Source organism: Plantactinospora endophytica (assembly GCF_016862915.1).
GTDB lineage: Bacteria > Actinomycetota > Actinomycetes > Mycobacteriales > Micromonosporaceae > Plantactinospora > Plantactinospora endophytica.
In genome coordinates, this window is the sequence record NZ_BONW01000005.1 from 288,358 (window position 1) to 345,516 (window position 57,159).

The 57,159-nt window shown below is 72.8% G+C and carries 51 protein-coding genes (2 of these 51 cut by a window edge); 17 read left to right on the forward strand and 34 right to left on the reverse strand.

Going from position 1 to position 57,159, the window contains the following annotated elements:
• A protein-coding gene (locus Pen02_RS08715) for a hypothetical protein (RefSeq protein ID WP_203865396.1) crosses the window boundary here: on the reverse strand, window positions 1–5 show its 5' end (the start). 367 nt of this gene lie to the left of the window's left edge; 5 of the gene's 372 nt are visible here — the first part of the coding sequence; the start codon lies at window positions 3–5; its stop codon lies off the left edge, out of view.
• Window positions 6–449: 444 nt separating this feature from the next.
• Between Pen02_RS08715 and Pen02_RS08720 the strand changes: the two genes are divergently transcribed.
• The gene (locus Pen02_RS08720; RefSeq protein WP_203865397.1) at window positions 450–1,109 is read left to right on the forward strand and encodes a hypothetical protein; all 660 of its coding nucleotides are present in this window, start codon (window positions 450–452) and stop codon (window positions 1,107–1,109) included.
• A 156-nt stretch (window positions 1,110–1,265) separates the two neighbouring features.
• On the opposite strand, the gene Pen02_RS08725 is transcribed toward Pen02_RS08720, so the two are convergent.
• Together Pen02_RS08725 and Pen02_RS08730 are read right to left on the reverse strand one after the other, a co-directional pair.
• Window positions 1,266–3,365 (reverse strand): 3-hydroxyacyl-CoA dehydrogenase NAD-binding domain-containing protein, encoded by a 2,100-nt coding sequence (locus Pen02_RS08725; protein ID WP_203865398.1) that lies wholly within the window; start codon window positions 3,363–3,365, stop codon window positions 1,266–1,268.
• A complete protein-coding gene (locus Pen02_RS08730) occupies window positions 3,362–4,585 on the reverse strand; it encodes a thiolase family protein (protein ID WP_203865399.1) in 1,224 nt (407 codons plus the stop codon). Before Pen02_RS08730 ends, Pen02_RS08725 begins: the two co-directional genes overlap by 4 nt.
• A gap of 210 nt (window positions 4,586–4,795) precedes the next feature.
• On the opposite strand from Pen02_RS08730, the gene galE reads away from it, so the two are divergent.
• Complete coding sequence (gene galE, locus Pen02_RS08735) at window positions 4,796–5,827, forward strand: UDP-glucose 4-epimerase GalE (RefSeq protein ID WP_203865400.1); 1,032 nt, start codon at window positions 4,796–4,798, stop codon at window positions 5,825–5,827.
• A 198-nt stretch (window positions 5,828–6,025) separates the two neighbouring features.
• Here the strand turns inward: galE and Pen02_RS08740 are convergent, their stop codons facing one another.
• Window positions 6,026–7,345, reverse strand: coding sequence for a ribonuclease D (locus Pen02_RS08740; RefSeq protein ID WP_203865401.1), 1,320 nt, complete (start codon window positions 7,343–7,345; stop codon window positions 6,026–6,028).
• A 133-nt stretch (window positions 7,346–7,478) separates the two neighbouring features.
• Window positions 7,479–8,051 (reverse strand): DUF3000 domain-containing protein, encoded by a 573-nt coding sequence (locus tag Pen02_RS08745; RefSeq protein WP_203865402.1) that lies wholly within the window; start codon window positions 8,049–8,051, stop codon window positions 7,479–7,481.
• 214 nt (window positions 8,052–8,265) lie between these two features.
• Between Pen02_RS08745 and hemE the strand changes: the two genes are divergently transcribed.
• The 3 genes from hemE to hemQ are packed head-to-tail and all read left to right on the forward strand — an operon-like array spanning window position 8,266 to window position 11,601.
• On the forward strand, window positions 8,266–9,348 hold the full coding sequence (gene hemE / locus Pen02_RS08750; protein ID WP_203865403.1) for a uroporphyrinogen decarboxylase: 1,083 nt from the start codon (window positions 8,266–8,268) through the stop codon (window positions 9,346–9,348).
• A 19-nt stretch (window positions 9,349–9,367) separates the two neighbouring features.
• A complete protein-coding gene (gene hemG / locus Pen02_RS08755; RefSeq protein ID WP_239140287.1) occupies window positions 9,368–10,849 on the forward strand; it encodes a protoporphyrinogen oxidase in 1,482 nt (493 codons plus the stop codon).
• The gene (gene hemQ, locus Pen02_RS08760; protein WP_203865404.1) at window positions 10,846–11,601 is read left to right on the forward strand and encodes a hydrogen peroxide-dependent heme synthase; all 756 of its coding nucleotides are present in this window, start codon (window positions 10,846–10,848) and stop codon (window positions 11,599–11,601) included. Before hemG ends, hemQ begins: the two co-directional genes overlap by 4 nt.
• 126 nt (window positions 11,602–11,727) lie before the next feature.
• Here the strand turns inward: hemQ and Pen02_RS08765 are convergent, their stop codons facing one another.
• The 3 genes from Pen02_RS08765 to msrB form a co-directional block, all read right to left on the reverse strand.
• Window positions 11,728–12,210, reverse strand: coding sequence for a GNAT family N-acetyltransferase (locus tag Pen02_RS08765; protein WP_203865405.1), 483 nt, complete (start codon window positions 12,208–12,210; stop codon window positions 11,728–11,730).
• Between the two features lie 93 nt (window positions 12,211–12,303).
• Complete coding sequence (locus Pen02_RS08770) at window positions 12,304–12,567, reverse strand: metallothionein (protein WP_203865406.1); 264 nt, start codon at window positions 12,565–12,567, stop codon at window positions 12,304–12,306.
• A gap of 46 nt (window positions 12,568–12,613) precedes the next feature.
• Window positions 12,614–13,042: a peptide-methionine (R)-S-oxide reductase MsrB gene (gene msrB / locus Pen02_RS08775; RefSeq protein WP_203865407.1), complete on the reverse strand. Its 429-nt coding sequence runs from the start codon at window positions 13,040–13,042 to the stop codon at window positions 12,614–12,616.
• Between the two features lie 111 nt (window positions 13,043–13,153).
• On the opposite strand from msrB, the gene Pen02_RS08780 reads away from it, so the two are divergent.
• Window positions 13,154–13,690, forward strand: coding sequence for a hypothetical protein (locus Pen02_RS08780; protein WP_203865408.1), 537 nt, complete (start codon window positions 13,154–13,156; stop codon window positions 13,688–13,690).
• 241 nt (window positions 13,691–13,931) lie between these two features.
• Window positions 13,932–14,963, forward strand: coding sequence for a non-homologous end-joining DNA ligase (ligD, locus tag Pen02_RS08785; protein WP_203865409.1), 1,032 nt, complete (start codon window positions 13,932–13,934; stop codon window positions 14,961–14,963).
• Window positions 14,964–15,008: 45 nt separating this feature from the next.
• Here ligD and Pen02_RS08790 read toward each other — a convergent pair whose 3' ends face one another.
• Both Pen02_RS08790 and Pen02_RS08795 read right to left on the reverse strand, forming a co-directional pair.
• A complete protein-coding gene (locus tag Pen02_RS08790) occupies window positions 15,009–18,248 on the reverse strand; it encodes a S8 family peptidase (protein ID WP_203865410.1) in 3,240 nt (1,079 codons plus the stop codon).
• Between the two features lie 275 nt (window positions 18,249–18,523).
• On the reverse strand, window positions 18,524–19,411 hold the full coding sequence (locus Pen02_RS08795; protein ID WP_203865411.1) for an NAD(P)-dependent oxidoreductase: 888 nt from the start codon (window positions 19,409–19,411) through the stop codon (window positions 18,524–18,526).
• 51 nt (window positions 19,412–19,462) lie between these two features.
• Here Pen02_RS08795 and Pen02_RS08800 point away from each other — a divergent pair, with 51 nt between their 5' ends.
• The gene (locus Pen02_RS08800; RefSeq protein ID WP_239140289.1) at window positions 19,463–19,870 is read left to right on the forward strand and encodes a MerR family transcriptional regulator; all 408 of its coding nucleotides are present in this window, start codon (window positions 19,463–19,465) and stop codon (window positions 19,868–19,870) included.
• A gap of 66 nt (window positions 19,871–19,936) precedes the next feature.
• On the opposite strand, the gene Pen02_RS08805 is transcribed toward Pen02_RS08800, so the two are convergent.
• Both Pen02_RS08805 and Pen02_RS08810 read right to left on the reverse strand, forming a co-directional pair.
• Entirely contained in the window at window positions 19,937–20,413 is a 477-nt protein-coding gene (locus Pen02_RS08805) for a GNAT family N-acetyltransferase (RefSeq protein WP_203865412.1), read from the reverse strand.
• Window positions 20,414–20,477: 64 nt separating this feature from the next.
• Window positions 20,478–21,110: a TetR/AcrR family transcriptional regulator gene (locus Pen02_RS08810; protein ID WP_203865413.1), complete on the reverse strand. Its 633-nt coding sequence runs from the start codon at window positions 21,108–21,110 to the stop codon at window positions 20,478–20,480.
• Between the two features lie 67 nt (window positions 21,111–21,177).
• Between Pen02_RS08810 and Pen02_RS08815 the strand changes: the two genes are divergently transcribed.
• The gene (locus Pen02_RS08815) at window positions 21,178–22,014 is read left to right on the forward strand and encodes a class I SAM-dependent methyltransferase (protein ID WP_203865414.1); all 837 of its coding nucleotides are present in this window, start codon (window positions 21,178–21,180) and stop codon (window positions 22,012–22,014) included.
• Between the two features lie 25 nt (window positions 22,015–22,039).
• Here the strand turns inward: Pen02_RS08815 and Pen02_RS08820 are convergent, their stop codons facing one another.
• Window positions 22,040–23,605 (reverse strand): alpha/beta hydrolase, encoded by a 1,566-nt coding sequence (locus tag Pen02_RS08820; RefSeq protein WP_372445586.1) that lies wholly within the window; start codon window positions 23,603–23,605, stop codon window positions 22,040–22,042.
• A 33-nt stretch (window positions 23,606–23,638) separates the two neighbouring features.
• Window positions 23,639–24,733: an ATP-dependent DNA ligase gene (locus Pen02_RS08825; RefSeq protein ID WP_203865415.1), complete on the reverse strand. Its 1,095-nt coding sequence runs from the start codon at window positions 24,731–24,733 to the stop codon at window positions 23,639–23,641.
• 141 nt (window positions 24,734–24,874) lie between these two features.
• On the opposite strand from Pen02_RS08825, the gene Pen02_RS08830 reads away from it, so the two are divergent.
• Window positions 24,875–25,099: a hypothetical protein gene (locus tag Pen02_RS08830; RefSeq protein WP_203865416.1), complete on the forward strand. Its 225-nt coding sequence runs from the start codon at window positions 24,875–24,877 to the stop codon at window positions 25,097–25,099.
• Window positions 25,100–25,131: 32 nt separating this feature from the next.
• Here the strand turns inward: Pen02_RS08830 and Pen02_RS08835 are convergent, their stop codons facing one another.
• Entirely contained in the window at window positions 25,132–25,335 is a 204-nt protein-coding gene (locus Pen02_RS08835) for a hypothetical protein (protein ID WP_101370542.1), read from the reverse strand.
• Window positions 25,336–25,526: 191 nt separating this feature from the next.
• A complete protein-coding gene (locus Pen02_RS08840; protein WP_203865417.1) occupies window positions 25,527–26,702 on the reverse strand; it encodes an FAD-dependent monooxygenase in 1,176 nt (391 codons plus the stop codon).
• 84 nt (window positions 26,703–26,786) lie between these two features.
• Here Pen02_RS08840 and Pen02_RS08850 point away from each other — a divergent pair, with 84 nt between their 5' ends.
• The gene (locus Pen02_RS08850) at window positions 26,787–27,656 is read left to right on the forward strand and encodes a TetR/AcrR family transcriptional regulator (protein ID WP_239140291.1); all 870 of its coding nucleotides are present in this window, start codon (window positions 26,787–26,789) and stop codon (window positions 27,654–27,656) included.
• 231 nt (window positions 27,657–27,887) lie between these two features.
• Here the strand turns inward: Pen02_RS08850 and nrfD are convergent, their stop codons facing one another.
• The 6 genes from nrfD to Pen02_RS08875 form a co-directional block, all read right to left on the reverse strand.
• Window positions 27,888–28,946, reverse strand: a complete 1,059-nt coding sequence (nrfD, locus tag Pen02_RS08855) for an NrfD/PsrC family molybdoenzyme membrane anchor subunit (protein ID WP_239140293.1) — start codon at window positions 28,944–28,946, stop codon at window positions 27,888–27,890.
• A 61-nt stretch (window positions 28,947–29,007) separates the two neighbouring features.
• Window positions 29,008–29,979: a 4Fe-4S dicluster domain-containing protein gene (locus tag Pen02_RS08860; protein ID WP_203865418.1), complete on the reverse strand. Its 972-nt coding sequence runs from the start codon at window positions 29,977–29,979 to the stop codon at window positions 29,008–29,010.
• Window positions 29,980–29,983: 4 nt separating this feature from the next.
• Entirely contained in the window at window positions 29,984–33,271 is a 3,288-nt protein-coding gene (gene fdh, locus Pen02_RS08865; RefSeq protein WP_239140295.1) for a formate dehydrogenase, read from the reverse strand.
• A 62-nt stretch (window positions 33,272–33,333) separates the two neighbouring features.
• The gene (locus tag Pen02_RS41630; RefSeq protein ID WP_239140297.1) at window positions 33,334–33,624 is read right to left on the reverse strand and encodes a hypothetical protein; all 291 of its coding nucleotides are present in this window, start codon (window positions 33,622–33,624) and stop codon (window positions 33,334–33,336) included.
• Between the two features lie 325 nt (window positions 33,625–33,949).
• A complete protein-coding gene (locus Pen02_RS08870; protein ID WP_203865420.1) occupies window positions 33,950–35,008 on the reverse strand; it encodes a glutathione S-transferase family protein in 1,059 nt (352 codons plus the stop codon).
• 217 nt (window positions 35,009–35,225) lie between these two features.
• A complete protein-coding gene (locus Pen02_RS08875) occupies window positions 35,226–36,044 on the reverse strand; it encodes an isocitrate lyase/PEP mutase family protein (protein WP_203865421.1) in 819 nt (272 codons plus the stop codon).
• Between the two features lie 111 nt (window positions 36,045–36,155).
• On the opposite strand from Pen02_RS08875, the gene Pen02_RS08885 reads away from it, so the two are divergent.
• On the forward strand, window positions 36,156–37,280 hold the full coding sequence (locus Pen02_RS08885; RefSeq protein ID WP_239140299.1) for an ArsR/SmtB family transcription factor: 1,125 nt from the start codon (window positions 36,156–36,158) through the stop codon (window positions 37,278–37,280).
• 63 nt (window positions 37,281–37,343) lie between these two features.
• Here Pen02_RS08885 and Pen02_RS08890 read toward each other — a convergent pair whose 3' ends face one another.
• Window positions 37,344–37,919 carry a GNAT family N-acetyltransferase gene (locus Pen02_RS08890; RefSeq protein ID WP_203865422.1) on the reverse strand — a complete coding sequence of 192 codons (576 nt, stop codon included), beginning with the start codon at window positions 37,917–37,919 and terminating at the stop codon, window positions 37,344–37,346.
• 133 nt (window positions 37,920–38,052) lie between these two features.
• Here Pen02_RS08890 and Pen02_RS08895 point away from each other — a divergent pair, with 133 nt between their 5' ends.
• Complete coding sequence (locus tag Pen02_RS08895; RefSeq protein WP_203865423.1) at window positions 38,053–38,553, forward strand: DUF1990 domain-containing protein; 501 nt, start codon at window positions 38,053–38,055, stop codon at window positions 38,551–38,553.
• A 232-nt stretch (window positions 38,554–38,785) separates the two neighbouring features.
• On the opposite strand, the gene Pen02_RS08900 is transcribed toward Pen02_RS08895, so the two are convergent.
• The 10 genes from Pen02_RS08900 to Pen02_RS08945 all read right to left on the reverse strand — a co-directional run bounded on the left by Pen02_RS08900 (window position 38,786) and on the right by Pen02_RS08945 (window position 51,670).
• On the reverse strand, window positions 38,786–39,706 hold the full coding sequence (locus Pen02_RS08900; protein WP_203865424.1) for a DNA-3-methyladenine glycosylase family protein: 921 nt from the start codon (window positions 39,704–39,706) through the stop codon (window positions 38,786–38,788).
• Between the two features lie 287 nt (window positions 39,707–39,993).
• Window positions 39,994–40,974 carry a Pecanex-like protein 1 gene (locus Pen02_RS08905; protein ID WP_203865425.1) on the reverse strand — a complete coding sequence of 327 codons (981 nt, stop codon included), beginning with the start codon at window positions 40,972–40,974 and terminating at the stop codon, window positions 39,994–39,996.
• 681 nt (window positions 40,975–41,655) lie between these two features.
• On the reverse strand, window positions 41,656–42,309 hold the full coding sequence (locus tag Pen02_RS08910) for a COG4315 family predicted lipoprotein (RefSeq protein WP_203865426.1): 654 nt from the start codon (window positions 42,307–42,309) through the stop codon (window positions 41,656–41,658).
• A gap of 308 nt (window positions 42,310–42,617) precedes the next feature.
• On the reverse strand, window positions 42,618–43,355 hold the full coding sequence (locus Pen02_RS08915; protein WP_203865427.1) for a zf-HC2 domain-containing protein: 738 nt from the start codon (window positions 43,353–43,355) through the stop codon (window positions 42,618–42,620).
• Window positions 43,352–44,044 (reverse strand): sigma-70 family RNA polymerase sigma factor, encoded by a 693-nt coding sequence (locus tag Pen02_RS08920; RefSeq protein ID WP_203865428.1) that lies wholly within the window; start codon window positions 44,042–44,044, stop codon window positions 43,352–43,354. Before Pen02_RS08920 ends, Pen02_RS08915 begins: the two co-directional genes overlap by 4 nt.
• A gap of 353 nt (window positions 44,045–44,397) precedes the next feature.
• Window positions 44,398–45,255: a spermidine synthase gene (locus Pen02_RS08925; protein ID WP_203865429.1), complete on the reverse strand. Its 858-nt coding sequence runs from the start codon at window positions 45,253–45,255 to the stop codon at window positions 44,398–44,400.
• Window positions 45,256–45,274: 19 nt separating this feature from the next.
• Entirely contained in the window at window positions 45,275–46,246 is a 972-nt protein-coding gene (locus tag Pen02_RS08930; RefSeq protein WP_203865430.1) for a hypothetical protein, read from the reverse strand.
• The gene (locus Pen02_RS08935) at window positions 46,243–48,726 is read right to left on the reverse strand and encodes an AAA family ATPase (protein ID WP_203865431.1); all 2,484 of its coding nucleotides are present in this window, start codon (window positions 48,724–48,726) and stop codon (window positions 46,243–46,245) included. Before Pen02_RS08935 ends, Pen02_RS08930 begins: the two co-directional genes overlap by 4 nt.
• 22 nt (window positions 48,727–48,748) lie before the next feature.
• On the reverse strand, window positions 48,749–49,897 hold the full coding sequence (locus Pen02_RS08940) for an exonuclease SbcCD subunit D (protein WP_203865432.1): 1,149 nt from the start codon (window positions 49,895–49,897) through the stop codon (window positions 48,749–48,751).
• Window positions 49,898–49,912: 15 nt separating this feature from the next.
• Complete coding sequence (locus Pen02_RS08945) at window positions 49,913–51,670, reverse strand: ATP-binding protein (RefSeq protein WP_203865433.1); 1,758 nt, start codon at window positions 51,668–51,670, stop codon at window positions 49,913–49,915.
• A 246-nt stretch (window positions 51,671–51,916) separates the two neighbouring features.
• Between Pen02_RS08945 and Pen02_RS08950 the strand changes: the two genes are divergently transcribed.
• Window positions 51,917–53,395, forward strand: coding sequence for a glycerophosphodiester phosphodiesterase (locus tag Pen02_RS08950; RefSeq protein ID WP_239140301.1), 1,479 nt, complete (start codon window positions 51,917–51,919; stop codon window positions 53,393–53,395).
• A gap of 107 nt (window positions 53,396–53,502) precedes the next feature.
• Here Pen02_RS08950 and Pen02_RS08955 read toward each other — a convergent pair whose 3' ends face one another.
• Window positions 53,503–54,246, reverse strand: a complete 744-nt coding sequence (locus Pen02_RS08955) for a pyrimidine reductase family protein (RefSeq protein WP_203865434.1) — start codon at window positions 54,244–54,246, stop codon at window positions 53,503–53,505.
• 150 nt (window positions 54,247–54,396) lie between these two features.
• On the opposite strand from Pen02_RS08955, the gene Pen02_RS08960 reads away from it, so the two are divergent.
• From Pen02_RS08960 to Pen02_RS08970, 3 genes are all read left to right on the forward strand, one after another.
• On the forward strand, window positions 54,397–54,942 hold the full coding sequence (locus Pen02_RS08960; protein WP_203865435.1) for a plasmid pRiA4b ORF-3 family protein: 546 nt from the start codon (window positions 54,397–54,399) through the stop codon (window positions 54,940–54,942).
• A 528-nt stretch (window positions 54,943–55,470) separates the two neighbouring features.
• Window positions 55,471–56,781 carry an extracellular solute-binding protein gene (locus Pen02_RS08965; protein WP_203865436.1) on the forward strand — a complete coding sequence of 437 codons (1,311 nt, stop codon included), beginning with the start codon at window positions 55,471–55,473 and terminating at the stop codon, window positions 56,779–56,781.
• Window positions 56,782–56,911: 130 nt separating this feature from the next.
• Window positions 56,912–57,159 carry the beginning of a carbohydrate ABC transporter permease gene (locus Pen02_RS08970; protein WP_203865437.1) on the forward strand. 736 nt of this gene lie beyond the right edge of the window, so the window shows 248 of its 984 coding nt (coding positions 1–248); it begins with the start codon at window positions 56,912–56,914; its stop codon lies off the right edge, out of view.

Consider the following 57,159-nt stretch of genomic DNA (forward strand, 5'->3'; position numbering starts at 1 on the left):
GCCACAGTTCTCCTTCCGATCGTGCTGTCGCCGGCACCGTCGCCCCCGGTAGGGGTGCCGACACGCTGCCGACATGTGCGGTGGAACTTCTGCGGAGAGGTTTGCATACTGGCTGGTCGTTCGCATGGGTCCAAACGATCATTGGACTGACCGGCCAATTGCTGACGATCCGCCGGGCAGCAAAACTCCGGTTGGCAAGGGGATGGCAGCGCCGTCCGGTACCTGTTAACAGCGGCGTAACGGACCGGCCGGCCGGCTCGGCAGGGCAGGTCCTGCGGACGGGACGAATCCAGTCGATGTCCAGTGGTCGTTCAGTGCGGTACGCGAATCTCGATCCCTGCCCGGCCGGCGCCCCCGCCCGGCCGGGCAGGCAACACACCGCACCGTCGCACCAGCACCGTCTGGCAGCCGTACGACGCAACCGCGTCAGGGCATCCCCGGGAGGTCACGTGAACACCTGGAAGGCCAAGCTCAGCAGACGAGCGGGTGCCGGCGGAGGGCGGTGGCGTGCCCGGCTCGGCGTGCTCACCCTGCTGGCCGGCGGGCTCGCCGTACCGGTGGTGGCGGTCGCACCCGGTGCCGCCAGTGCCGGCGCGATCGTGCCGTGTCCGGACAGCATCACCGACTGGCGGCTCATCGCGCAGAGCCGCGCCGGGCGGGTCTGGGAGGGCTACCGCTACACCCTGCACAGCGCCACCCCGATTTTCCTGGTCAGCGACGGTCAACTGCTCGACAACGGCACCGACAGCACGGTCAACTACACGATCACGTCGCGGGTGTCCCGCACCTTCACCATCCAGTCGACGGTGGGGATCAGCGCGACCGGGCAGGACAAGTTCTTCACCACGAACGTCAGTACCCAGATCGTGATGACCCAGGTCACCGAGCGCGGGGTGAGCATCGCGGTACCGGTGCCACCCCGGACCCGGCTGATCGCCGAGTACGGGGTGGAGGCGTACCAGGTCGCCTACGCGGTGGAGGCGTGGCGGGCGCCGACCCGGCTGGACCAACAGCCGGTGACCGGCGGGCGCTGCGAGGAGTGGGGCTACTACCCGCAGAGCGCCACCGCGCCGACGCACATCGAGGGCTGGCGGCTGCGGATCGGCTGAGGCCGTAGACACCGCAGCCGGCCGGCGTCCGGGCAGATCGCGGTGGTCAGGGACCAGGTCGCACAGCGCGCCGTGCGACTCGTCGGGACAGGTCCCTGATCACCGCGATCGTTTGGGGGACGGGAGACTTCGCCCCTCGCCCCGAGCGGGAGGGGGTCAGCCGGGCAGGCTGGCCGCGCCCCGGGGCAGGAAGCGGCGGCCGGTGACCCGTTCGGAGGTACCGGTCCGGTCCAGGTACGGCGTGACGCCGCCGAGGTGGAACGGCCAGCCGGCACCGAGGATCATGCACAGGTCGATGTCCTGCGCCTCGGCGACGACGCCCTCGTCCAGCATCAGCCGGATCTCCTGGGCCAGCGCGTCCAGCGCCCGCGTGCGTACCTCCTCGGCGGTCAGCGGCGCCGAACCGACCTCCAGCAGCGCGGCGACCTCCGGGTTGACGTCGCCGTCGACCACCAGCGGCTGGCCCGACTCGGCGATCCGCCTCAGGTTGGCGCTCACCCCGAACCGGTCCGGGAAGGCGGCGTGCAGCGTCCCGCCGACGTGGTACGCCACCGCCGGTCCGACGAGCTGGAGCAGTGCCAGCGGACGCATCGGCAGGCCCAGCGGGTCGAGTGCGGCGTCGGCCACCTCGGGCGGGGTACCGGCGTCCACGGCCGCGAAGATCTCGCCGAGGAACCGGGTCAGCAGCCGGTTCACCACGAACGCGGGTGCGTCGGCGACCAGTACGCAGGATTTGCGCAGCTCCTTGCCGACCGCGAACGCGGTGGCCAGGGTGGCGTCGTCGGTCCGTTCGCCCCGGACGATCTCCAGCAGCGGCAGTACCGCGACCGGGTTGAAGAAGTGGAATCCGACCACCCGCTCCGGGTGCTCCAGGTCGGCGGCCATCGCGCCGACCGAGAGCGAGGAGGTGTTGGTGGCGAGTACCGCCTCCGGGGAGACGATCTTCTCCAGCTCGGCCCAGATCTGCTTCTTCACCGCCAGGTCCTCGAAGACCGCCTCGATCACGAAGTCGGCGTCGGCGAAGACGCCCTTGTCGACCGAGCCGCTGACCAGGCCGCGCAGCTTGGCGGCCGTACCCTCGGGAAGCCGGCCCTTGCCGACCAGCTTGTCGATCTCGGCGTGCACGTAGCCGACGCCTTTGTCCACTCTGGACTGATCCAGGTCGGTGAGCACCACCGGCACCTGGAGCCGGCGGGCGAAGAGCAGCGCGAGCTGCGACGCCATCAGCCCGGCGCCGACGATGCCGACCTTGGTCACCGGCCGGGCCAGGCCCTTGTCCGGTGCCCCGACCGGCCGCTTGGCCCGGCGCTGCACCAGGTCGAAGGAGTAGAGGCCGCTGCGCAGCTCCTCGCTGAAGACCAGCTCGGCCAGCGCCTCGACCTCGGCGGCCATCCCGGCCGGCAGCCCGTCCGGGTCGCCGTCGGCGGGCGCCTCCGGCGCCTGCCGGGCCCGCTCCAACAGCTCCAACGCCTGGTACGCGGCCGGCACCGCGCCGTGCAGCCGCTCGTCCAGCGTCTGCCGGGCGAAGTAGAGCACGCCGTCCCACATCTCCCGGTCGACCTCCGGCCGGGTCACCTGGACCTCGCCGCGCACCACCCGGGCGGCCCACTCCAGCGAGCGCTCCAGGAAGTCGGCCGGCTCCAGCAGCACGTCCGCGATGCCCAGTTCGGCGGCCTGCTTCGGCTTGAGCATCCGGTTCTGCATCAGCGGGTTCTGGATGATCACCTGGGCGGCACCGGCGATGCCGATCAGGTTGGGCAGCAGTTGGGTGCCGCCCCAACCGGGCACCAGCCCGAGGGAGACCTCGGGCAGGGCCAGCGCGGCGGCGCCGCCGGAGAGCGTGCGGTAGTGGCAGTGCAGCGCCAGTTCCAGCCCGCCGCCCATGGCGGCGCCGTTGACGAAGGCGAAGGTCGGCACGGCGCTGGTGCGCAGCCGGCCGAAGACCCGGTGGCCGAGCCGGCCGATCTCCCGGGCCTGGTTCCGGTCCGCCAGCAGCGGCATGCCGGTCACGTCGGCGCCGACACAGAAGATGTACGGCTTGCCGGTCACCGCCACGAACGCCGGCTCGGCGGCGAGCGCCTCGGTGACCGCGCTGTCCAGACTGGACAGACCGGCCGGGCCGAAGGTGTTCGGCTTGGTGTGGTCGAAGCCGTTGTCCAGGGTGATCAGCGCGGCCGGCCGGTCCAGCCCCGGCACCGCCACCAGCCGGAGCAGCGACCGGGTGACCACCTCGTTCGGGTTACGCGGAACCGTCATTTGTCGCCACCTTCCCGCTGAATCGACTGGCTGGACGCCGTCCAGGCCGGGTTCTCCCAGATGACCGTGCCGCCCATGCCGATGCCGATGCACATCGCGGTGATGCCGTACCGCACCTCGGGGTGTTCGGCGAACTGCCGGGCGAGTTGCGTCATCAGCCGTACCCCGGAGGAGGCGAGCGGGTGGCCGATGGCGATCGCCCCGCCCCACTGGTTGACCCGGGGATCGTCGTCGGCGATGCCGAAGTGGTCGAGGAAGGCCAGCACCTGCACCGCGAACGCCTCGTTCAGCTCGAACAGGCCGATGTCGTCGATGGAGAGTCCGGCGATCCGCAGCGCCTTCTCGGTGGACGGGATCGGGCCGTAACCCATCACCTCCGGCTCCACCCCGACGAAGCCGTACGACACCAGTCGCATCGCGATCGGCAGCCCGAGTTCCCGGGCGACGTCCTCGGCGGCGAGCAGGCTGGCGGTGGCGCCGTCGTTGAGTCCGGCCGCATTGCCGGCGGTGACCTTGCCGTGCGGGCGGAACGGCGTCTTCAGGGTGGCGAGCTTTTCCAGCGACGTCTCCCGGGGCGCCTCGTCGGCGGTGGCGAGCCCCCAGCCGGCCTCCGGGTCCCGGGTCGCCACCGGCACCAGGTCGCCCTGGAGCTTGCCGTTGGCGTACGCCTTGGCGGTCTTGACCTGTGAGGCGAGCGCGAACGCGTCGGCCCGGTCCTTGGTGATCCCGGGAAGCCGGTCGTGCAGGTTCTCGGCGGTGGAGCCCATCACCAGGGCGGACGGGTCGACCAGCTTCTCGGCCAGGATGCGCGGGTTGGGGTCGACGCCCTCGCCCATCGGGTGCCGGCCCATGTGCTCGACGCCGCCGGCGATCGCCACGTCGTAGGCGCCCATCGCGATTCCGCCGGCCACCGTGGTGACGGCGGTCATCGCTCCGGCGCACATCCGGTCGATGGCGTAGCCGGGCACGGTCTTGGGCAGCCCGGCCAGCAGTGCGGCGGTACGGCCGATGGTGAGGCCCTGGTCGCCGATCTGGGTGGTGGCGGCGATGGCCACCTCGTCGACCCGTTCCGGCGGCAGTTGCGGGTTGCGCCGCAGCAGTTCGCGGATGCAGCGGATCACCAGGTCGTCGGCGCGGGTGTGGGCGTACATCCCACCCGCCTTGCCGAACGGGGTGCGGACGCCGTCGACGAAGACGACGTCCCGGACTTCACGGGGCACTGGAGCCTCCTTGCCGCAGGGGCCCGGCTGGGCGGACACCTCGGATGCTACTAGTCAGTAACTAATGCCGTTCGCGCCCCCCGTGTGGCTCGGGCCACATATTGTCCGGCTGGGTGCTTCATCAATCCCGCTATTGCCGGCTAAACACCGAGCAATTGCGAAAAAGCCTCCGAATCAACCGCACGCTTCCGAGTCACGCCAGGAGTCCGGGTGAAGGTGCTGGTCGCAGGTGGTGCCGGCTTCATCGGCAGCACCATCGCGTCGGCCTGCCTCGACGACGGCATCGAACCGGTGATCCTGGACAGCCTCTGCACCGGGCGGGTCGAGTTCACCCGAGGGCGGATCTTCTATCGGGGCGACATCTCCGACGGCGCGCTGCTGGACCGGATCTTCGCCGAGCATCCGGAGATCGGCGCGGTGGTGCACGCGGCGGCGCTGATCGTGGTGCCGGAGTCGGTCAGCGAGCCGCTGCGGTACTACCGGGAGAACGTCGCCAAATCCCTCGACCTGCTCGAACACGTCCTGCGCAACGGCGTCACCCGGTACGTCTTCAGCTCGTCGGCGGCGATCTACCGTGCCGGTGCCGACCTCTCCGTCGACGAGAGTTCACCGCTTCAGCCCGGCAGCCCGTACGCCCGGACCAAGGCGATGATGGAGACCGTGCTGGCGGACACCGCCGAGGCCACCCCGTTGCGGGCACTGTCGCTGCGCTACTTCAACCCGATCGGCGCCGACCCGGGACTGCGTACCGGCCTGCAACTGGCCCGGCCGACGCACGCGCTCGGCAAACTTATCGACGCCTGGACCGACGGCGCGGAGTTCCCGATCACCGGCACCGACTGGCCCACCCGGGACGGCTCCGGAATCCGGGACTACATCCACGTCTGGGACCTGGCCCGGGCACATGTGCAGGCGCTGCGCCGGTTCGACGAGATCCTGCCGGCCGGCGGCGACCGCTCGGTGGAGGCGGTCAACCTCGGCACCGGGGACGGCACCACGGTCCGGGAACTCGTCGCCGCCTTCCACGAGGCGGTCGGGCCGGTACGCACCCGCGAGGCCCCGCCCCGCCCCGGCGACACGGCCGGCGCCTTCACCCGGAGCAACCGCTCCCGGCTGCTGCTCGACTGGAAGCCCGAGTACTCCGTCGCCGACGGCATCCGGCACGCCGTCCGGTGGTGCCGGGTACGCGACGAACTGCTCGGCCTGCGCCGGCCCGCCCTGCACCGCACCACCGGACGCTGACGGCCCGCTCCAGCCCGCCGCGTGGCTGCGTCCGCCGTTCCGGCCTGCCGTCCGCTGGGTAGCCGCTCTGCCTGTTTTGGCCCGCTGTCCCGTTTGGGTACCGCTCCGCCGTTTCGGCCCGCCGTCCCTTGTACAGCCATTCCGCCGTTCCGGCCCGCGCCGTCCCGTCGTGCTACGGGCGGGCCGATCCGGACGGTTTCAGGCGGGCTCGACCAACGCCGCCGCCAGCTCCTCGGCGATCAGGCCGACCTGCCAGGCCCGGGCACCGTAGCCGCGCAGGGTCTCGGCGACCGTGTCCGGCGTGATCTCCTCCGGCGGGATCCAGGCCAGGCGGCGGACCGTGTCCGGGGTGATCAGGTTCTCCGGCGGCAGGGTGTGCGTCGCGGCGATCCGGGTCACCACCTCGCGGCACCGGGCCAGCCGGGCCGCCGCCACCGGGTCCCGCTCGGCCCAGCGGTGCGGCGGGGGCGGGCCGTCGATGGTCGGGCTGACCGGCAGCGCGTCGTCCGGCAACTGCCGGGCGTCGGCGAGCGCGTCCAGCCAGGTCCGGACGAGCCGGCGTACCGACCGGCCACCGAAGCCGGGCAGCATCAGCAGGGTCCGCTCGTCCTTCGGGTCCATCTCGGCGGCGGCGATGATCGCGGCGTCCGGCAGCACCCGGCCGGGAGCGGAGTCCCGGCGGGCGGCGATCTCGTCCCGGGCGTACCACAACGACCGCACCCGGGCCTGCGCCCTGGCCCCCCGGACCCGGTGGATCCCGGAGGTACGCCGCCACGGGTCCGGCCGCTGCCGCAGCGGTTGGGCGCCCCAGGCCACCAGCGCGGCGAACTCCTCGGCCGCCCACTTCTCCTTGCCCTGGTGCTCCAGCTCGGCGGCGAGCTTGTCCCGCAGCTCGGTGAGCATCTCCACGTCCAGCGCGGCGTAGGTCAGCCAGGACTCCGGCAGGGGTCGGCTGGACCAGTCCGCCGCCGAGTGGTGCTTCTCCAGGGTGAAGCCGAGCAGTTGCTCGGTCAGCGCGGCCAGGCCGACCCGTTCGAAGCCGGCCAGCCGGGCGGCCAGTTCGGTGTCGAAGAGCCGTCTCGGCCGGAGCCCGAGGTCGGCGAGGCAGGCGAGGTCCTGGCTGGCGGCGTGCAGCACCCATTCGGCCTCGGCGATCGCCTCGTCGAGGGTGCGTAGGTCGCCGAGCGGCAGCGGGTCGATCAGCACGGTGCCGGCTCCGGCCCGCCGGAGCTGGACCAGGTAGGCGCGCTGGCTGTAGCGGTAGCCGGAGGCGCGCTCGGCGTCGACGGCTACCGGCCCGATGCCGGCCGCGAACCGCGACACCACGTCGGCCAGGCCGTCGGGTGTCTCGACGGGGGCCGGGGTGCCGTCGCGGGGGGCGAGGAGCGGTACGGGCCCGCCGGGCGTTGGGTCGGGCCCCACTGTCTCGGGTTCCGGCGCGGACGCCGAAAGGCTGTGTGGCTCGTCCCCTGCTCGGCGTTGCGCGGCCCGACGGTGCAGGGGTGGTTCGTCGGTCACCTGACAACCCTAGTCTTAGCCCGGATTCGGTTCGCGCAGCCGGTCCGGCGAGTCGGGTCGGGTGGGGCGACTGGGACTGCTGAAGCCGTTGGGACGCCCCGATTCGGCGAGGTCGCGCCGGTTTCGGCGGAGGTCAGGCCGCGCCGGCCGGCCGGGACTGCGGCAGCGCGGTGACGCCGGGCGGCGGCAGCCCGGCGGTGGAGGCCAGCAGGGTGCACCAGGCCAGCAGGTGCGCCCGAAGGTCGTCGTCGATCGGCGTCCAGGAGGCGCGGATCTCGATGTCACCGGCAGCCGGCGGGCCGGCCAGCTCACCGAACCGGGTGGACATGGTCTGGGTCACCGTTCCGCCGAGCGCCCGGTAGGCCGCGTCCCGCGCCTCCAGTGCGTCGGTCAGCCAGGTCCAGCCGACGCCGGGCAGCAGCGGGTCGGCGGCGAGGTCGATCTCCAGCTCCGAGGTGACGTAGGTGACCAGGCGCAGCGTCCCTTCCCAGCCCTCGTGTCCGGCGGGATCGTGCAACAGGATGAGGCGTCCGGTGGCCACCTCCTCGCCGTCGCGCCACACGGTGGCGCTGAGCGCGAAGGCGTACGGGGCGAGGCGCTGCGGGGCACCCACCTCTTCCAGCAGGATCTCCGCACGCGGGGCCGCCGACCGCAACCCGGCCACCGCACGGGCGAAGGTCTCGGGCTGGACGATCGGGGAGGCCATATTCGCAGCCTAAGCCGATCGTCGGCGCCGTGGTGGGGCGCCGCGCCGGTCGGCCCGGTCGAGCCGGGCTGGTCGACCGGTTCGCCGCACCCCCGGTGCGTCCGCATGCCGCACACCGGGTACGTCCACGCGACGTGGCCGGGGCACGTCTGGCAGGCCACAAAACCCGGCGGTGGGCGTCGCCGGGATCGGGGCGCGTGGCACGATTGCGCCGATGACCACCACGACTGCGGGCAACGCGGCCCGAGACGACCAGCCGGCCCGCAGCGGCCCGGCCGATTCGCCGTTCGTCCGGGCCTGCCGGCGCAAGCCGGTGTCACACACCCCGGTCTGGTTCATGCGGCAGGCCGGGCGTTCGCTGCCGGAATACCGCGAGGTGCGGGCCGGGATCCCGATGCTGGAGTCGTGCCGCCGGCCGGACCTGGTAACCGAGATCACCCTCCAGCCGGTACGCCGGCACGGGGTCGACGCGGCGATCCTGTTCAGCGACATCGTGGTACCGGTGGCGGCGGCCGGGGTGGACCTGGACATCGTGCCCGGCACCGGCCCGGTGGTGGCCCAACCGGTGGGCAGCCTCGCCGACGTCGAGCGGATCCGGCCGATCGACCCGACCGACGTGTCTTTTGTGGACGAGGCGGTACGACTGCTCGTCGCCGAACTCGGCGACACCCCGCTGATCGGCTTCGCCGGTGCGCCCTTCACCCTGGCCAGTTACCTGGTCGAGGGCGGGCCGTCGCGCAACCACGTCCGCACCAAGGCGCTGATGCACGGCGCCCCGGACGTCTGGCACGCGCTGCTGGCCCGGCTGGCCGAGATCACCCTCGCCTTCCTGCGGGTGCAGATCGGCGCCGGTGTCTCGGCGGTGCAGCTCTTCGACTCCTGGGCCGGGGCGCTCTCCGAGGCCGACTACCGCCGCTTCGTACTGCCGCACTCGACGACGGTGCTACGCGGGCTGGCCGACGCCGGTGTGCCGCGCATCCACTTCGGGGTCGGCACCGCCGAACTGCTCGGCGCGATGGGCGAGGCCGGCGCGGACGTGGTCGGGGTGGACTGGCGTACCCCGCTGGACGCGGCGACGGTGCGGATCGGGCCGGACCGGGCGGTGCAGGGCAACCTGGACCCGGCCGTGCTCTTCGCGCCCTGGCCGGTGGTCGAGGCCGAGGTGCGCCGGGTGCTCGGCGAGGGCACCGCCACCCCTGGACACGTCTTCAACCTGGGGCACGGCGTGCTTCCGGAGACCGACCCGGGGGTGCTCACCCGGGTCGTCGAGCTGGTGCACGAGGCGTCCGCGAGCTGATCGGAAGGCGGGCACGGGGGTGAACGACACGACACGGGCCGGCGCCCTGCGGGTCGCCGTGGTGGGCGGCGGGATCACCGGGCTGGCCGCCGCGCTCCGGCTGCGGGACCGGCTCCCCGCCGACACCGAGATCACCGTGTACGAACAGTCCGGCGCGCTCGGCGGCAAACTGCGTACCGGCTCGCTGGCCGGTGCGACGGTCGAGTTCGGCGCAGAGGCGTTCCTGACCCGCGACCCGGCCGGCGGAGACTCGGCGGCGGTCGCCCTGGCCCGTCGGGTGGGGCTGGCCGACGCACTGGTGAATCCGGCGGTCGGTCGGGCGGCCCTGGCGATCGGCGGCGAGCTGCGGCCGATGCCGCCGGGCACCCTGGTCGGGGTACCCGGAGATCTGGCCGCCGTGGCTGCGGTGGCCCGGCCGGCGGCGGAGCGGGACACCGACGGTGGTCGCCCGCTGCTCGGCCCGGACGAGGACCCGACGGTCGGCGAACTGGTCCGGCGGCGGCTCGGCGACGAGGTGGTGGACCGGCTGGTCGACCCGATGCTCGGCGGGGTCTACGCCGGCCGGGCCGACGAGCTGTCGCTGGCCGCCACGATGCCCGGCCTGGCCCGGGCGGCCCGCACGGAGTCGACCCTGACCGGGGCGGTCCGGGCCGCCATGGCCGCCGCGCCCCGGCCGGCCGGCACCCCGGTCTTCGCGACCGTCTCCGGTGGGGTGAGCCGGCTGGTGGCCGCCGCCGCCGAGGCGGCCCGAGCGGAGATCCGGCTGAACGCCGCCGTCCGGGAACTGCTGCCCGTTCCGGGCGGTTGGCGGCTGGTGATCGGCCCGACCCGCGAACCCGAACTGGTCGAGGTCGACGCGGTGGTACTGGCCCTGCCGGCCCGGCCCGCCGCCCGGCTGCTCGGCGCGGTCGACGTGGCCGTCGGCGCGCTGGTCGGCCGGCTCGACTACGCCAGCGTGGCCCTGGTCAGCCTCGCCCTGCCCGGCCCACCCGTGGCGGCGGATCCGCTGCCCGACGCCGTGCCGTCGCCGGGTGCCCGGGGTGTGGTCCCGGCCGACCTCTCCGGTTTCCTGGTGCCGGCGAGCGAGGGCACCCTGATCAAGGCGGCCACCTTCTTCACCAGCAAGTGGGCGCACCTGCGCCGGCCGGACGGGACGGTGCTGCTGCGCGCCTCGGTCGGCCGGTACGGCGAGGAGCACCTGCTGCAACGCGCCGACGACGAACTCGTGACGGCGGTGCACCGGGAGGTCTCCGAGCTGCTCGGTGCCGGGCTGCCCGAACCGGTCGGCAGCCACGTGCAACGGTGGGGCGGCGCGCTGCCCCAGTACACCCCGGGCCACCTGGACCGGGTCGCCGCGGCCCGGTCGGCGCTGCGGACCGCGCACCCCACCCTGGCGCTGGCCGGCGCCGGCTACGACGGGGTGGGCATACCGGTCTGCGTACGCTCCGGCGAGACTGCGGCCGAGGAGATCATCAAAGTGCTGGGAGTATCGAGGGCATGACTGCGGAACAGGCGGGTGGCGTGACACAGACCGGTGGCGCGGAGCGGGCCGAGGCGGAGCAGACCAACGCGGCGCGGCTGCGCGAGCTGAACGAGAGCATTCGCTACACGATGTGGTCGGTGTTCCGGGCGACCGGGCCGCTGCCGGAGGCCCGGGACGGCGTCGCCGCCGAGGTCGAGTCGCTCTTCGAGGAGTTGGCCGGCAAGGACGTGGTGGTGCGGGGCAGCTACGACGTCTCGGGACTGCGCGCCGACGCGGACGTACTGATCTGGTGGCACTCGTCGTCCAGCGACGCGCTCCAGGACGCGTACGGGCGGCTGCGGCGTACCGCGCTGGGGCGGCAGTTGGCGCCGGTCTGGTCACAGATGGCGCTGCACCGGCCGGCCGAGTTCAACAAGAGCCACGTACCCGCCTTCCTGGCCGGCGAGCCGGCCCGGAGCTACGTCTGCGTGTACCCGTTCGTCCGCTCCTACGAGTGGTACCTGCTGCCCGACGCCGAGCGCCGGGAGATGCTGGCCGAGCACGGCATGATGGCCCGCGGTTATCCGGACGTCCGGGCCAACACGGTCGCCTCGTTCGCGCTCGGCGACTACGAGTGGCTGCTCGCCTTCGAGGCCGACGAGCTGCACCGGATCGTCGACCTGATGCGCGACCTGCGCGCCTCCCGGGCCCGCCGGCACGTCCGCGAGGAGGTGCCGTTCTACACGGGCCGGCGCCGCAGCATCGGCGAACTGGTCAACGCCCTGCCGTAACGGCCGCCTGCCGTCCGGGCGTCGGCTGGACGGCGGCCTGTTGTCCGGGCGTCGGCTGGACGGCCGTGTGTTGTCAAGGCGTCGGACGTCCTGGTGTCTGCACTGTGGACGGTGCGTCGGCGGGGGCTACGCCGGCTCGCGGCGCATCGGCACGTGCGGGATGCCGTCCTCCAGGTATTCCGGACCGGTGACCGTGAAGCCGTACCGGCCGTAGAAGTTGACCAGGTGCGCCTGGGCGTCGAGTACGCAGGGCCGGGAGCCGACCACGGCCAGCGCCTCGGTCATCAGCCGGCCGGCGTACCCGCCGCTGCGGGCGTCCGGGGCCACTACGACCCGGCCGATCCGCTCCACCCCGCCCGGGTCGCCGAGCAGCCGCAGGTACGCGATCGGCGCGCCGTCCCGGCTCAGCCACAGGTGCCGGGTGCCCGGCTCGACGTCCCGGCCGTCGATCTCGGGATAGGGGCACTCCTGCTCGACCACGAACACGTCGACCCGCAGCTTCAAAAGGTCGTGCAGGGTCCGGGCGTCGAGGTCGGCGAAGGAGGCGACCCGGAACTCGACCTGGTCCGAGGGGTCCGGCCGGAGCGCCGGCGATTGCGACGTGTGCATTCCGCGATGGTAGGCGCGGCCCGGTCCGGGCTGCCCGACGGGGACGCCGTGCGGGCCGGCCGCTGCCGCCAGGCGGGACCAGGGCGGGCGGGGTCAGGCCGGGCGGGCGCCGACCGCGTCCCGGATCTCCGCTCCGCGTTCGCCCTCGACCACCCGGGCGCAGTGCGCGCAGCAGAAGAACCGGCCGGAGACCTCGACCCCATGTCCGAGGATCTTGATCCCACAGTGTTCGCAGACCGGGGCGAGCTTGTGCGCCGCGCACTCGAACGAGTCGAAGGTGTGCACGTCCCCGCTCACCGTGCGGATCTCGAACGCCATCCAGTAGTCGTTGCCGCAGACCTCGCAGGTGGTCGCCATGGTCGAATTCCCCCGTGTTCCCCGTTTCATCGCATCTGCGATGATTCTAGGTGGTCGACGGGTCGAGACGCATCGAGATCGAGTTGATGCAGTAGCGCGCGTTCGTCGGGGTGAACCCCTCGCCGTCGAAGCGGTGCCCGAGGTGCGAGTCGCAGTTGGCGCAGCGCACCTCGATCCGGACCATGCCGAGCGAGCGGTCCTCCAGATAGCGGATCGCCCCGGGCAGCGCCTGGTCGAAGCTGGGCCAGCCGCAGTGCGAGTCGAACTTGGTGTCGCTGGCGAAGAGTTCGGCGCCGCAGGCCCGGCAGTGGTAGGTGCCGGCGGTCTTGGTGTCCACGTACTCGCCGGTCCACGGGCGCTCCGTGCCAGCCTGGCGCAGCACCTGGAACTCCTCCGGAGTGAGCCGCACGCGCCACTCCTCCTCGCTGGTCGGCAGCTTGTTCTCCCCGTCGGTCCGGGCACTGTTGTCAGCCATACCCCTACGGTACGGCGGAGATCGTCGGGCGGCTAAGCGCCGGAGGATCGCCGGAAAACAGCGAGAAACCACCGACAAATCACCGCCCGGCAACCGAGTCGTTGACAGGACATGCGGACCGCCACCTGGCCGGGCGGGAGTCCACGGCGCCGCCAGCACCGGCCGGTGCTGGCCGAGTTCCGGCTGACCTGGCGGCAGGCGGTGGTCCGCGGACTGCGCTGGGGCGGGCTGGGCAGCGGTGCGGCGGTCGTGATCGCGGGTGTACTGCCCGGCCACCGGGAGTTCCACGATCTGGCCTGGGTCGCCGTACTGGCACCGCTGCCGTTGGGGGTGCTGTGCGGTACCGCCGACCGGCTCCGGGCCCGGGTCCGGCTCGACGACGCGGGACTGCGCGGCCGGGCGTACGGGCCGTACGCCTTCGTGGCCTGGCCTCGGGTGGTCGACGTCCGGGCCGAGCGCCGGCACGGGCATACCGTGGTGGCCGTCTACCTCGGCGACGGTGCGCCGCTGCGGCTGTACGCCCCGTACGACGGCGGCCCGCTCGACCGGGATCCCCGGTTCGAGCAGAAGCTGCTGCTGATCTGCCAGGTCTGGGAGGCGCACCGGCACGGCAGCAGCCGGGAACCCGAGACCCGACCCCTGTCGTGAGCGCCCGTCGCCCCCGGCCGGCGCCGCTTGGCGGCCGGCCGGGCTCCCGGGGCGGCTTGGCTGCTTGGCTGCGTTTTCGCGCGGCGGCGTGGCGGTGTGGCAGTGTCTCCGCTCGGCTGCTGGGCTGCGTTTCCGCGTGGCGGCGTGGCGGCGTCTCCGCGTGGCGGCGTGGCAGCGTTCCCGTGTGGCGGCGTCTCCGCGTCGGGTCACCTTCGTCGGACCCGTGGCATAGGGTCGGCGCATGGCTGGTGGCAGCGCGAAGGCGAAGCCCGTCGAGGTCGAGGTGGCCGGGCACACGGTACGGCTGAGCAGCCCGGACCGGGTCTACTTCCCCCGTCGCGGGTTCACGAAGAAGGACATGTTCGACTACTACCTGGCGGTCGGCGACGGGATCATGCGCGCCCTGGGCAACCGGCCGACGGCGTTGCAGCGCTTCCCCGAGGGCATCGAGGGGGAGATGTTCTACCAGAAGCGGGTGCCGGCCCGGGGCGTACCGCCGTGGATCCAGACCGCGAAGATCCAGTTTCCGAGCGGCCGGAGCGCCGACGAACTCTGCCCGGCCGACCTGGCGCACGTCGCCTGGGCGGCCCAGATGGGCACCGTCGTCTTCCACCCGTGGCCGGTCCGGGGCGCCGACGTGGACCGCCCCGACGAGCTGCGCATCGACCTCGACCCGCAGCCCGGCACCGACTTCGCCGACGCGGTGGAGGCGGCCGGCGAGGTGCGCGGCCTCCTCGACGAGCTGGGCGCGACCGGCTGGCCGAAGACCTCCGGCGGCCGGGGTGTGCACGTCTACCTGCGGATCGAGCCCCGCTGGACCTTCACCGAGGTACGCCGGGCGGTGATCGCGTTCGCCCGGGAGGTCGAGCGGCGCCGCCCCGACCTGGTCACCACCTCCTGGTGGAAGGAACAGCGTGGCGAGAAGGTCTTCGTCGACTACAACCAGATGGCCCGGGACCGCACCATCGCCTGCGCGTACTCGCTGCGGGCCAACGCCCGGGCCACCGTCTCCACCCCGGTCACCTGGGACGAGTTGCCCGACGTGGAGCCGGACGACTTCGACCTGAAAACCGTGCCGGAGCGGGTGGCGAAGATCGGTGACCCGCACGCCGGCATCGACGACGCCCCGTGGGACATCACCCCGCTGCTGGAGTGGGCCGACCGGGACGACCGGGACGGCTCCGGCGACCTGCCCTATCCGCCGGACCACCCGAAGATGCCGGGGGAGCCGAAGCGGGTCCAGCCGTCCCGGGACCGCGACCGCAAGGAGTGAGCCGACCCCGGGTGGCGGGCTGGCACCCGCCACCCGGGGGAAGCGCTACCGCAGCCGGTACGCCCGCAGCACCGTGCCGCTCGCCGTGTTGCCGTCGGCGTCGACCACGTACCCCCGCAGCGAGACGTGTCCGGCCCGCTTCGGATGCGTGACGGTGCCGGCGTACCCGCCACCGGGCAGTGGGCCGGTGGGCACCGGTTGCCAGGTGCGGCCGTCGTCGTACGACACCGACAGCCGGACCGAGCGCACCGGAGCGGTGCCGGCCTGCCCGGTCAGCACCAGCGGGATCGTCAGTCGACTGCCGGCCCGGGCCGAGTTGTCGATCGCCAGCTCGGGCGCGAACCCGACCGTGCGTAGCGGCAGCTCACCCTGTCGCTGCGCCGAGGAGCGGAACGTCCACTCCGCCTCGATCCTGCTCGCCAACGGCGTCGGCACGTCGAAGCCGTACCGCAGCCGGTAGGTTTCCGTCTCCTCGCCGACCTCCCAGTTGCCGTAGAGGAAGTCGTACGCCCCGAGCAGCGTGTCGCCCCGGTGCAGGGTCAGGCCGTGGTTCTGCATCCCGTACGGCAGCCCGAGGTGCCCGGCCCCGTCGGAGTAGGTGTCGAACCCGACCCGGATGGTGTTCCCGTCCCGGGTCGCCGCCGCCCAGCCGGGTACCTGCTGGGCCACCGTCAGCGTCGTCGGGGTGCCGTTCCAGCGCTCCCGGTACTCCCGCCCGGCCCGGTAACCCGGATCGGCCGGGTGCGACCACGAGGTGACGGTGCCGAGCGACGCCGTCGACTCCTCGACCACCGTCGACCGCCACCCGACGTTCCCGCCGTAGTACTCGGTACGCCGCAGCGGCGGCACCACCGGCGGCAGCGTCGAGGCCGGCACGAACACGTCACTGTCGACGAGTGGCCGGTTGTACCGGGTCGACGCCACCTCCGGGGCGTTGCGGGCGTACTCGGCGGCGACCGTGGCGAGTTCGCCACTGCGGACCCGGCGGACAAAGCCGGTGGGGAAGGCGTCCGGCACCTGCCAGCCCAACTGGTAGACGTCGGTGCCGCCAGGCGGGAGGCCCCGACGTGCCGGACCGGTGAAGACCGCCTGCACGAAGGTCTCCAGCCCGTCGACTCCGGCCGGGCCGAGGTCGGCGGTCCGGATCGTCCGGGGGTCACCGGAGACCGCGTCGAGGAACGTGCCGCCCTCGGCGCGCTGCGCCAGCAGCACCTGCGCGTCGTACGGCACCGCCCGGCCGTCCGGTACCCGGATGTCGACCGGCTTCGCCCGTCGGGCGTCCAGCACGACCTCCTGGTTGCCGTCGGCCAGCACCCGTGGGTTGGCGAGCAGGCTGACGGTGCCGTCCGACTCGACCAGGGCGGCGGTGACCGCCCAGGTGCTGTTCAGCGGCACCCGGAAGCTCCGGCTCGACTCGTAGCTGAGATATTCGGTGCCGTTGGCCAGGTTTCGCAGGATCACCACACTGCTGGCCGGGGCGCCACCGTCGCGCCCGACGGTGGACAGGTGCAGGCTCGCGGCCGGAGACTCCCGGAACACGCTGAACGGCGTCCGCAGGTCCACCCCGGCACTGCTGGCGACCAGCCGCCCGACGAACACTCCGTACGCCTCGCCGCCGACCCGCTCGTCCACGGTCACCTCGACGGTGGCCGTACCTCCGGCCGGCACGGTCAGGGTGTTGGCACCCAGCGTCACCAGCCCGGTCGGGGCGGTGCCGTCGAACGCCAGGTCGAGGACGACCGGCGCCGTACCGGAGTTGTGGTAGGTCACCGTCCGGTCGGTCGGGGCGTCGGTGAGCGGCCAGTCCAGTGCGCCGAGGCTCAGCGACGGCGGGGTGACGGTGACCGACTGGCCGAGCGCCCGGCCCACCTGCACGTGCCCGGCCCCCTGGCCGAAGACGTCGGCGCCGGTCAGCGGCTGCGCCGAGGCCATCAGGCTGGCCTTGGTCTGTGCCGCCTTCCAGTCCGGATGTGCCTGGGCCAGCAGCGCCGCCGCGCCCGCCACGTGCGGGGCGGCCATCGAGGTACCGGTCGCCGAGAAGTACGCCCCGCCGGGCAGTTCGGGCGGGAAGATGCCGGCGGTGGAGCGGGCCGCCATGATCTCGGTACCGGGTGCGGCGATGTCCGGCTTGACGCCGTAGTCACCGACTCGGGGCCCCGGCAGCGACGACCAGTTCACCTCGCCCGTCTTGGTCCAGTTCGACACCGACAGCGCGGCGTCCGCCGTCGACGGCGAGGCCACCCGGTACGGCGACCACCCGTCCGCGTTGCCGGCGGCGATCACGAACAGCGTGCCGTACTCGGCGGTCAGGTCGTTGACCGCCGCCTCCAGCGGGTCGATGCCGGGTTCGTCGGTCCCGCCGAGGCTCATGTTGACGACCTTGGCGCCGGATTCCGCCGCCCACTGCATCCCGGCGAGTACCGCAGAGTCGGGGCAGACGCCCCGGCCGTCCGGCGTGCGGTAGCAGACCTTGCCGTCCAGCAGCGACGCTCCGGGCGCGACGCCCCGGTACCGCCCGTCGGACGCGGCACCACTGCCCGCGATCGTGCTCGACACGTGCGTGCCGTGTCCGGAGACGTCCGCCGCGCTCTCGAACTCGGAAACGAAGTTCTGCCGGGCCAGCACCCGGCCGGCGAGGTCCGGATGGTTGTCGTCGATCCCGGTGTCCAGCACCGCCACCTTGACTCCGGTGCCGTCGTAACCGGCCGCCCACGCCTCCGGCGCACCGGTACGCGGCACACTCACGTCCAGTGTGGAGCGACGTACCCCGTCCAGCCAGATCTTGCCGGCGGACAGTGACGTGCGGGTGGTCTGCCAGGTCCGGGCCAGGTCGGCCACCGGGACCTTGGTGGCGAAGCCGTCCACCGCGTCGAGTTCGGGACTGGCGGCCAGGCCGCGCACCCGGGCCGCGTCCGAGACCAGCAGTCGCAGGTGGGACTGCCGGTCCAGGTCCGCGTCGAGCAGCGCGGTCACGTTGAACAGCCGCTCGTCGAGCCGGTCGGCCGCGAGCAGCGGCAGCGCATCCGAGGGTACGACGTAGTGCGCCTTCGCCCGCTGGAAGCGGATGAAGTGCACGCCGGCCCGGGGCGCGACGGCGATGCTTTGGCCGTGCACGGTGACCCGGTCGCCGGTGAACAGCGTGACGACGCGGCTGGTCGCGTTCTCCCGCTCGGGGTTCTCCCGGTTGGGATTCGACTGCGCCGAGGCGGTCGGACCCGTGGGTGCGGGTCGAGGCTCGGCGGACGCGCCGACGGGGGTGGTGCCGACGAGTCCGGCTGCCAACATCAGGGCAGCCGCGGCAGACGCCAGAAAGTGGCGTTGTCGCATGGGGTTCTCCAATTCGGACGACAGGCCGAAGGCCACGGCGTCGTCGCCGTGGCCTCCGGTCCGGGTTGGCGATCCCCCGAGGCTCGCCAGCCGGTGTTTCGAAGTTACGAACCGTCGATAGCCGTCGAATTTCGGGAGCGTTCCCAAGCAGTGTTCTCGCAGCTCATGCCGCTTTCCGGAATCCTGTGACCTCCGTCGCACAGGTTCGTCCGGCCGTGGTCATGCCGCACGGGTCACGGCCGGCTTCCGGAGGGCTTGCGGAACTGCTCGATCATCGCGGCGTAGTCGCTGCCGCCGTGCCCGTCGGCCACCGCCCGGCCGGCCAGCGCCTTGACCAGCCTCGGCAGGTCGGCGTTGACGCCGACGGACTCGCTCTCGCGCACGAGGTGCTCCATCGTTCCCAGGTGGGTGTCGATGGTCGCGTCCCGGGCCGCGTAGTCGCCCTTGTCGATCTGCCGCGCCAGGTCGGGCAGCCAGCCGTTCACCGTCCCGATCAGCGGACCGGCGATCGAGGCGAACGTCGAGGCGGGCACGCCCGCCGTACCGACCAGCGCGGCACCCTGAAGGAAGCTGTTCGCTACGCCCCACATCGCGCCGAGCAGCGCCACGTCGTGCAGCGACGACAGTCCATAATCCGCACCGAGGTACGTCGTCCCGGCACCGAGCACCCGCAGGGTCGACTCGTGCCGGTCGAAGACCGCCTGCGGCCCGCTGTAGAAGACGGTCGCCTCAGCCGTGCCGATGGCCGGCGGGACGGCCATGATCGCCCCGTCGAGATAGCCGCCGCGCTGGGTCACCCACTCGGCGGTCTGCCTGGCCGCCTCCGAGGTGCCCGAGGTCAGGTTCACCAGAACCCGACCGTCGAGCGCGTCGCCCAACGGGTCGAGGAGTTCGTGTACGGCGTCGTAGTTCGAGACGCAGACGACCACCAGCGGGCTGGCCGCGACCGCGTCGGCGGGGGAGTCGGCGAGTCGGGCGCCCTGTGCGACGAGTTCGGTGGCCTTGGCGGCGGTGCGGTTCCACACGGTCGTGGGGTGTCCGTTGCGTAGGAAAGTGCTGGCCAGCGCCTGGCCCATCAGGCCGAGGCCGACGACGGTTACCGGAGTCGTATCGGTGGTCATGACAGAATCCTCAACGTTCACACCGATATGAAGGTCAAGGAGGCCGGGGCAATGCTGATCGGAGAGTTGAGCCGGCAGACCGGGGTCAACACGCACCAGTTGCGCTACTACGAGGCCCAGGGCCTGCTCGAACCCACTCGGGCGAGCAGCGGCTACCGGGAGTACGGCACCGACGATGTGGTGACCGTCACCCAGATCAGACGACTACTCGAAGCCGGACTGTCCACGCAGGAGATCGGGATCCTGTTGCCGTGCGCGACCGGTACGGCCCCCGACCTCGAACCCTGCCCGGAACTGCTGGACATGCTGCGCGCCCGCCTGCACGGGCTGGACGAGCGCATCGACACGCTCACCCGGTCCCGCGAGGCCCTGGTCGACTACATCGAGATCACCGAGAAGCGGATGTCCGAGTACGTCCACAAGTACGACCCCTGCCCCTCGGAGTCGACTGCGGAGTGACCGCGTTGTCGGCGGCGAGGTAGGCAGGCGTGCCGGTCGGGCGAGCGAGGCTGGCCCGTGCGAGGGTCAGAGCGACAGTTTCATGCCTTCGTGGCTGGCTTGGAAGCCCAGTGAGGCATAGAAACGGTGTGCTGCCGTACGCCGCTTGTCGGTGGTCAACTGGACGAGTCGGCAGCCGCGTTCCCGGGCCTGGTGCACCGCCCAGTCCATCATCCGGCGGCCGATTCCCTCGCCGCGCAGGTCGGAGCGGACCCGGACCGCCTCGATCTGCATCCGTTCGGCGCCGCGCCGGCTCAGTCCCGGAATAAAGGTGAGCTGCATCGTGCCGACCGGTTCGCCGTCGAGTTCGACGACGATCAGCTCGTTTCGCGGGTCGGCGTCGACCGCCTCGAAACCGGCCCAGTAGGCGGCGTCGACCTCCTCGCCCGTCCGTTCCGCCGGCTGTGCCTGTTCTCGCGCGGCGGCCACCTCGTCGTCGAGCAGCATCGCCACGATCGCCGGTACGTCCGCCCGACATGCCACCCGGAAGATCAGCTCACTCATGCCGCCAGCCTGGCACACGGACAGCAATCAGCCTGGGCGGGAGCCGCCGGCCGCCCGGATGTCGTCACGTCCCGTCAGCGGTCAACTGAGCGCGCAGGGTCTCGGTCACCCAGCGCTCCCAGCGCTGGGGCGACCAACCCCGGTCGCGGACGAACACGAGGTAGAGCTCGGGACTGAGCAGCCCGAACAGTACGTCGGCGGCCTCCCCGGCCGACAGGCCGGCGCGGGCGTCCGGCTTGGTCACCAGCGCGTCGGCGGCGGTGGCGTAGACGGTGAACCGGGGGTCGGCGTCGGGTCGCCAGAGCTGGGCGACCTCCGGCTCGATCATCGCGGCCGTCCGCAGCACCTCGGCGATCGGGGCGATCCGTTCGAGGATGCCGCGCGCGCCGGGGACGAGTTCCCGGAGCTGGCCGTCGACGGTGTCGGCGGCGATGGCCCGGCGGAACCAGGGGCGGTCCATCGTCGCCACCGGCTCGTCGTCACCCGCGATCGTGACGTCGCCCAGTTCCTTGAGCACGCTCCGCTTGTTGCCGAACGTGAAGTAGATGGTCTGTACCGCGACTCCGGCCCGGTCGGCGATGTCCTGGAGGGTCGTCGCGCCGTAGCCACGTTCGACGAACAGCTCGCGGGCCGCCTCGACGATCTTCCGTCGGGTCTGCCTGGCCCGGTCGGCGCGCTTGCCCTTGACTTCGGTCACCGCTGTAGCTTATATCTAGAGTCGAACTCTAGAGTCAAGCTCTAGTGAATCTGAGTGAGGGGTCAAGATGCAGGCGATCGTCAACACCCAGCAGTCCGAGGCATGGAACGGCCACGAGGGCCAGCACTGGGCCGAGCAGGCCGACCGGTACGACACGATGGCCGAAGGGATCAACGGCCCGCTGTTCGCGGCGGCCGGGATCGGCGAGCGGGACCGCGTGCTCGACGTGGGCTGCGGCACGGGCTACCTCACCCGGCAGGCGGCCCGGCTCGCCGCCCGGGGAACGGTGCTCGGAGTCGACCTCTCGGCGCCGATGCTGGCGAGAGCCCGGGCCGCCGCCGCCGACGAAAGAGTCGCGAACATTGCCTTCGAACAGGGCGACGCGCAGGTGTATCCCTTCACCGCGAGCGGCTACGACGTGGTGATCAGCCGGGGCGGGGTGATGTTCTTCGACGATCACGTGGCCGCTTTCGCCAACCTCGGCCGGGCGCTGCGGTCGGGCGGCCGGCTCGCCTTCGCCGGTCCGCAACCGACGGGTTCGACCGGTGACCACGCACGGGCGTTCGCCGCGCTCGGTCCACTGATGCGCGGGCCGTCACCGGCCGCGCGCGGGATGGGCTCGCTCACCGACCCCGACCGGATCCACGAGATCCTCGGCGCGGCGGGATTCGTCGACGTGTCGATCGTGCCGGTCGAGGTCCCCGTGGTCTGGGGCCGGGACGCCAGCGACGCGGTCGAGTTCTACTTCGCCACCGGCCCCGTCCGGCACAACCTCGCCGACGTCGCCCCGGCCACCGTCGAGGAGGTCCGGAACGACGTACGGGCGGCACTGCGCGGGTACGAGACCCCGGGCGGAGTACTGCTGCGCGGCGGCATCTGGCTGGTCACCGCCACCCGTCCGTGACGGACCGTCCGATCGCGGGGCCGGGTCAGCGGGCCGGGCAGGTGGTGCCGGCGGTCGGCGGCTTGAGGTCGATCAGGTAGGCGTCGACCGCGTTGCTGATGCAGCGGGTCTGCGGGTAGGCCGTGTGCCCCTCGCCCTGCCAGGTCAGCACCACGCCGACGTCGAGCATCTCGGCCAGTTTCGGCGTCTGCTCGTAGGGTGTCGCCGGGTCGCCGGTGGTGCCGACGACCACGATCGGCGGGGCGCCGGTCGCCGGGCCGGTCGGGTACGGGTCGCGCTGGCCGGGCCAGAACTCGCAGCTCAACATGCCCACCGCGAGCGGGGCACCGAACAGCGGGTACTTCCTGCGCCACTCCGACTGCAACGAGCGGATCCGGTCCAGGCCGACCTTGCTCTCCTCGTCGGCGCAGTTCACCGAGAGGTTGGCGTCGAAGAGGTTGGTGTAGCCGCCGTCCTCGGACCGCTCGGCGTACGAGTCGGCGAGTTCGAAGACCTCCTTCGGATCGCCGTCGGCGAGCGAGTCGATCGCCCCGGCGAGCTTCTGCCAGCCGGACTCCGTGTAGAGGGAGGAGATCACCGCGTAGAAGATCCAGCCGGCGGTCGCCTCCCGGCCGCCCTCGCCGCGTACCGGGGAGACCCGGGCCTTCTCCATCGCGTCGGTCACCGCGCCCCGGGCGTCCGAGGCGATGGGGCAGCGGCCCGGGTTGTCCCCGCACCAGTCGGTGAAGTTGGTGAACGCCCGTTCGAAGCCCTTGGCCTGGCTCTCCGAGCCGGCCACGATGTCCTGCTTCGGGTCGACGGCGCCGTCCAGCACCAGCGCCCGGACGTTGCGCGGAAAGAGCTGGGCGTACGTCGCGCCGAGCAGGGTGCCGTAGGAGTAGCCGAGGTAGCTCAGCTTCTCGTCGCCGACGGCGGTCCGGATCGCGTCCATGTCGTGCGCCGCCTGCTCGGTGGAGAAGAGCCGTAGCCGCTCGCCGTACTTGGCGCCGCAGGCGTCGCCGATCTTCCGGTTCAGCGCCACCAGCTCGTCGAACTCGGCCTGGCTCTGCGGGTCCGGCTCGAAGCCGAAGGTGCCGTCCAGGTCGGCGTCGGAGACGCACTTGACCGGGGAGGAGCGGGAGACGCCCCGAGGGTCGAAACCGATGATGTCGAAGCGCCGGGTCACCTCGTCCGGCAGCCCGCCGAAGCTGGCCCCGAACGACAGGTAGACCGCCGAGTCGACGCCGGACCCGCCCGGCCCGCCCGGGTTGACCAGCAGCGAGCCGATCCGGTCCCGCTGCTTGCTGGAACGGATCCGGAGCAGCGAGATCTCCAGCTTGTCGCCGCCCGCGCCGGGGTTGCGCCAGTCCGCGGGTACGGAGATGGTGGCGCAGTCGTACCGCATGTTGGCCGCCGGCCGGCCGACGAGCTGGCGCGGCACCTCCGGGCAGGGCTTCCAGTTCGCGGCGCCCGCGCTGTTCTGCGGTGCTGCGGTGCCGCCGCCCCCGTCCTCCTGGTCCGGCCGGAACATCGGGATGGTGCAGCCGGCGACCAGCATCACGACGGCCAGGAGACCGGCCAGGGGCAGTCGGCGAAGGTGCGAGCGGGCCAAGAGAGATCCTCCGTGATCGTATCGACGGTCAGGCTACGCGCCGGGGGCGAGCGGGTCGCCCCGGAGCACCTGGTCGACGTCGAACCGGATCGGGCGGTCGAGTTGGTCGTACCCGCAGGAGGCCGGCTCCCGGTCCGGCCGCCAGCGGACGAACTGGGCGGTGTGCCGGAACCGGTCCCCCTCCATCGCGTCGTAGCCGACCTCGACCACCAGCTCCGGCCGGAGCGGCACCCACTCCAGGCTCTTGGTGCCGGTCCACCGGCTCGGCCCGCCCGGGATGCGCTGCCCGGCGGTGTGGTCGCCGTGCACCCACGGGTGCTCCGTGACCCCCTCGCGGTATGGCGCCAGCTCCTCCAGCAGTTCGGCGCGGCGGGCGGCGGTGAACGACGCCGACACGCCGACGTGGTGCAGCGTGCCCGCCTCGTCGTAGAGCCCGAGCAGCAGCGAGCCGACCACCGGGCCGGACTTGTGCCAGCGGAAGCCGGCGACCACCACGTCGGCGGTGCGGGTGTGCTTCACCTTGAACATGAGCCGCTTCCCCGGCTCGTACGGGATGTCGGCCGGCTTGGCGACCAGCCCGTCCAGCCCCGCCCCCTCGAAGATCTCGAACCACCGGGCCGCCGTCCCCGGGTCGGTGGTGGTCTGGGTGATGTGTACCGGCGGGACGACGCCGCGCAACTCCTCGACGAGCCGAGCGCGACGCTGCTCGTACGGCTGGTCGAGCAGGGACTCGTCGCCGATGGCGAGCAGGTCGAAGGCGACCAGGTCGGCCGGGGTCGTCTCGGCCAGCATGTTCACCCGGGACGCGGCCGGGTGGATGCGCTGGCTGAGCAGCTCGAAGTCGAGCTTCGGCTCGCCGTCGGGGCCGTCCCGGCGGATCACGATCAGCTCGCCGTCGACCGCGCACCGGGTCGGCAACTGGGCGCGGGCCTGCGCGACGACCTCGGGGAAGTAGCGGGTCAGTGTCTTGCCGCCCCGGCTGGCCAACTCGACCTCGTCGCCGTCGCGGAAGACGATGCAGCGGAAGCCGTCCCACTTCGGCTCGTAGCTCATCCCCGGGCCGGTGGGGATCTTCGGCACGCTCTTCGCCAGCATCGGCTCGACCGGCGGGTTGATCGGCAGGTCCACCCGGCCAAGTCAACCAGATGGACGACGTGCCGGTGTGCCCCGCGCCCGCCCGTTGCGCCCCACTGGCCCCAACCGGCTCTACAGTCCCGCCGCGAGGCCCGTACTCGAAAGGTTTTCGCAGGTCAGAGCTATCTTCGCCGGATGCGGGGCTGGGTGTGCGTCTGCTGCGGGCGGTGGCAGGTGAGTGTCGAGCGGATCGCCGGGAGGTACCTCTACCGGCTGGCGTACCGCTATCACGGGGACGTCGGCGGGGTGGACGTACTCGGTGAGGTGGGCACGATCGCGGCGCTGGAGCGGCTGCTGCTGGCGCGTACCCCGGTGACCCTGGCCGACCTCCGCGAACGTCCGGCCGGCCGGGCCTCGTGAACCGAATTCGTCTATCGGGGTTGCTGCGTTATTCAGAGCGCCTTTGCGATCTCGGCCAGAACGTCGGCCGGCACCTCCACCGCGGTTTCGTGCGCCGGGATGTCGAGCTGGGCCAGGGCCTCCGGGTCGGAGACGCGCCAGCCCTGCACGATGAAGGTGTCACGGTCGGTGCGGTACAGCGACGGGCAGTTGTTGACCTGGGACTGCGCGGTCTTACGAATGAAAGTGAGCTTCACGTTCGGGCCTTTCGCTCCTTTTATGCCGCTTTGGGCCGGATGCCCCTGCGTTCTGTGTTGCATTATGCGGCTAATCAGGACGTTCGGGCACGGATCACGGCATCGTGGTGGCGTGAATGTAGGTGAATGGCCGATTCATCTCGCGTGGGATACGTGGCTTTTTCTGGTATTGGTCCGCCGCTGGCGGCGGCTCAGTCGGGAAGGTCGGCGGGCGGTCGCCAGTCCGCGTACCGGGCCATCGAGCGGAGCGCGACCCGGGGCGGGGTCAGTCGAATCATCACGTTCCGTAGCGCCACCGCCAGCGGGTTACGCAACTGCTGGCCGATCCGGCCGATCTGGTAGGAGGCCCGGGCCACCTGCTGGCTGCGCGGGCGGCGCTCCGCGTCGTACCGGGCCAGGCCGGCGGCCACGTCGGTGCCCGGCTTCAGGCACAACCCGAGCAGTACGGCGTCCTCGACGGCCTGCGCGGCGCCCTGGCCCAGGTACGGCGTCATCGCGTGCGCGGCGTCGCCGAGCAGCGCCACCGCCCCGGTCACGTAGCTGTGCAGCGGGGTGCCGAGATGGTAGAGGTCGTTCCGGAGCACCGCCTGCGGGTCGGTCGCGGCCAGCAGCGCCGGAATCGGCGCGTGCCAGGACCCGAAGTGCTCCCGGGCCGCCGTCATCTCGTCCGGCGCCCGCTGCCCGACCGGGGCGTTCACCGCGCCGTACCAGTAGACCCGGCCGTCGCCGAGCGGCACCATGCCGAACTCGGCGCCCGGTGCCCAGGTGATCCCCACCAGCAGCTCACCGGTCCACGGCTGCTTCGTCACGCCGCGCCAGGCGGTCGCACCGACGTACACCGGGTCGGGAGTGTCCGGCCACAACTGCCGGCGTACGACGCTGCGCAGCCCGTCCGCCCCGACCACCAGATCCGCCCGGAGCGTCGTACGGGCGCCGCCGGAGACGTACGTGACCTCGGCCGGCGGGCCGGCGACCACCTCGACCACCTCGGCCCCGGTGACCGTGGTGGTGCCCTCCGGCAGTGCGGCGAGCAGGATCTCGTGCAGGGTCGCCCGGTGGATGCCCAGCGACTCGGTGCCGAGTTCGTCGACCAGGTCGGCGGCGTCCAGCCGGGACAGCCACCGGCCGTCCGGGGTACGGGTGCCGCCGGGTGCCTCCACCTGGCCGGCCGCCCGGATCTGCGCGTCGACGCCGAGCGCCGCCAGCCCGGTCAGCGCGTTGGAGAACAGCGCGATGCCCGCGCCGACCGCGCCGAACGCGGGCGCCCGTTCCAGGATCGTCACCTGCCAGCCCTGCCGGCGTAGTGCCAGCCCGGCACAGAGCCCGCCGATTCCGGCGCCGACCACCACCGCCGTCCGGTCCACCATCACGCCCACCTCCGGAAACTGCTTTTCTACGCCTGTAGAAGGGCATACTACAGGCGTAGAAAAGTGGACTGGAAGGAGTGCCGGGTGACCGCACGGCGGGACCGGTTCGCGGTCATCACCGACGCCGCGATCGAGCTGGTGGCGGAACTGGGCATGCGCGGGCTGACCCACCGGGCGGTGGACGCCCGCGCGGGACTGCCGCTCGGCTCCACGTCGGCGTACTTCCGGACCCGGAAGGCGCTCGTCGAGGCGGTCGTACGCCGGCTCGTCGACCTCGACCGGGCCGACCTCGAAGCCACCGAACTGCCCGTGGAACTGTTCGACAGGATGAGACGGGCCGAGGCGACGAAGCTGGCCGAGGCGGCAGGGCAGGCCGATGCAACAGGGCTGCCCGATGGTGCGGGACTGCCTGACGGGACGGGGCTACCTGACGGGGCGGGACTGGCCGACGGGGCGGGGCTGCCGGATGCGGCGGAGCCGGCCGACGGGGTTGCCGGCGGGGCGGGCGCCGGGCCGGCGGTTCCGCCCGTCGGGGGCGGACCACTCGGGCCTCCGGAACTCGACCAACTCGCCCGGGGCATCGCCGGCGTGCTCGACCGCTGGCTGACCACCGGGCGTACCCGGACACTGGCCCGGTACGCCTGCCTGCTGGAGGCAACCCACCACCCCGAGCTGCGGGAGATCCTGGCGCACGGCGTCGTGTTCCGGGCCCAGGCCCGCGCGCTGCTCGCCCAGACCGGCGCGGCGGATCCGGAGCGCGGCGGCAGCCATTTCGTCGCCTACGTGGACGGGCTGCTCTTCGACCGCCTGGTCGGGGCCGGTTCACTCAGCGCGCCACCCCCGGGTAGTGAGCAGAGCCGGCAGGACCTCTACCAGGCCGTCCGGACCGTGCTGTTCGCACTGGCCGGCGCCGGTGCCTCGGAGATCGGCGCCCCGGACACCGGCAAACCCTGACCGGCCCGTCGCGCCCGCCCCGAGCAGTCACGCCCGGCCCGGCCCGGATCGGTCGGTCGGTCCGTCAGGGCCGGATCCGCCGACGGGCGGCACGGCGAGGCCGGCTGGACGGGTCAGGTCAGCGGCGGCGGGTGCATCGACGTGCCGTGTCGGCCCGCCGCCCGGCGAGGATCGCCGCCGCGCAGGTGCCGAGCACGATGCCGACGAACGGCAGGAACTTCGTCGCCGCCCTCATGGTCGCCGCCCCCGCCGACCGGTCCGGGCCTCAAGCCGTTGCCGCTGCGGCTCCACTGTGTACTTCGGATCGCGCGCCGACACCACCCCGGCCTCGAAGATCCCGAGCCGCAGGCAGATCGAGCCGGCCAGCATCGCCGCCGCACCGGCCACCGTCACCGCCTGCCCGCCGCCTGATCGCTGCCGTGCCCGGCCGCCCGGCCCGCCGCCGACCGCCACCGCCAACGCACCGCCGGCGCTGAGCAGCCGGCCGGCCCGCAACAACCCGCCGGCCAGGCCCTGCCGCATCGGCTCGGCCACCATGCCGAGCCGGCGCTCCATCCGCCGCGCCGCCGCCAACTCGGTTGCGGCGCCGAGCAACACGGCGCGGCGGGCCGGCGCCGCCTCCGGACCGGGCGCGGCGAGCAGGCCCAACGCGCCCGCCGAGGCCGCCGCCGAGCCCACGAAGAGCACCGGAAGTTCCCGGTACGCCTGGTGCCAGGCCGGCACGGCGGTGTCCGCGAAGAGCGCTCCGGTGTACGAGGCGACGGCCGGCCCGAGCACGGCGGCGCCCAGCGTGCCGAGCCGGCCGAGCCGGGGCAGCCGACCGGTCACCGCGCTCCCGGCGGCGAGCACCGCCAGCGGCCCGTACCCGGCGAGCAGCCAGGAGCCGATGCTCATCGGCGAGGTCACCTTGACCACCCGCAGCATGTTCAGGAACCGCTCCGGTCGACCGAGGTCGTGCACCAGGGAGTAGAGCGACCCGGCCAGCGCCACCGCCGCACCGGCCTTGAGCCCTCGGGCGAGCTGCGGCCGGCCGGTGAGTTCGGCGGTGGCGGCCAGCGTGGACGAGGCGCCGGCCAGTCCGCCGAGGAACAGGTAGCCGCCGATGTCCGCCGCCTCCCAGGTCGGCGGCTTCAGCACCGGCCGGCCGTAGTACGACCGGAACTCGGCCCTCGGCACCATCAGCCGCTCGCCGCGCTGCCGCCGCCCGGGGCGACCGGACGAGCCGATCAGGGCGTCCCGCTCGACCGGCAGGTCGGCCGCGGTGTCGAGCCGTACGTCGGTGTGCGTCATCGACGTGCTCCGGAGGTGGTGTCGGACGGGACGGCGGACGGGTTCAATGCCCGCCGGCGGGTCATCGGCGGGCTCCGGGAAGTGCGACGGCGACCAGGGCGACCAGCAGTCCGGCGGCGGCCAGCCCGGCCCGGCGCCACATCGCGGGCAGGTCCCGGGTGGTGACCACCGGGTCGGGCGGCAGGCCGTACACCTCGGGCTCGTCGAGCAGCAGGAAGAACGCGCCGGTGCCGCCGACCCCGTCGTACGGGTCGGCGCCGTAGAGCCGGGCGTCGGTCACCCCGGCGTCGTGCAGGTCCGACACCCGGGCGGCGGCCCGGCTCCGCAGCTCGGACAGCTCGCCGAACTGGATCGAGTCGGTCGGGCAGCTCTTGGCGCAGGCCGGTTCCTGGCCGACCGAGAGCCGGTCGTAGCAGAGGGTGCACTTCCAGACCCGGCCGTCGTCCTCGCGCTTGTCGATCACCCCGTACGGGCAGGCCGGTACGCAGTAGCCGCAGCCGTTGCAGACGTCCTCCTGCACCACCACCGTGCCGAACTCGGTGCGGAACAGCGAACCGGTGGGGCAGACGTCCAGGCAGGCCGCGTGGGTGCAGTGCTTGCACACGTCGGAGGACATCAGCCAGCGGAAGTCCATCCCGGGTACCGTGCTGACGTGCCCGTCCGGCGGTGCCGAGCCGGGCATCCCGAGCGAGACGGCGGTCCGGCCACCGGCCGCGCGGCGCAACTCGGCGGGTACCCCGGCCGGGGCCAGGTGGCTCTCCTGCCGGCCGAGCCGGCGCGGCTGCTCGACGAAGGCCACGTGCCGCCAGGTGTTCGCGTCGAGCTGGCCGGTGTTGTCGTACGACATGCCGGTGAAGTTCAGCCCGTCCTCGGGTACCGCGTTCCACTCCTTGCAGGCCACCTCGCACGCCTTGCAGCCGATGCAGACGCTGGTGTCGGTGAAGAAGCCGACCCGTTCCGGCGGTGCGGCGTACCCGCCGACGGTCGCCGGGTCCCGCCGGTCCACGGTCGTCTCGCGCAGGTCGGGAGCCATCCGTTCACACCTCCGTTCCGGTTCCGGTGGTGATCCCGGCACGGCGCTGGTAGTCCCGGACCATGGCCACCCGCTCCGGCCCGCGCGGTCGCCGGCCCGGCCGGATGTCGGCCGAGAACGCCTTGCTCTCCTGGATGTGCGAGTTCGGGTCCAGCGAGATCGAGGTGAGTTCGTTGGCCGCGTCGCCCCGGCTGTAGCCGTTCGGTCCCCAGTGGAACGGCAGCCCGATCTGGTGCACCACCCGCCCGTCGACGTGCAGCGGCGCGATCCGTTCGGTGACCAGCACCCGGGCTTCGATCGCGCTGCGGGCGGTGACGATGGTGGCCCAACCGCAGTGCACCAGCCCGCGTTCGGCGGCCAGCTCCGGCGAGATCTCGCAGAAGAACTCCGGCTGCAACTCGGCCAGGTACGGGGTGTGCCGCGTCATCCCACCGGCGGTGAAGTGCTCGGTCAGCCGGTACGTGGTCACCACGTACGGGAAGGTCTGGGCGCCGCGCTGCGAGCCGTTCGGGTGGTACCGGTTCTGCTCGTGCGGCCGGAGCAGTCGGGCCGGGTTGCGCTGCTGGCCGTAGAGCAGGTTGTCCACAGGGGAGTCCTGCGGCTCGTAGTGGGTCGGCAGCGGCCCGTCGATCACCCCGGTCGGCGCGAAGAGCCAGCCGAGCCCGTCGGCCTGCATGATGAACGCGTCGGTGCCGCTCAGCGCGGCGACCCCCTTGGCGTTCTTCGGCGGCACGTGGTCCGGCGGCTTGGTCGGCTCGAAGTCCGGTACGTCGTACCCGGTCCACCGGCCCGCGTCGGCGTCCCACCAGACGTACCTCTTGCGCTCGCTCCACGGCCGCCCGTCCGGTCGGGCCGAGGCCCGGTTGTAGAGCATCCGCCGGTTCGCCGGCCAGGCCCAGGCCCACTCCGGGGAGACCCAGTGCTGCTCCTCGGCCGGCTTGCGCCGGGCGGCCTGGTTGACCCCGTCCTTGTACACGCCGCAGTAGATCCAGCAGCCGCAGACCGTCGACCCGTCGTCGGCGAGTTCGGTGTACGTCGACAGTGGCCGGCCGTCCGCGTCCCAGCCGTTGATCTCGGCGAGTACCGCCTCGGCGTCCGGCTCGGCGGTCCGGCCCATCGTCGGGTAGTCCCAGGTCAGGTCGAGGATCGGCCGGTCCTTCGGATCGGTCGAGCCGGCCAGCTTCTGCCGGATGATCCGACCCAGGTGGTACATGAACCAGAGGTCGCTGCGTCGGTCGTCGGCCGGCTCGACCGCCTGGTGGTGCCACTGGAGCAGCCGGTTGGTGTTGGTGAAGCTGCCGTCCTTCTCGGTGTGCGCCGCGGCCGGCAGCACGAAGACCTCGGTGCCGATCCGCTCGGTCTCCAACTCGCCGGAGGCGATCTCCGGCCCGTCCTTCCACCAGGTGGCGCTCTCGATCATCGTCAGGTCCCGGACGACCAACCAGTCCAGCTTGGCCATGCCGAGCCGCTGCATCCGGGCGTTCGACGAGCCGACCGCCGGGTTCTCGCCGAGCAGGAAGTAGCCCTTGCAGACGCCGTCGAGCTGCTCGATCACGGTGTCGTAGTGCGAGTGGCTGCCGGTCAGCCGGGGCAGGTAGCCGAAGCAGAAGTCGTTCTCCGGCGTCGCCGCCGCGCCCCACCACGCCTTGAGCAGGCTGACGGTGTAGGAGCGCATGTTCGCCCAGAAGCCCTTGCGGGCGGCGTCGGCCAGGATGAAGTCGTCCAGGGTCTGGGTCTTGTGCGCGTGCGGCATCGGGATGTAGCCGGGCAGCAGGTTGAACAGGGTCGGCACGTCGGTGGAGCCCTGGATGCTGGCGTGCCCACGCAACGCCTGGATGCCCCCGCCGGGCCGGCCGATGTTGCCGAGCAGCAGTTGCAGGATGCTGGCGGAGCGGATCAACTGCGAGCCGTCGGTGTGCTGGGTCCAGCCGACCGCGTAGACGAACTCGCTGGTCCGCTCCGGGCCGGAGTTGTCGACCAGGTGCCGGCACACCTCGGCGAAGACCTCCGGCGGGATGCCGCAGATCCGTTCCACCATCTCCGGGGTGTACCGGGAGAAGTGCCGCTTGAGGATCTGGTAGACGCAGCGCGGGTCGGTCAGCGTCAGGTCCCGGCGGGGATGGCCGTCCAGGGCCGCGCTGCCGGAGCCGAACTTCTCACCCCGGCCGGCGCCGTGCCCGTCGCGCTCCGCCGCCCGCTCCGCGTCGTCCTTGAGGCCCCGCCCGGCCGCCACCCGCGCCTCGAACTGGCTGTCCCGCTCGCCGGTGGCCGAGACCAGTTGCACGCCCTCGTACTGCCAGCTCTCCTCGCGGTAGGTGTGGCTCTCCGCGTCGAACCCGGAGAAGAGCCCGTCCAGGTCCTCGGTGTCCCGGAACCGCTCGTCGACGATGGTCGCGGCGTTCGTGTACGCCAGCACGTACTCCCGGAAGTCCTTCCCCTCGGTGAGTACGTGGTTGATGATCCCGCCGAGGAAGGCGATGTCGGTGCCGGCCCGGATCGGCACGTACAGGTCGGCCAGCGCGCTGGTCCGGGTGAACCGGGGATCGACGTGGATCACCGTGGCGCCCCGGGCCTTGGCCGCCAGCACCCACTGGAAGCCCACCGGGTGCGCCTCGGCGAAGTTGGAGCCCTCGATCACGATGCAGTCGGCGTGTTGCAGGTCCTGCATGAAGGTGGTCGCGCCGCCCCGCCCGAACGACGTGCCCAGCCCGATCACCGTGGAGCTGTGGCAGACCCGGGCCTGGTTCTCGACCTGCACCACGCCGAGGGCGGTGAGCAGCTTCTTGATCAGGTAGTTCTCCTCGTTGTCCAGGGTCGCTCCGCCGAGGCTGGCGATTCCCATCGTGCGGGCCACCCGGGTTCCCTCGTGGTGCTCCTGCCAGGTGTCCCGGCGGGTCCGGATCACCCGCTCGGCGATCATCTCCATCGCGGTGTCGAGGTCGAGGTCCTGCCAGTCGGTGGCGTACGGCGGGCGGTAACGGACCTTGTCCAGCCGCCGCGAGTCGGTGGTCAGTTGCAGCGAGGCAGCACCCTTCGGGCAGAGCCGGCCCCGGCTCACCGGTGAGTCGGGATCACCCTCGATCTGCACCACCTGCTCGTCCCGGACGTAGACGTTCTGCGCGCAGCCGACGGCGCAGTACGGGCAGATCGACTTGACCACCCTGTCGGCTTCGGCGGTACGGGCGTGCAGTTCGGCGCTCTGCCGTGACTTCACCGAGGCAGCCCGGCCGGTCCGGTCGGGCCCGGTGAGCTGGCGCCAGACCGGCCACGAGCCGATCGGTAGACCCCGCACCTGCGCCTCCTGTCGTCGATGCCCCGTCCCGCCGGCAGTACGCCGGGCTGGCGGCCCGCTCGCTACCGGTCGGTTCGGGCCAGCCCGTCGGCGTGGGCCCGGTCGCGCATCCAGTCCCGCACCTGTGGCGACGAGGTCGGGTTCACCTCGCGCGGGTTGACCAGTGCCTGGGTGCGGGACGGCAGCACGCCGGGGCGCTGCCGCTGCGCCCGGGTCACCGTGCCGCCGCCGTCGGCCGGGATCCCGGTGCCGACCAGGTACGCCTGTCCGGCGGGGATGCCCAGCTCCGCGCCGATCTCCTGATAGCTCCGGCCCAGGCCGACCAGGTGCAGCACCGCTGCCTTGCTCGCCATGCCGACCCCGATCCCCGTACCGACCGTCAACTACCGACAAGCCTCTCATTCCGCTCATGTCGCCGGAGCCGGTTTCCCAGGCCGGGCCGCGATCCGAGCCGAGGCAGGGCTCGGCCGCGATCCGAGCCGAGGCAGGCTTCGAGCCGGGGCAGGTCTGGGCCGGGGCAGGTCTGGGCCGCGGTCGGAGCCGAGCCGAGCGGACCGTGGCCGCAGATGCGGGTGGAGCGGGCCGTGCTGTGAGCCGGCACGAGTTCGACGGCGGCCGGAGATGCGGAAGGGCCGCTTCCGGTCGGTGTCGGATCGGAAGCGGCCCCTGCGGAACGGGTCAGTGCGGCAGTGGGGTGTGCCCGGCCGGCACGGTCTCGTCGGCGCGCGGCGGTGGCGGCGGGCTGCCGTCGCCGAACGGGCGACCGCCCAGCGCCTCCCGCCCGTGCGGCTCCAGCCAGTTCGTCAGGTCCGGCCCGACCGGCACGATCCCGGTCGGGTTGATGTCCCGGTGCACCTCGTAGTAGTGCCGCTTGATGTGGTCGAAGTCGATGGTGTCGCCGAACCCGGGCGTGTGGAACAGATCGCGGGCGTACGCCCACAGCACCGGCTGCTCGGCCAGCTTCTGCCGGTTGCACTTGAAGTGCCCGTGGTAGACCGCGTCGAACCGGACCAGGGTGGTGAACAGCCGGATGTCGGCCTCGGTGATGGTGTCGCCGACCAGGTAACGCTGCCCCGACAGCCGCTCCGACAACCAGTCCAGCCGGTCGAACAGCCGCCGGTACGCCCTGGCGTACGCCTCCTGGCTGCCGGCGAAGCCGCACCGGTAGACGCCGTTGTTGACGTCGGCGAAGACGACCTTGTTCACCTCGTCGATCTCGGCGCGCAGCGGCTCCGGATAGAGGTCGGGCGCACCCGGCCGGTGGTACGCCCGCCACTGCGTCGACAGGTCGAGGGTGATCTGGGCGTAGTCGTTCGTCACCACCTGACCGGTCGGTACGTCGACGATCGCCGGTACGGTGATCCCGCGCTCGTACCCCGGGAACCGGGCGAAGAACGCCTCCTGGAGCCGTTCGATGCCGAGCACCGGGTCCCGGCCGCCCGGGTCGAGGTCGAACGTCCAGCTCCGGGCGTCGTGGGTCGGCCCGGCGATCCCCATCGACAGCGCGTCCTCCAGCCCGAGCAGCCGGCGTACGATGATCACCCGGTTTGCCCACGGGCAGGCCCGACTCACCACCAGCCGGTACCGGCCCGGCTCCACCGGATAGCCGTCCTGCCCGTCGGCCGTGATCCTGGTGGCGATGTAGCGCTGGTCCCGGGTGAACTCCCCACCCGGGTTGACGTAGCTGCCCGCCGGACTGTTGCCCGCTGTGCTGCTGCCCTCTGTGGTGTTCGACATGCCGCTATCGTTCCCCATCCTCCGCCCCGATCCACCGCCGGAACGCCCCGAACCCGCCCCGATCCATCGCCGGAACGCCCTGAACCCGTCCCGGTCCATCGCCGGAACGCCCCGGACCCGCCCCGGCGACCCGGTCCCGTCCCCCGAACCCGTCCCCCGAACCCGGAATCCGGAATCCGGGGGACGTCGGTCGGGGTCGGTGGCCCAGGGCCGGGAGTCAGCGGCGCATCAGCTCGTTGACCGTTCCGTAGTCCAGGGCGTCGGCCAGGCTGCCGTAGCCGCCCGGACCGAACGCCTCCTCGGCGGCCCGTCGGACCACCGCGTACGCCGCCTCCGCCACGGCGCTGCCGAGGCTGACCCGGGCCACCCCGAGCCGGGCGAGTTCGGGCACGGTCGGTGCACCGGGGCCGGCCATGATGTTGACCGGGGCCGGGATACCCGCGACGAGTGCCGCCACCGTCTCCGGGTCGACCACCCCGGGTACGAATATCCCGTCGGCACCGGCCTCCAGGAAGGCGGCCGCCCGGTCCAGGGTCTCCGGCAGGCCACCGGCGCCGCGCAGGAAGGTGTCGATCCGGGCGTTGACGTACACCGGCACTCCGACCTCGGCACCGGCGGACCGGGCGGCGGCCAGCCGGGCGCACTGGTCGGCGACCTCCCGCAGCCCCGGACCGCCGTCCGGCGCCGCGTCCTCCAGGTTCACCCCGACCGCGCCGGCCGCCAGCACCGCGCGGACGGTCTCGGCGACCTGCTCGGGGGTACTCCCGAAGCCGGACTCGATGTCGGCGGTGACCGGCACCGAGACGGCGCCGACGACCCGCCCGACGAGTTCGGTGGCCAGGTCCCGGCCGAGGACGTCGCCGTCCGGCGCGCCGAGGCTCCACGCCACTCCGGCGCTGGTCGTCGCGACGGCGTGTGCACCGGCGTCCTCGACGATCCGGGCACTCGCCGCGTCCCACGCGTTCACCAGGACGATCGGGGCGGAGGGGACGTGCAGGGAACGGAAAAGCTCGGCACGGCTGTGTTGATCACTCATGCCCGCCAGTCTCCGCCGCCCGCGCGTCGCCGCCGTACTCTTGCAGTCCTGCCTAAAACGAGCCGGCGCCGACTGGAACCGGACGGCTCTGTCCAGCACGGGAAGGTCGACGTGGTTTCCATCGGTCTGCCGGGCGGTGCCGTCGCCCGGATCCGGTTCGCGGTCTCCTGCCTGTGGGAGGTCGCGACCAGCGTCCGGGTGCTGCGCGACACCGGTGACCACGCCGTGCACCTGCCCTGGGTGACCCGGGTAGGCCCCCGACTGGTCGACGCCGGCCTGCTGCCCGCCGACGGCACCGGAGCGGCCGGTGGCGTCGGGGTGGCCGGTGCCGCTCGGGCGGCCGGCGGTGCGGGGACGGCCGGTGGCGCTCGGCCCGGCAGCGGTGCGGGGACGGCCGGTGGCGTTCGGCCGGGCGGCGGTGTCCGGGCGGCCGGTGGTGGCCTGCTCTGGCAACTTATCCCGGCCGGGCCGCACTACCTGCCGGACTTCCTCACCCCGGCGCCGGACGGGCTGGTCCCGGATCTCGACGCCGAACTCGCGGTGCTCCGGTCCACCCCACCCGAGGTGGTCCGGGCGGATCTCGACGTCTACCCCGGCCGGCACGCCCCGGCCGTCCGCGCCCTGTACGCCGATCCGGCCGAGGGGTTGCGCCGGCTCGCCGACGAGATCGCCGAATACTGGCGGCTCGCGCTCGCCCCGGACTGGGCCCGGATCCGGCTGCTGCTCGACGCCGAGGTGCACTACCGGGCCCGCCGGCTGGCCGCCGACGGCGCCGCCGGCCTGCTCAACGACCTGCACCGGCAGGTCCGCTGGGAGGGGGAGACGCTGGCGATCGCCCAGCGGCACTGCACCGCCGCCGACGTGCCGGACGGGGAGGGGCTGGTGCTGATCCCGTCGGTCTTCGTCTGGCCCGCCGTGCTCAGCGTCGCCACCGGCCCGGCGCCGCAGCTCGGGTACCCGGCCCGGGGCATCGCCACGCTGTGGGAGGCGCCCCGACGGGCGTCGGACAGCCTGGCCGCGGTGCTCGGCCGGGGCCGGGCCCGGGTACTCGCCGAGATGGCGGCGCCGGCCTCCACCACCGAGCTGGCCCGGCGTACCGGGCTCACCGCCGGGGGAGTCTCGCAGCACCTCGCCGTGCTCCGGGCCGCCGGGCTGGTGGCCACGCACCGGACCGGCCGGACGGTGCTGAACAGCCGTACCACGGTCGCCGAAGCTCTGCTCTCGGTGGCCGGCTGACCGACCGTCGCCGGTCGTCATCTGTCCACTGTGCACTGTCTCCGGTCGGGCGACGCTGCTCGGTCACCCACCCGCCCGGCTGCGGTACTTCTCCAGATAGACCAGTCCGGGGCCGGTGTCGAGCGGCCGGTGCGCGTAGTCGAGGTACCCGTGCCGGCGGTAGAGCCGCAGGTTGTCCGCGCTGTCGGCGCCGGTGAACAGCTCGAACCGGCGTACCCGGTCCGGACAGGCGGCCTCGACCGCGCGGAGCAGGTGGCTGCCGACGCCCCGTCCCTGGAGGTCGGGGGCGACCGCGAGCCGGCCGACCCGTGCGGTGCCGCCGTCGAATCCGGCCCGGACCGCGCCGACGATCCGGGTACCGAGCCGGGCGACCAGCACGACACCGGTCTCCGGCACCCCGGCCAGGACGGCCCGGATCTCCGTCAGGGTCTCGGTCAGCGGCGGCAGCATCGGATCCCGGTAGCGCTGCGCCTCGCTCAGGTAGGCCGCCCGCTGCACGGTCAGGATCTCGCCGGGATCGTCGACCCCGGCCGGGCCCACGGTCAGGATCTCGCCGGGATCGTCGACCCCGGCCGGGCTCACGGTCAGCGGCTCGATGGTCGGTGGTACGCCGGTCAGGTCGGTGGGCGGTACGGACATGACGCCAGGCAACCAGGCCCGCACCGGCCCCGCGGCCAGCGGCCGGGCGGCATCCCAGCAGTTAGGCTGCCGGACGGAGTCGACGCCGGACCGGTGGCCGTCGGCGGGTACTTTCCCGAGGGGGCGCCAGGCGATGCCCGGACTGACCTACGCCGAGGTGGGCGCCACCCGTACCGGTGCGCTGCCGGCCGGATACCGGCACCTGCGGTACCGGGCCGCCCTGCCGTCGGACGGGTTCACCCGGGCGGGTGAGGCGGTGCTCTCCTGGCAGATGCACCGGGCCATGGGAGTCCGGATCGAGGCCAGCGCGCCCCGGGCCGAGCCGGGCGGCACGGTCACCGCCGGGCTCGGGCTCGGCCGGCTCCGGCTGGCCGCGCCCTGCGAGGTGGTCTGGACCGTACGCGACGAGCGGCGGGCCGGCTTCGGCTACGGCACCCTGCCCGGGCACCCGATGCGGGGCGAGGAGGCGTTCCTGGTCGAAGTCGCCGACGACGGTCGGGTGTGGTTCACCGTCACCGCCTTCAGCCGCCCGGCCAGCCCGCTGACCCGGCTCGCCGGGCCGCTGGTGCCGCTCTTCCAACGCGGCTACGCCTGGCGCTGCGCGTCCGTGCTCCGTCGGCTGGCCGCCGGCTGACGGCACGCCCGGTGGGCGACGCCCGCCGCTGCGTCGGCGTCCGGCCGGGCAGCTCGGTCGTCGGCTCCTTGGCCGACGTGTCGGCCTCGCCGACCCCGCCCGCCGGTGCCGCCGCCTCCGAGCCGCCTCCGAACCGGCTGCGGTCCACCGCGACTCGGCGTCCGGACGGAGGCGGACGGCGTGGGCGAGCCGGCCGCCGCCCGGGGCCGCATCGGTTCGGTGCCGTGGACGGTCAGAACCGGGCGAAGGAGCGGATCGGCATCCGTGGACCGAACCGGGGTGCGTGGTGACCGCCGGCCTCCAGCAGCACGCAGACCCGACCCCGATGACCCCGGAACGGCTCCAGCAGGGCCAGCATCCGGGCGTCGTCGCCGCGTACCTCGCCGGCCAGTGCCCAGGCGACCATGTTGGGGATGTGGTAGTCGCCGACGCTCACCGCGTCCGGGTCACCGAAGGCGATCCGGACCACCTCGGCGGCGGTCCACGGGCCGATCCCCGCAATCGCGGTGAGCCGGCCTGTCGCCTCGACCGGATCGGCGCACCGCTCCAGCCGGTCCGCCTCGGCCGCCGCCCGGCGCAGCGTCTCCGCCCGCCGCTGCTCCACGCCGAACGGGTGGAACACCCAGTACGGCGTGCTGGCGATCACCGCCGGCTCGGGCGGGGTCCAGAGTCCGGTCAGCGGGCCGGGGGCGGGGGCGCCGAACCGGCGTACCGTCGCCGCGTACGCCCGGAACGCCTCCTTGCCGGTGACCTTCTGCTCCAGGATCGCCCGGAGCAGCCGGGGGAAGACCTGCCCGGTGGCGGGTAGCCGGAGTCCTCGGTGGGTACGGGCCAACCGGTCCACCAGCGGGTGACCGGCGGCGAGCCGGTCGAAGTCGGTGAGGTCGTCGCGAAGCCCCGCCACTGCGTCGGCCCGGTCCAGCGCCCAGTCGGCGCCCGGGCCGTAGCCGTCGGCGACCAGGTCGGCGCCGGAACGGCGCAGCGCCAGGGTCGCCGGTCCGGCCGGGGTGCGGGTGGCCCACCAGAACGTGCCGTCGACGAACCGGGCGCAGGGGTCGTGCGCTCCCATCGCCAGCGACCGGAGCGAGCCGCCGAGGTGGTAGCGCTCCGGCGGGCGCAGCACCCGGCTCGCGGCCGGCCCGGTATCGGTCACCCGAACACTCTGCCACGCCGACCCGGGCTGCGACGGTACGACCACCTTGGCCGACCCGGGAATACGACGGGACGGCACCGGAACGCCCGTGCGCGTTCCGGTGCCGTCCGGCCTGTAGCGGTTCAGGTGCGGTCCGACCCGGTCTCCTCCTTCCGGACTTCTCGTCGTCGGACTTCCCTGGCGGCGGCGGGGGGTTGGGGACCGGTTGCCGCCGGTGGTGCGGGTGTGGCGGGAGCGTTCAACCGCTCAGGCCGCCGGCCGGCCGGGGGGACCGCCGACCGGGTGGATCACCGTACGGTGATCCGGACTACGTCGAAGGCCGGCACCTGGTTGGCGCGGGTCATCATCGGGATCCGGTGCGAGCCGTCGCCGGCCCAGACCGCACACTGCGCGGTACCCCGCTGGGTGAGCCCGGGCACGGTCACCGTGACGGTGTCCGGCTGGGCACCGCCCCGACCGTCCTCGGTCGCCACGAAGAACGCCGGGACCGGCGCCGGGTCCGGCGCGGCGCGGTTGCTGGTCAGCATCCGGCAGGCCGAGTGGAAGTGGCCGCGGACCAGGCCCTCGTCGGTGAGGAAGGAGCTCTCCAGGTAGTAGCCGCCCTGACCGGCCGGCAGGAACCGGTCTCGGACCAGGTTGCGGGTGCTGACCCGCAGGGTGAACTGCTGGTTCACCCGGACCGAGTTCGGCGCCTGGGTGATCAGCAGCGTCGGGTTCTGCTCCGGGGCGCCGACCTCACCGAACGCGGTGCCGACGCAGCGGGGCCCGTTCTGGAAGCCGTCGTGTGCCTGCAGGTCGCTGCCCGAGCAGTTCGCGCCCAGCGGTTCGAGGGCGGCCGGGTTACCCGGTGCGGCCGAGCTGGACGTACCCGGGCTGGGGGTGCAGTTGGCGCCGCCGCTGTTGGGGCGACCGCGCAGCGGGGCGCCGCCCTCCTGCCCGTCACCGGGGTGCTGCACGGCACCGTGGTCGTGGTACGACCGGGTCTGCGGCTTCGCCGCCGTGCCCGGGCCCTCGGCGGCGGCCGACGAGGACGGGTTCGGCGTGCCCGGGGCGCCGGTCGGGTTGCCCGTGGGCGCGTTGGTGGCCGGGGTGGTCGCGCACGGCTTGGCGGCGCTCGGCCGGTTGCGACCGAAGGTGCCGGCGTTCGAGATCTGGGTCACCGTGACGATCGCGCCGAACACGCCCAGCGTGGCCAGCACGGCGATCAGGCGCTTGTTGCGTGGCGGTCGGTTCGAGCGCCGCCGTGAGGAGCGGACGGGGGTGTTCACGTGGTGCCACCTCTTCCTTAGAGGGTTCGGTCAGCGAGGTCGAGTTCAGCGGGACCAGGCTGGTGGTGCCGACGACCAGCAGATCGTCAGCCGGGGCGGAATGCTGGGGCGGGCCGACACGGGCCCGGGTGCCGGCGATCGGCGCGCTGTCGGCCCGGCGGGGGTCACCGGGCGCGGCGCTGGCCACGGAGAACGCCGGAGCGGATGACGATCGTAGTCGCCAGGTGGCAACCCGTATATCGTCTCCATCTTCCTGCCTTTCCGATTATTCAGCCGGTAACGCGACGAAAAAACCGTACGGAATTCGTTGCCTGAGAGTCAAACCGTGGTAGAGAAGATAGGGATCTCTTGAGGCCCACTTAAAAGGAATTTATGTTTCGGGAGGCGAACCATCGGCAGCGGCTCCCGGACGGCCGGCGGAATGCTGGTCACGGCCCTGTGACCGTCCTCTGTGGTCGGTCCAGCCGACCCCGGAACCCTCCTCGCCACCGGCCCCGAGAGCGCCGCCCGCGCCGGCTGCCCCGGGCAGGCCGCGACGCCGGCCCCGAGCAGGGCCGGCGTCGCAGCCGGAGAGCGGTCGTTGCCGCGCGCCGCTTCCGGGATCATGACGGCGACCGACCGCGCCTACCCTGGCTACGGCCGGCCGCCGGGTCTGTGGGGCAGTACCCGTGCCGTGGACCCTCAGTAGCTGAGCCCGCCCTGCTCCTCTTCCTCCGCTTCGGCCGGTGGCGGCGCGACCGGCTTCGGCGTACCGGTCGGCAGGCAGCTCAGGTTCTTGGTGCCGGTGGGGGTCACCACGAACCAGGTACCGCCGACGCCCTGGCCCTTCCACTGGCCGGCCTTCTTGTCGCCGATGTAGCGGTACACGGGCCAGCCGCCGATGGTGATCTGCCTGGTGCCGTCCGGCCGGGTGACCGTGCCGACCTTGTCGGCGGCGACGCCCTTGAGGTCGGGCGTGCTGTTGGTGAGCGCCGGCGGCCACACCCGGGCACACTCGCCGGCACAGGTCGTCGTCGGCGGCTTCGCCGAGTCCCGGTCGAACCGGTAGAGCACGAAGCCCTTGTCGTCGGTCACCACCTGGCCCATCCGGGGGACGCGTTTGCCGACCAGGCCGGCGGTGACGTCCACATCGGCCACCTCGACCGGTTTCGGAGCCGCCGGGGCGCTCGGTTCGGCGGTGGGGTCGGCTGCGGCGTTCGCCGCCGGCTGCGCGTTGCCGGCGTTCTGCGGGTTGCCGGCGGCGTTGTTCGGAGTGGTTCCTGCGGGTGCGCAGGCCGTCATCGCGGCCAGCGCCACACCGGCGACGACGACGCCGGTCCGCTTTCTGGGTGCCACGTCCCCTCCTCTGTTGGACAGGTTGCCGGGAAGTACGGCCGCTCGGGCCGCCCGGATGAGGCAATTCGCAGTGGACAATTTCACAGCGGGACGTTGAACCGTTGCGCCGCGTGGTACGTACAAATCAGGAACGGGTGCGGCCGGGTGTATTCCGTGCCCGTCGGCAAAGCTGTCGCGGCGGGCCGGTGGCCCACCTTTGGCGCACAATTATCCGAGCGGTGGTGGGCCGGGAACGGTGCGTGTTTCCGGGCCGACCCGTCCGCCGTACCCGCCGTCTCCGGTGCGGGGGAGCGGGCCGGCGGGACGGGTCAGGCCCGTACGGTCACCAACGGATCCACGTCACCGTCGTCGTCGATCACCTGCACCTGGAGCTGGCCGATGTCGTCCGAGTCGGTGGACGTGGCGGTCTCCAGCGGCAGCGGGTTGGGCTGGGCCTTCGTGCCGTAGCCCTCCGGTGGCACCTTCCAGCTCGACAGGGGCTCGACGTCCCCGTTCTTGTGGATCAGCACCAGCCGGCACGTCTTCGGACCGGACAACCCGCTCAACGCGTACGAGATCCGGGTGCCCCAGGGGGTGGAACCCAGGACCACCTCCATGGTCACCCCGCTGGTCGAGTCGGTCGCGGTCAGCCGCTGGCCGGCGGGGGCGGGCCGGCCGGTGGCACTCGGGCCGGTGCCGGGCGGCTGGGCGGTGGTCGCCGGATCGGCGAGCTGGGTCCCGGCGAACAGCGCCGCACCGCTCAGCGTCGCCACCAGGACGAACCCGGCCGCGAGACTGTAGAGCCGTCGGCTGCGGGCCCGGCGCCGGTCCGCACCGACCGCTGCGACGACCCGCTCGAAGAGCATGCCGTCGGTCTCCGAACGCTCGGCCACCACCAGGTCGTGGCCGTCGACCTCGGCCAGCACGTCCACCACCGGGAGCAGTGACTCCAGCTCCAGCCCGCACTGTGCGCAGCCCGCCAGGTGCTCCTCGAAGCGCAGGGTGTCGCGTTCGTCGAGAACGCCGAGCGCGTACGACGCGACGTCCCAGTGGATCTCGGCGTTCACTCGGTCACCCCCCGCTCCAGCAGAGCCGCGCGGAGCGCCCGGAGCGCGTAGTAGACCCGGGACTTCGCGGTGCCGAGCGGCAACCCGAGTTCCTCGGCCGCCTCCGGCACGGTGCGTCCCTGGAAGTACGTCGCCACCAGCACCTCCCGGTGCGGCTGGCTCAGTGTGCGCAGGGCGTCGGTGATGGTCATCATCCGCAGCACCCGGTCCGTGTCGTCCGACTCGGAGAACCCTTCGAGGTCCCGGTCGTACGTCTCGGCGGGTCGGGCCTGCTCGCTGCGGTGGTCGTCGATCACGATCCGCCGGGCCACGGTGACGAGCCAGGGGCGCAGTGACGACTGGCCCTGGGTGCCGAGTCGGTGTGCGTTGCGCCAGGCGCGTAGCAACGTCTCCTGTACGACGTCCTCGGCGCGCTGGCGGTCGCCGCCGGTGAGCCGCAGGACGAACATCAACAGAGGTTTGGCATGTTCCTCGTAGAGCACTCGGACGAGTTCGTCGGAGTGCCTCGTCTCGGCGGGGGTCGAATTATGGCGGCCGGCAGCCGGTCGCGGTGTCACCGGCCCATCATTCCGTTCGACGGGCCGCGCGTCGAGACTTTTCCGGTACCGAATTGACCGGCGTTGCGAGGTGGCGCACATTCGCCCCGGCATGACCGTGTCGCCATACCATCCGCTGGCTACCGCCTGCATCGCACCCATACCTCCGCGTCGACGCGCACGACCCCCCGGCCCCGTGCCGGGCACTGTCGAGCCGCCGACGAGAGGTACGGATTCCGACCGGGCCCGGATCAACGGACATCGGAGAAGTTCTGTGCGAACCCGCAGGTCCGGCGCCGGTGCATCCCGGTCTGTCCGTCTAGATGACGATGTCTGGCCGACCGGACGACGGCGCCCACCCGACGAAACAGCGACGCCTGCCCGACAGGGCAACGGCGCTTCCCGACGGACCACGGACGGAACAGCGGCGCCCGCCCGACAAGGCAGCGTTGCCTCCCCGACGGAACAGCGGCGCCGTGCCTGAGGGAACGGCGGCGCCGGTCCGGCTAGATGGCGATGTGGAAGCTGCCCGGCGGAGGTGGTGTGGACGGCCGGGCGGCGCTGTCGGTGACCACCCGGGCACCGTCGGCGAAGCGGTCCAGGTCGGGGCCGGTCAGCACCCGGCCGGGAAACCAGTCCCCGGCGGTACGCCGGACCAGGTCCGGGATCGGCAGTTCGGCACGGCTGGCGGCCAGCACCAGGTTGCCGTACCGGCGACCGCGCAGCACCGCCGAGTCGGCGATCAGGCAGACCTCGGGCAGTACCGCGCGCAACGTGGCGACCTGGGCGCGGGCGTACTTCAACGGCGGGCCGTCCGCGACGTTGACCACGTGCACGCCGCCGGAGCGCAGTACCCGGGCCGCCTCGGCGGCGAACTCCACAGAGGACAGATGGGCCGGGGTACGGGCACCGGCGAAGACGTCGGCCACCACCACGTCGTAGCTGCCGTCCGGTGCCGTGCCGAGCACCTCCCGGGCGTCGCCGACCCGGACCCGCAGCCGGGGGTCGGCCGGCCAGGGCAGCTTCTGCCGGACCAGGTCCACCAGGGCCGCGTCGACTTCGACCACCCGCTGCGGCGAGCCGGGCCGGGTGGTCGAGACGTACCGGGGCAGGGTCAGCGCTCCGCCGCCGAGGTGCAGGACCCGCAGCGGTTCACCGGCCGGCGCGACGAGGTCCAGCACGATGGCGATCCGGCGGACGTACTCGAATTCCAGGTGTGTCGGGTCGGTGAGGTCGACGTGCGACTGCGGCGCCCCGTCGACCAGCAGGGTGTACGAGTTCGGCCGGTCCGGGTCCGGGCGCAGTTCCGCGAGACCGCCGGCCACCTTCACCGCGATCGCGTCACTGCGCCGTTTCCGCCCCACCGTCGAAGTATTCCCTGGTTCAGCGGGTGTAGGCCGGCGGGGCGGCCCGGGTGGTGGCGAGGGTGAGGGCGCGGTGCAGCAGCCGGCCGTCGCCGAGCCGGGCCCGCAGCCGGCGTTCCAGCCCGGCGATCGGGATCAAATTCTGCGGGGCCCGCGGGTCCTTGTAGGGGGTGGAGGCGAACTTCGGCAGGGTGACCAGGGAGAGGTTGGCCAGCTCGACCGCCTGCTGCTCGGCCAGTTCGGCCGAGCACTCGACCCGGACGATCCCGGCCCACGGGCCGCGCCCCGAGCCGGGCAGCCGCAGATACCACGAGTAGCCGCCCCAGGCCGTACCGAGCCGGAACACCGGGGAGCGTTCCCGGGCGCGCAGCCCGGTGACGAGCGCGGTGTGCCGGGCGTCGAGGTATTGGCTGTGCTGGGTCTTGATGTAGCCGAGGGTGCGCGGCAGTTGCCGCCGGCTGCGCAGCGGGCCGTCCACCACCAGCAGGTCGCCGTCGTCGCGGACCGCGCCGGAGACCTTCACTTCGAGCGCGGTCAGCGGCCCCTGCACCGCCGCCGGCAGCTTGCTCAACTCGCCGGTCCCGCTGAGCCGGTGTACGGCGTACCGGATCTGCCCCGCGACCACGTCCTGCGCGGACGGGCTGGCGGTGAAGAGTCCCCGCTCCACCTCGGCACCGGCCAGTTCCGCCGCGCCCCGGCGCAGGTCGCACCGGACCACCCCGGCGGCGTACGAGGCGGCCAGGCCGGGGTACGAGGTGCCGTCCGGCTCCTCCGTCCAGACGCTGGCGTCGATCCGGCGTACCCCGTCGACCAGCAACACCACGTCCGGCGGCTCGACGGAGTCCGGGGCGGTGAGCGGGCGCCACTCGTCGGCGGGCAGCTCGACGTCGGTCTGCACCTGGGCACTGCTCGGTGCCGCCGGTCCACCGGGTGCCTCGAACGAGGCGCCGTAGGCCGGATCCCAGGCGTCGACGAAGAGCCGGGCGTTCACCGGCCGGTCCGTTCCACCCGGGAGCTGCGGGCGTCCTTGCGTACCTCGAACCGGACCGGGATCCGTTCGGCCAGCGCCGGTACGTGGGTGACCACCCCGACCATCCGGTCGCCCCGGGCGGCCAGGTTTTCCAGCGTGGCGGCGACGGTGTCCAGAGTGGACGCGTCCAGGGTGCCGAAGCCCTCGTCGAGGACGATCGACTCCAGGCTGGCGGTGGTGGTCGACAGTCCGGCGAGCTGTTCGGAGAGGGCCAGCGCCAGTGCCAGCGACGCCTGGAAGGTCTCGCCGCCCGACAGCGTCCGTACCGCCCGGCGCAGCCCGGCGTCGTGGTGGTCGAGTACGAAGAACTCGCCCTTGTCGTGGGTCAGGTCGTATTGACCGTCGGTCAGTTCGCGCAGGATCCGGGAGGCGCCGTCGACCAGCAGGTCGAGCGCCTCGGCGAGCAGCCAACGTTCGAAGTTGTTGGCCCGCAGGTGCCCGGCGAGCGCCTTGGCGACCCGGGACTCGCGCTCGTGCCCGGCCCGCTGTTCGCGCAGCTCCCGGGCCTGCTCACGGCGTTCGACCAGCCGCCGGTGCTCGGCCTCGGCCCGCTCGACGGCGACCACGGCCAGTCGTACCGGGTCGGCCTCGGCGGCCGGACGGTCGTGCCCGGCGGCGGTGAAGAGCGCGGCGACCCGTTCCGTCACGGCGTCGACGGTGTGCCGCGCCTCGGTCACCGCCGAGGCGGCGTCGGCCCGCTTCGCGCGGCGCTCCTCGGTGGCCCGGGCCGCCCAGTCGGCGAGCCCGGCCCAGGCGGCGGTCACGTCGGCCCGGTCGGCGGCGGGCGGGCCGAGCCGGGCCACCCCGTCCCGGACGGTGTCGAAGGCGTGCCAGGCGCCGCGCAGCCGCTCCTCGGCCGCCTCCACGCCGGCCCGGGCCCGGCGGGCGGTCTCCCGGGCCGCGCGCACCGCGCCGCCGGCCGTCTCCAGGTCGCGGCGGAGCTTGGCGAGCGTGTCGAGCTGCTCGCGCAGCGCGGCCGGGCCGGGCGAGTCGGCGAGTCGGGCGTCGAGGTCGGCCAGTCGGGCGGTGAGTTGCTCGTGCCGGGCGCGGGCCTGGTCGAGGGTGCGTTCCAGATCGCGGGCGGCCCGGTCCCGCTCGGCCACCAGCCGGTCGGCGGCGTCGGCGGCTGCCCTGGCTGCCTCGCCGGCCTTCTTCGCGGCGGCCACCGCCGAGCCCGTCGGCAGCGCCGGCACCTCGGTCACCGGCTGCGCGCAGACCGGGCAGGGCGCCCCGGCGTGCAGGTGGGCCCGCAGTGCCGCCGCCCGGTCGGCGGTCTGCGCCTCCTGGTAGGCGGTCCGGGCCGCTTCCAACTCCGCGCCGGCCCGCGCGGCGGCGGCCCGGGCCGATTCGAGCGCGGCCACCGCCGCGTCGTGGTCGGCGCCGGCCGAGTCCAGCGCGCCGGCCAGCGTCGCCGCCTCGCCGGCCACCTGCTTGCGCTCGGTGTGCGCCTGTTGCAACAGCCGCAGCGCCGCCGGGTCGCCGGCACCGGCCAGCTCGCCCCGGAGCTTCTCCTCGCGTTCCTCGGCCACCGTCACCGCCGCCGACGCCTCGATGGCCTCCGCCCGCGCGCCCGCGACCGCCTCGGCGACCACCGCCAGATCCCGGGGCGGCCGGACCCGGGCGAGTTCGGCGAGTTCGGCGTCGAGCGCGGCCAGCCCGCGTTCCGCCTCGGTCGCGGCGGTACGGGCGGCCCGGAGTTCGGGTACGGCCGCGTCGACCCCGCCGGCCAGTTCCCGCATCGCGTCAACCCGGGCGGTGGCGGTGGCCAGGGCGTCGTCGTCGATCCCGGTCAGCCCGTCGAGTACCCGGGCGACGGTCTCCAGCGCGGCGTCGGCCCGGCCGGCCCGGGCGGTGGCCCGCTTCTGCACCTCCTCGTAGACGCCGAGGCCGAGCAGGTTGACCAGGATCTGCTGCCGGGTCGCCGGTTTGGCGTGCAGGAAGTCCGCGAACTGCCCCTGCGGCAGCAACACGCAGCTGGTGAACTGCTCGTACGGCAGCCCGACCGCCTCCAGCACCGCCTCGTCCATCTCGGCCGGGGTGCCGGCGACCACCTCGCCGAGGTCGTCCGGGCTCAGCCCGGTGTCAAGTTTGGTCACGTCGAAGCCGGCCGGCATCAGTTGCAGGCCGGCGTTGCCGGTCTTGACGTTGCCCCGGCCGTCCCGCCGGACCACCCGGGTCGCCACGTAGCGGGCGCCGGCCGACTCGAAGACCAGTCGGACCCGGGCCTCGGCGGCCGACGGTGCCAGCGCGTTGGCGATGCCCCGGGCGCCGCCCCAGCGCGGTGCGGTGCCGTAGAGGGCGAAGCAGATCGCGTCGAGCACGCTGGACTTGCCCGACCCGGTCGGCCCGACCAGGGCGAAGAAGTCCGCGTCGGTGAAGTCGACGGTGGTGGCCTCCCGGAAGGCGGTGAAGCCGGCCAGGTCGAGCCGGAGCGGACGCACTATTAGGTCGCCTCCTCGTCCATCACGGTTTCGACGCCTCCTCGTAGAGTTCGTCGAAGAGTTCGCGTACCCCGTCGTCGGCCTGGCCCCGGCTGGTCAGGTAGTCGCCGAACAGCTCTCTCGGGGAACGGCCGGCCCGCTGGGCGGCCCGGGTCGCACCGGAGTTGGGCAGCAGTTCCGGGTCGATCCGGATCTCCAGGGCCCGGGGCAGCAACTCCTGCACCTCCTCACGCAGCCCGGCCCGGGGCGCCTCCCGGACGAGGACCCGCAGCCAGGCCGTGGAGTCGTCGATCCTGGCGAGTTCGGCCAGCGTGCCGCGTACGGTGCGCAGCGGCGCCGCCGCCGTGATCGGGACCTCCCGGACCCGGGCGGCGGTCCGGGTGGTCACCTCGACGATGCTGACCGAGGGCCGGTTCTCCTCCTCGCCGAAGTCGATCGGCAGCGGGCTGCCGCTGTAGCGGACGTGACACGGCCCGAGCACCTGCTGGGCCCGGTGCAGGTGACCCAGTGCCACGTAGTGCGCGCCGCCCGGAAAGACCGAGGCCGGTACGGCGTAGTTGAGCACCGTGTGCGCCTCCCGTTCACCGCCGCCGGTGCGGGCGCCGACCACCGTCATGTGCCCGGTGACCAGGTGCACCCGGTCGGGGGAGTCGAAGCCCTCGGTCAGCCGGGCGAGCACCCGCCCCACGTGGTCGGCGTACGTCTGCACCGCCTCGGCGGCGGTCAGCTCGTACATCTCGACGGCGCGGACCGCGTACCGCTGGGAGAGGAACGGCAGCGCGACCAGCCGCCACGCCTCGCCCCCGGCGGTGGTGCCGTCGATGATGTGCTCGGCCGGGTTGTCCCGGACGCTGCCCCGCAGCGCGATGCCGGCGGCCTCGGCCCACGGGCGCAGCGCGTCCAGGGCCGGGCCGTTGTCGTGGTTGCCGCCGATCGCGACGACCTGGGCCCCGGTGTTGCGCAGCGCGGAGAGGGCCCGGGTGACCAGCCGGGTCGCCTCCGGGGTCGGCGCCGCGGTGTCGTAGAGGTCACCGGCGACGATCACCAGGTCGGGGGACTCGGCCTTGGCGACCTCGACGAGCTGGGCGAGGGCGTCCCGGTGCTCGCCGATCCGGGACTGTCCCTTGAGGACCTTACCGACGTGCCAGTCGGAGGTGTGCAGGATCTTCACGGGCCGCCCGTAACTCTAGAAGGGGATGTCGTCGTCGGAGAGCGTTCCGGCCCGCCCGCCGACCACCGCGAACGGGTCGGCGGCCTGGGTGATCGAGCGGAGCGTCCCGGACGGGGCGGCGCCGGCCTCGGAGACCCGGGTCGCCCAGGCCGGGAAGGGGAAGTCCAGGCAGAGCGGTACCGGGATGTCCGGCTGGTTGACGAACATGGTGCCGGGCTTGGCGAGCAGCGCCCGCTGCCGCTGCGCGGCGGGGAGGAAGCCGTACTCCGGGCGGGACGCCTCGGCCGGGTCGAGCCGGCCCACCACCCGGATCGCCGAGTTGGTGACGATCCGCCGCTCCACCTCGCTGGCGGTCTGCTGCGCGCCGATCAGGATCACCCCGAGCGAGCGGCCCCGCTCGGCGATGTCCAGCAGCACCTCCTTGATCGGCGAGGACCCCTCCCGAGGGGCGTACTTGTTCAGCTCGTCGAGGACGACGAAGAGCAGCGGCTTGGCGGTGCCGGCCTTCTCCTTGCGCTCGAACTCGGTCTTCAGGGTCACCCCGACCACGAACCGCTGCGCCCGGTCCGGCAGGTTGTGCAGGTCGACCACGGTCACCTGCGCGCTCTCGCTGGTGTTCACGCTGTGCGGTCGGCGAGTGGCCAGATCTCCCCTGATCAGCCGGGCCAGGTCCTTCTTGCTGCCGATCAGCCGGCGGGCGAACGCGTTGACGGTGCCCATGTTGACCGCGCTGCCGGCCCACTCCGAGCGGGTCTCGTCGTCGGTGAGCTGCTCGACGACGTGGTCGACCAGGTCGGGGTAGGAGTTGATGCGTACCCCGTCGACGCTGACCCCGCCGTCGGCGGGCTGGGCGTACCGGGCCAGGTGGGCGGCGACCGAGTGCACGACCATGGTGTATTGCTGGCGCTCGTCGTCGGCGTCGGCGAAGACGTACGGCAGCAGGCGGTCGGCGCAGAACTCGGTGAGCGTCCAGTAGAAGCTGTCCACTCCGGAGAGTCGGCTGCTCACGTCCGGGGTGCCGGAGGAGTCGCCGGCCCGGGGCGGCGCGTAGACCCGGACGTCCGGGAACGCCCCGGCGTCCAGCCCCAACTTGGCGTACGTCTCGGTGGTGGGCCCGTCCAGCCGGCTGTTGGGGTGGTCGAGGAAGAGCAGGTCCTCGCCCTTGACGTTGAAGATCAGTGCCTTGGCGTTCACCGCGTCGCCGCCGAGCACCCCGGAGCGGAAGACCGAGTAGAGCAGGAAGGTGGCGAAGCTGGTCTTGGTGGCCACCCCGGAGATGCCGGAGATCGACACGTGTGCGCCCCGGGAGCCGTCCAGGAAGTCGGCGTTGAGGAAGACGGGTACGCCGTCCCGGCCGATCCCCATCGGCACCCGGCGTTCCATCCGGTCGAAGTGCAACGCCGCCGACCGGGCCTCGCCCTCGGCCCGGTAGACCACCGCGCCGGGCGACGGCGGCACGTAGAACTCCGGGTCGACCCGGGTGGTGGTGATCTCGGCCGCCTCCTGGACCATCGCCGGCAGGGTGCCGTCGGCGATGGCGAAGACGTCGGAGTCGAACTGTGCGCCCTCGTGCCGGGCCCGGACCTGGGTGACCACTCCGGCGATGGTGACCGGCTCCCGGTCGGGCAGCTCGCGCCGGGTCACCACCACGTCGTCGAGCTGGAGGTAGCTGCCCGGGTGGACGGCCGTCCAGAACTGCAACGGGGTGGCGTCGGCGGTGCCGAGCACCCGGCCGACCTCGGTGCCCGGACCCTCGGGTGGGCTGTCGGTCACCGCGCGACTCCGGTCGGTGTCGCCCCGGTCGCCGTCGGCCCGGTCAGGGTAGGAATCTGGTCAAGACACACGAGTCGCATCCTGCCTCACTAGTACGACACCGTGCCACGCGGCGCGGCGGGAACGCCCGAGGGAGCATCCCGTGGCCGCCGGGTTCGTCCCGTGGTCGGTCGTACACGGCTGCTTTGCGCCACCTTAACCAGATCTTGGCGGTCCGCTCCCGGTGTCCGGCTAGCCTCCTGCGCCATGATGACCCTCAATCCGCCCACCGGCCGGGGCAACACGCCGGCACCGGTCCCGCGCGCCACCGGCCGGCGCCGGCGTACCCCGGCCGTCGTGGCCCTGCTGCTGGCCGTGGCCGCCGGTGCCGGAAGTGCCGTCACCGCCGAGCCCGCTCCGGCCGCCGCCGAGCCGGGCCGGGTGCACGTCTCGGCGAACTTCGACAACGGCGCGCTGCCGGCCGGCTGGCGGGCGGTCGACGGCACCTGGCGGGTGCAGAACGGCCGGCTGTACGGCACCTCGGCCAGCTCCAGCCAGAACAACAAGATCACATTTGGGGCGTACCTGGAGCACTTCCGCTTCGAGGCGACCGTACGCTTCGAGTCCGTGACCGCGAGCACCCGCTGGGCCGCGCTCGGCCTCGACGTACCGGCCACCGGGGCGACCCCGTGGTGGATCGCCACCATGCGCAGCGGCAGCACCGCCGCCAACGGGCTGGAGTTCGCCGAGCGCACCACCGGCAACGCCTGGAACGTGACGAACACCGCCGCCGCGCCGACCGCCGCCGGCACCGGCCGGGACGTCCGGGTCGCCATCGAGGTCTACGGCAGCCAGGCCCGGTGGTCCTTCGACGGCCGGGAGATCCTCCGGACCGGCAGCCTGCGCCGCTCCGGCACGGCCGGTCAGGCGCTCTTCGTCAACGGCGCCACCGTCTCCTTCGACGACGTCCGGATCACCGAGCTGGCCCCGAGCCCCCTGCTCCGGCGGCCGGGCGGCCCGGTCGCGGTGATCGCCCACCGGGGCGCCTCGGCGGCGGCGCCGGAGAACACCCTGGTCGCCCAGGATCTGGCCCGCCGGGGCGGCGCGGACTGGATCGAGAACGACGTGCAGCCGAGCAGCGACGGCGTCCCGTTCGTGCTGCACGACTCGACGGTGGACCGCACCACCGACGGCACCGGCGCGATCCGCTCGCTGACCAGTACCCGGCTCAAGACGCTGGACGCCGGCTCCTGGTTCGCCCCGCAGTTCGCCGGGACCCGGATGCCGACCCTGGCCGAGCAGTTGGCGGATCTGCGTACCAAGGGCGGTCGGCTGGTGCTGGAGATCAAGGGCGCGCACAGCCGGGCCGAGGTGTCCCGGATCGTCCAGGTGGTCCGCGAGCAGCAGATGACCGAGCGGGTACTGGTGCAGAGCTTCGAGGTGGACGTGCTGCGGTACACCCGCGAACTCGCCCCGGAGCTGCCGCTCGGGCTGCTCCGCAGCACCCTGGACGCGGATCCGGTGGCCATCTCGGCGTCGCTCGGCCTGGCCACCTACAACCCGTCGTCGGCGGCCCTGCTCAGCCGGCCGGCGATCGTCGGCAACCTGCACCGGGCCGGGATCGCGCTGATGGTCTGGACGGTGGACACCCCGACCGGCTGGCGGCAGCTCGACGACCTGGGCGTGGACGGGATCATCACCAACCGCCCGGCCGAACTCGTCACCTGGAACGCCGGCCAGAACTAGGCCCGTCCGGCGGGCGCCCCGGCGGTCACGCACCAGCCGGGGCACCCGCCGGAGGCTCGCGGCAACGGACGACCGGTCCGGACCGGCAGCCGGCGCCGGCCGGAGGCTCAGCTTCGGGCGTACCGGAGCAGCAGCTCGTCCCCGGCGGCCAGGACGTGCCGCAGCGACATCCCGTGCGGTGTGGTGGTCGGCCCGGCGGTGATCCGCCCGGCGCCCGGACCCGTCAGCATCGGCGCGACCGTCAGGCAGACCTCGTCGACCAGCCCGGCGGCGGTCAGCGAGCCGAACAGGTGTGGGCCGCCCTCGCTGAGCAGTTGCCGGTGCCCCCGGCGGTGCAGCTCGGCCAGCCCGGCGGCCAGGTCGACCTGCTCGTCACCCCGGCGCACCAGGTCGGCGACGTCGGCGAGCCCCGGCGGGGCCTCGGCCCGCTCGGCGGTCACCACCACCGGCCGGACCGGGGCGTCCGCGAAGGCCGCCGAGGACGGGTCGAGGTTCAGTGCCCGGGAGACCACGACCAGGGTCGGGTACTCGGCCAGCCCGTGCTCCCGGCGCCAGGCGCGGCGCCGCTCGTCCAGTTTCAGCGCCCGGTACGCCTCGTGCCGCAGCGTGCCGGCGCCGACCAGCAGCGCGTCGCAGACCATCCGGAGCAGTCCGAAGACACGCTTGTCCGGCGCGCTGGACAGCCCGGCGGAGTGGCCGTCCAGTTCCACCGCACCGTCGATGCTGGCGACGAAGTTCATCCGCAGGTGTGGCCGCTCGACCCGGGGATAGAGCGCGATCAGCGCCGGGTCGTCCAGGGCTGCCGCCACCGGGTCAGGCCACAACCGGGTTATTCCGACATTACCGGTCATTCGCTGGCCGGACCGGTGACCGGAGGGACGGGTACGGGGGTACGGTGCTGGCAGTCGCACCAGTTGCGGCCCCGGCAGTCGTCGTGCCTGTCGTCCCGGCAGGCTCGGCAGATCATGCCGGTAAGCCTATGCCGAGAGGGTGGGAGACCGATGCGCCGTCAGATCTTCCAGCTCAAGGTGTCGCTCGCCGACGTCACACCGCCGGTCTGGCGGCGGGTGCTGGTGCCGGGCGGCTACACCCTGGACCGGGTGCACCGGGTGTTCCAGTCCGTACTGGGCTGGCAGAACTGCCACCTGCACTCGTTCGACATCGGCGGGGTCCAGTACGGCGTACCGGACCCGGAGGGGGAGCTGACGCTCCGCGACGAGCTGGACACCCGGCTGGACGCGGTGGCGACCAAGGGCGGACGGTTCCTCTACACGTACGACTTCGGCGACTGGTGGGAACACGACGTGACCGTCGAGGACGTCTTCGGCGCCGATCCCGACGAGCGGTATCCGGTCTGCTCCGCCGGGGCGGGTGCCTGCCCACCGGAGGACGTCGGCGGTCCGTTCGGCTACCGGCAGTTCCTCGTGGCGATGGCCGACCCGGGGCATCCGGAGCACGAGTCGCTGCGGAACTGGCTCGGCCGGTCCTTCGATCCGTCGACTTTCGACCCGGGCCGGGCGAGCACCCTGGCCCGCTGGCTGAGCTGACCCGGGTACGCCCCGGGCGGTAGCCGGTCCCCGATCACAGGTCCCCGGCGGCGGGCCGGGTGGGATCCCGGAAATCGCCGGTCGGGGTCCCTGGAACCACTGTGGATCGGCCGGTCGCCGACCGTCTTCCCGTACGATCTCGGGCCGGTCCGGCCACCCGCCGGTCGGCCGGAGGTTGGCGCGCTCGTTACCTCGGGGATAACGCCCGCTTTGCGGGTGAGTGACCCAGCGCCGACGGTAACGAAATGGGAACGCTCCCATCCGCCCATTGACACCCCCGAAACGCCCCGGCAATCTCATGGGAGCGCTCCCGGCGATTTGTGGCCCAGGCCACAGAACCGCCGCTGGAGCCGTCGGACCGAATCCCCATCGACCGGCGCCGGGCCGACCGCCCGGCGCCGGTCGGCGGGCGGAAACACCCGCACCAGAGACCGGAACACCGGGGCACCCACCACCAGCAGCACCGTTCGGACACACGAATCTCCGCCACCACCACACCACGAGTTACCCACCTGAGAGGGGTCAGGGATGAGCGTCATCAGGCGCCGGCTCCGCACCGTCGCGGTCGCCGCGCTCGCCGCGGGCGTGGCTCTCGGCAGCACGGCGTGCAGCAAGAGCGACAACGAGGGGTCCACCGGCGAAGGGGGACAGGTCAAGCTGGTTCTGCAGACCTTCTCGAACTTCGGTTACGACCAGGCGATCAAGGACTTCGAGGCCGCCAACCCGAACATCAAGGTCGAGCACCAGAAGATGGGCGAGCTGCGCGACTTCCAGCCGAAGCTGGTGCAGTGGCTCGCGGCGGGCAGCGGCGCGGGCGACGTGGTCGGGCTCGAAGAGGGCGTGCTGCTGGGGTACGTGCAGAACCACGACAAGTTCGCCAACCTGCTCGACCTCGGGGCCAGCGACCTGAAGAGCGGCTTCCCGGAGTGGAAGTGGAACAACGCCCTCACCCCGGACGGCAAGAAGCTGATCGGGCTCGGCACCGACGTGGGCGGCCTGGCCATGTGCTACCGCAAGGACCTCTTCCAGCAGGCCGGTCTGCCGACCGACCGCACCGAGGTGTCGAAGCGGATGAGCACCTGGCAGGACTACATCGCGCTGGGCAAGGAGTTCAAGGCCAGCGGCAAGGCCAAGGCCGCCTGGCTGGACAGCGCCACCAGCCTGATGCAGCCGCACGTCATGCAGAACTCCGAGACGTTCTTCTTCGACAAGGACAACAAGTTCATCGGCGAGACCAACCCGATCGTCAAGCAGACCTGGGACATGGGCCTGCAGATGGCGGCCGACGGCCTGACCGCCAAGGCGCAGCGCTGGAGCGCCGACTGGGACGCCGCCTTCAAGAACTCGGCGTTCGCCACCATCCCGTGCCCGTCCTGGATGACCGAGGGTGTGATCGCCCCGAAGTCCGGCCCGGCGAACTCCGGCAAGTGGGACATCGCCAACATCCCCGGCGGTGGCGGTAACTGGGGCGGCTCCTACCTGGCGGTGCCGGCGCAGACCAAGCACCCGAAGGAGGCGTACCTGCTGGCCAAGTACCTGACCAGCAAGGAGGGCCACCTGGCCGCGTTCAAGGAGGCCGGGGCCATGCCGTCCGACATCGCGGGCATCGAGGACCCGGCGTTCAAGGACAAGAAGAGCGAGTACTTCAGCGGCGCGCCGACCGGGCAGATCTTCGGCGACAGCGTCAAGAACATGAAGCCGGTCTTCCTCGGCGCCAAGCACCAGCAGATCTGGGAGACGGTGGTCGAGCCGCAGATGCAGGCGGCCGAGCGGGGCCAGGTCAGCTCCGACGCCGGCTGGAAGAAGGCGATGGACGAGGCCAAGAAGCTGACCAGCTGAGTCGACCGGTGACCTGCCGTTCCCACGGGCGAGCAGTGCCCGTGGGCCGGCGGCGGTGCCCACACCCGAGGAGGGTGTGGGCACCGCCGCGAGGTCACCGGCTGGCCCACCTCCCCGGAAGGACCCCGCAATGAGCTCTGCTGTCGGCGCGGCACCACCACGGCACGCTGCCACGCCACCCACCCCGGAACCCACGCACCGCCGCCGGTCGTACCGGCTCGGTCGGTGGGACATCAAGTACTCCCCGTACCTCTACGTCGCCCCGTTCTTCATCCTCTTCGGGGTCTTCGGCCTCTTCCCGGTCCTCTACACGGTCTACGTCTCGCTCTTCGAGTACGACCTGCTCAGCGGCACCAAGGAGTACGTCGGGCTGGAGAA

Coding starts and splice junctions, on each gene's coding strand:
- Pen02_RS08725 (WP_203865398.1), bottom strand. CDS start 3,365: ATGACGGTTCCGCGTAACCCGAACGAGGTGGTCACCCGGTCGCTGCTC.
- Pen02_RS08745 (WP_203865402.1), bottom strand. CDS start 8,051: ATGGCCTCCCCGATCGTCCAGCCCGAGACCTTCGCCCGTGCGGTGGCC.
- hemE (WP_203865403.1), top strand. CDS start 8,266: ATGACCACCACGACTGCGGGCAACGCGGCCCGAGACGACCAGCCGGCC.
- hemQ (WP_203865404.1), top strand. CDS start 10,846: ATGACTGCGGAACAGGCGGGTGGCGTGACACAGACCGGTGGCGCGGAG.
- Pen02_RS08765 (WP_203865405.1), bottom strand. CDS start 12,210: ATGCACACGTCGCAATCGCCGGCGCTCCGGCCGGACCCCTCGGACCAG.
- Pen02_RS08770 (WP_203865406.1), bottom strand. CDS start 12,567: ATGGCGACCACCTGCGAGGTCTGCGGCAACGACTACTGGATGGCGTTC.
- msrB (WP_203865407.1), bottom strand. CDS start 13,042: ATGGCTGACAACAGTGCCCGGACCGACGGGGAGAACAAGCTGCCGACC.
- Pen02_RS08780 (WP_203865408.1), top strand. CDS start 13,154: ATGCGGACCGCCACCTGGCCGGGCGGGAGTCCACGGCGCCGCCAGCAC.
- ligD (WP_203865409.1), top strand. CDS start 13,932: ATGGCTGGTGGCAGCGCGAAGGCGAAGCCCGTCGAGGTCGAGGTGGCC.
- Pen02_RS08790 (WP_203865410.1), bottom strand. CDS start 18,248: ATGTTGGCAGCCGGACTCGTCGGCACCACCCCCGTCGGCGCGTCCGCC.
- Pen02_RS08795 (WP_203865411.1), bottom strand. CDS start 19,411: ATGACCACCGATACGACTCCGGTAACCGTCGTCGGCCTCGGCCTGATG.
- Pen02_RS08800 (WP_239140289.1), top strand. CDS start 19,463: ATGCTGATCGGAGAGTTGAGCCGGCAGACCGGGGTCAACACGCACCAG.
- Pen02_RS08805 (WP_203865412.1), bottom strand. CDS start 20,413: ATGAGTGAGCTGATCTTCCGGGTGGCATGTCGGGCGGACGTACCGGCG.
- Pen02_RS08815 (WP_203865414.1), top strand. CDS start 21,178: ATGCAGGCGATCGTCAACACCCAGCAGTCCGAGGCATGGAACGGCCAC.
- Pen02_RS08830 (WP_203865416.1), top strand. CDS start 24,875: ATGCGGGGCTGGGTGTGCGTCTGCTGCGGGCGGTGGCAGGTGAGTGTC.
- Pen02_RS08840 (WP_203865417.1), bottom strand. CDS start 26,702: ATGGTGGACCGGACGGCGGTGGTGGTCGGCGCCGGAATCGGCGGGCTC.
- nrfD (WP_239140293.1), bottom strand. CDS start 28,946: ATGACGCACACCGACGTACGGCTCGACACCGCGGCCGACCTGCCGGTC.
- Pen02_RS08860 (WP_203865418.1), bottom strand. CDS start 29,979: ATGGCTCCCGACCTGCGCGAGACGACCGTGGACCGGCGGGACCCGGCG.
- Pen02_RS41630 (WP_239140297.1), bottom strand. CDS start 33,624: ATGGCGAGCAAGGCAGCGGTGCTGCACCTGGTCGGCCTGGGCCGGAGC.
- Pen02_RS08870 (WP_203865420.1), bottom strand. CDS start 35,008: ATGTCGAACACCACAGAGGGCAGCAGCACAGCGGGCAACAGTCCGGCG.
- Pen02_RS08875 (WP_203865421.1), bottom strand. CDS start 36,044: ATGAGTGATCAACACAGCCGTGCCGAGCTTTTCCGTTCCCTGCACGTC.
- Pen02_RS08890 (WP_203865422.1), bottom strand. CDS start 37,919: ATGTCCGTACCGCCCACCGACCTGACCGGCGTACCACCGACCATCGAG.
- Pen02_RS08895 (WP_203865423.1), top strand. CDS start 38,053: ATGCCCGGACTGACCTACGCCGAGGTGGGCGCCACCCGTACCGGTGCG.
- Pen02_RS08920 (WP_203865428.1), bottom strand. CDS start 44,044: ATGCAGGCGGTAGCCAGCGGATGGTATGGCGACACGGTCATGCCGGGG.
- Pen02_RS08950 (WP_239140301.1), top strand. CDS start 51,917: ATGATGACCCTCAATCCGCCCACCGGCCGGGGCAACACGCCGGCACCG.
- Pen02_RS08955 (WP_203865434.1), bottom strand. CDS start 54,246: ATGACCGGTAATGTCGGAATAACCCGGTTGTGGCCTGACCCGGTGGCG.
- Pen02_RS08960 (WP_203865435.1), top strand. CDS start 54,397: ATGCGCCGTCAGATCTTCCAGCTCAAGGTGTCGCTCGCCGACGTCACA.
- Pen02_RS08965 (WP_203865436.1), top strand. CDS start 55,471: ATGAGCGTCATCAGGCGCCGGCTCCGCACCGTCGCGGTCGCCGCGCTC.